The organism is Candidatus Bathyarchaeota archaeon, assembly GCA_023131225.1.
GTDB lineage: Archaea > Thermoproteota > Bathyarchaeia > Bathyarchaeales > SOJC01 > JAGLZW01.
Genome location: JAGLZW010000025.1, coordinates 1 through 57,671 on the forward strand (window position 1 = coordinate 1; position 57,671 = coordinate 57,671).

The 57,671-nt window shown below is 40.9% G+C and carries 60 protein-coding genes, 1 tRNA gene and 1 pseudogene (1 of these 62 running past the window's edge); 34 read left to right on the top strand and 28 right to left on the bottom strand.

Annotation, left to right across the window (positions count from 1 at the left end; genetic code table 11):
* On the bottom strand, window positions 1-186 hold a 186-nt coding region (locus KAU88_06370), incomplete at its 3' end, for a DEAD/DEAH box helicase (GenBank protein ID MCK4478134.1).
* A 282-nt stretch (window positions 187-468) separates the two neighbouring features.
* Here KAU88_06370 and KAU88_06375 point away from each other — a divergent pair.
* Window positions 469-1,143 (top strand): MFS transporter, encoded by a 675-nt coding sequence (locus tag KAU88_06375; protein MCK4478135.1) that lies wholly within the window; start codon window positions 469-471, stop codon window positions 1,141-1,143.
* Between the two features lie 357 nt (window positions 1,144-1,500).
* On the opposite strand, the gene KAU88_06380 is transcribed toward KAU88_06375, so the two are convergent.
* Together KAU88_06380 and KAU88_06385 are read right to left on the bottom strand one after the other, a co-directional pair.
* Window positions 1,501-2,766, bottom strand: coding sequence for a nodulation protein NfeD (locus tag KAU88_06380; protein ID MCK4478136.1), 1,266 nt, complete (start codon window positions 2,764-2,766; stop codon window positions 1,501-1,503).
* Window positions 2,767-2,855: 89 nt separating this feature from the next.
* Window positions 2,856-3,659, bottom strand: coding sequence for a slipin family protein (locus tag KAU88_06385; protein MCK4478137.1), 804 nt, complete (start codon window positions 3,657-3,659; stop codon window positions 2,856-2,858).
* Window positions 3,660-4,584: 925 nt separating this feature from the next.
* Between KAU88_06385 and KAU88_06390 the strand changes: the two genes are divergently transcribed.
* Window positions 4,585-4,767: a hypothetical protein gene (locus tag KAU88_06390; GenBank protein ID MCK4478138.1), complete on the top strand. Its 183-nt coding sequence runs from the start codon at window positions 4,585-4,587 to the stop codon at window positions 4,765-4,767.
* A gap of 696 nt (window positions 4,768-5,463) precedes the next feature.
* On the opposite strand, the gene KAU88_06395 is transcribed toward KAU88_06390, so the two are convergent.
* Window positions 5,464-6,000, bottom strand: coding sequence for a VIT1/CCC1 transporter family protein (locus tag KAU88_06395; protein ID MCK4478139.1), 537 nt, complete (start codon window positions 5,998-6,000; stop codon window positions 5,464-5,466).
* Window positions 6,001-6,206: 206 nt separating this feature from the next.
* Between KAU88_06395 and KAU88_06400 the strand changes: the two genes are divergently transcribed.
* A complete protein-coding gene (locus tag KAU88_06400) occupies window positions 6,207-6,914 on the top strand; it encodes a hypothetical protein (protein ID MCK4478140.1) in 708 nt (235 codons plus the stop codon).
* A 20-nt stretch (window positions 6,915-6,934) separates the two neighbouring features.
* On the opposite strand, the gene KAU88_06405 is transcribed toward KAU88_06400, so the two are convergent.
* The gene (locus KAU88_06405) at window positions 6,935-7,339 is read right to left on the bottom strand and encodes a hypothetical protein (GenBank protein ID MCK4478141.1); all 405 of its coding nucleotides are present in this window, start codon (window positions 7,337-7,339) and stop codon (window positions 6,935-6,937) included.
* A 407-nt stretch (window positions 7,340-7,746) separates the two neighbouring features.
* Between KAU88_06405 and KAU88_06410 the strand changes: the two genes are divergently transcribed.
* Window positions 7,747-7,962, top strand: a complete 216-nt coding sequence (locus KAU88_06410; protein MCK4478142.1) for a hypothetical protein — start codon at window positions 7,747-7,749, stop codon at window positions 7,960-7,962.
* 190 nt (window positions 7,963-8,152) lie between these two features.
* Here the strand turns inward: KAU88_06410 and KAU88_06415 are convergent, their stop codons facing one another.
* The 3 genes from KAU88_06415 to KAU88_06425 form a co-directional block, all read right to left on the bottom strand.
* Complete coding sequence (locus KAU88_06415; protein MCK4478143.1) at window positions 8,153-8,494, bottom strand: MscL family protein; 342 nt, start codon at window positions 8,492-8,494, stop codon at window positions 8,153-8,155.
* 170 nt (window positions 8,495-8,664) lie between these two features.
* Entirely contained in the window at window positions 8,665-9,240 is a 576-nt protein-coding gene (locus tag KAU88_06420; protein MCK4478144.1) for a hypothetical protein, read from the bottom strand.
* A gap of 68 nt (window positions 9,241-9,308) precedes the next feature.
* Window positions 9,309-10,004: a TIGR00266 family protein gene (locus KAU88_06425; protein ID MCK4478145.1), complete on the bottom strand. Its 696-nt coding sequence runs from the start codon at window positions 10,002-10,004 to the stop codon at window positions 9,309-9,311.
* Window positions 10,005-10,231: 227 nt separating this feature from the next.
* Here KAU88_06425 and KAU88_06430 point away from each other — a divergent pair, with 227 nt between their 5' ends.
* On the top strand, window positions 10,232-11,551 hold the full coding sequence (locus KAU88_06430) for a glutamine synthetase (protein ID MCK4478146.1): 1,320 nt from the start codon (window positions 10,232-10,234) through the stop codon (window positions 11,549-11,551).
* A 27-nt stretch (window positions 11,552-11,578) separates the two neighbouring features.
* Here KAU88_06430 and KAU88_06435 read toward each other — a convergent pair whose 3' ends face one another.
* Window positions 11,579-12,076 carry a hypothetical protein gene (locus KAU88_06435; protein MCK4478147.1) on the bottom strand — a complete coding sequence of 166 codons (498 nt, stop codon included), beginning with the start codon at window positions 12,074-12,076 and terminating at the stop codon, window positions 11,579-11,581.
* Window positions 12,077-12,300: 224 nt separating this feature from the next.
* Between KAU88_06435 and KAU88_06440 the strand changes: the two genes are divergently transcribed.
* Entirely contained in the window at window positions 12,301-12,582 is a 282-nt protein-coding gene (locus tag KAU88_06440) for a hypothetical protein (protein MCK4478148.1), read from the top strand.
* 234 nt (window positions 12,583-12,816) lie between these two features.
* On the opposite strand, the gene KAU88_06445 is transcribed toward KAU88_06440, so the two are convergent.
* The 4 genes from KAU88_06445 to KAU88_06460 all read right to left on the bottom strand — a co-directional run bounded on the left by KAU88_06445 (window position 12,817) and on the right by KAU88_06460 (window position 19,725).
* Window positions 12,817-15,945, bottom strand: a complete 3,129-nt coding sequence (locus KAU88_06445) for an N-6 DNA methylase (protein MCK4478149.1) — start codon at window positions 15,943-15,945, stop codon at window positions 12,817-12,819.
* A gap of 436 nt (window positions 15,946-16,381) precedes the next feature.
* Window positions 16,382-17,551 (bottom strand): hypothetical protein, encoded by a 1,170-nt coding sequence (locus tag KAU88_06450; GenBank protein MCK4478150.1) that lies wholly within the window; start codon window positions 17,549-17,551, stop codon window positions 16,382-16,384.
* Window positions 17,552-18,012: 461 nt separating this feature from the next.
* Window positions 18,013-18,351, bottom strand: coding sequence for a hypothetical protein (locus KAU88_06455; GenBank protein ID MCK4478151.1), 339 nt, complete (start codon window positions 18,349-18,351; stop codon window positions 18,013-18,015).
* A 102-nt stretch (window positions 18,352-18,453) separates the two neighbouring features.
* Window positions 18,454-19,725: a tyrosine-type recombinase/integrase gene (locus tag KAU88_06460; GenBank protein ID MCK4478152.1), complete on the bottom strand. Its 1,272-nt coding sequence runs from the start codon at window positions 19,723-19,725 to the stop codon at window positions 18,454-18,456.
* A gap of 230 nt (window positions 19,726-19,955) precedes the next feature.
* On the opposite strand from KAU88_06460, the gene KAU88_06465 reads away from it, so the two are divergent.
* Complete coding sequence (locus tag KAU88_06465; GenBank protein ID MCK4478153.1) at window positions 19,956-21,254, top strand: MFS transporter; 1,299 nt, start codon at window positions 19,956-19,958, stop codon at window positions 21,252-21,254.
* 203 nt (window positions 21,255-21,457) lie between these two features.
* Window positions 21,458-22,213, top strand: coding sequence for a proteasome assembly chaperone family protein (locus tag KAU88_06470; GenBank protein ID MCK4478154.1), 756 nt, complete (start codon window positions 21,458-21,460; stop codon window positions 22,211-22,213).
* Window positions 22,214-22,387: 174 nt separating this feature from the next.
* Here KAU88_06470 and KAU88_06475 read toward each other — a convergent pair whose 3' ends face one another.
* Window positions 22,388-22,639, bottom strand: coding sequence for a hypothetical protein (locus KAU88_06475; GenBank protein MCK4478155.1), 252 nt, complete (start codon window positions 22,637-22,639; stop codon window positions 22,388-22,390).
* A gap of 248 nt (window positions 22,640-22,887) precedes the next feature.
* Between KAU88_06475 and KAU88_06480 the strand changes: the two genes are divergently transcribed.
* The 3 genes from KAU88_06480 to KAU88_06490 all read left to right on the top strand — a co-directional run bounded on the left by KAU88_06480 (window position 22,888) and on the right by KAU88_06490 (window position 24,498).
* Window positions 22,888-23,205: a zinc ribbon domain-containing protein gene (locus tag KAU88_06480; protein ID MCK4478156.1), complete on the top strand. Its 318-nt coding sequence runs from the start codon at window positions 22,888-22,890 to the stop codon at window positions 23,203-23,205.
* Window positions 23,206-23,317: 112 nt separating this feature from the next.
* The gene (tsaA, locus tag KAU88_06485) at window positions 23,318-23,758 is read left to right on the top strand and encodes a tRNA (N6-threonylcarbamoyladenosine(37)-N6)-methyltransferase TrmO (GenBank protein ID MCK4478157.1); all 441 of its coding nucleotides are present in this window, start codon (window positions 23,318-23,320) and stop codon (window positions 23,756-23,758) included.
* Complete coding sequence (locus tag KAU88_06490) at window positions 23,755-24,498, top strand: MBL fold metallo-hydrolase (GenBank protein ID MCK4478158.1); 744 nt, start codon at window positions 23,755-23,757, stop codon at window positions 24,496-24,498. Before tsaA ends, KAU88_06490 begins: the two co-directional genes overlap by 4 nt.
* 80 nt (window positions 24,499-24,578) lie before the next feature.
* On the opposite strand, the gene KAU88_06495 is transcribed toward KAU88_06490, so the two are convergent.
* On the bottom strand, window positions 24,579-25,088 hold the full coding sequence (locus KAU88_06495; protein ID MCK4478159.1) for an isoprenylcysteine carboxylmethyltransferase family protein: 510 nt from the start codon (window positions 25,086-25,088) through the stop codon (window positions 24,579-24,581).
* A 234-nt stretch (window positions 25,089-25,322) separates the two neighbouring features.
* On the opposite strand from KAU88_06495, the gene KAU88_06500 reads away from it, so the two are divergent.
* Window positions 25,323-26,297: a CPBP family intramembrane metalloprotease gene (locus tag KAU88_06500; GenBank protein ID MCK4478160.1), complete on the top strand. Its 975-nt coding sequence runs from the start codon at window positions 25,323-25,325 to the stop codon at window positions 26,295-26,297.
* Between the two features lie 46 nt (window positions 26,298-26,343).
* Window positions 26,344-26,757 (top strand): hypothetical protein, encoded by a 414-nt coding sequence (locus KAU88_06505; GenBank protein ID MCK4478161.1) that lies wholly within the window; start codon window positions 26,344-26,346, stop codon window positions 26,755-26,757.
* A 237-nt stretch (window positions 26,758-26,994) separates the two neighbouring features.
* On the opposite strand, the gene KAU88_06510 is transcribed toward KAU88_06505, so the two are convergent.
* Entirely contained in the window at window positions 26,995-27,738 is a 744-nt protein-coding gene (locus tag KAU88_06510) for a radical SAM protein (GenBank protein MCK4478162.1), read from the bottom strand.
* A gap of 261 nt (window positions 27,739-27,999) precedes the next feature.
* On the opposite strand from KAU88_06510, the gene KAU88_06515 reads away from it, so the two are divergent.
* On the top strand, window positions 28,000-30,201 hold the full coding sequence (locus tag KAU88_06515; protein ID MCK4478163.1) for an aryl-sulfate sulfotransferase: 2,202 nt from the start codon (window positions 28,000-28,002) through the stop codon (window positions 30,199-30,201).
* 34 nt (window positions 30,202-30,235) lie between these two features.
* Here KAU88_06515 and KAU88_06520 read toward each other — a convergent pair whose 3' ends face one another.
* The gene (locus KAU88_06520; GenBank protein ID MCK4478164.1) at window positions 30,236-32,056 is read right to left on the bottom strand and encodes a hypothetical protein; all 1,821 of its coding nucleotides are present in this window, start codon (window positions 32,054-32,056) and stop codon (window positions 30,236-30,238) included.
* Between the two features lie 520 nt (window positions 32,057-32,576).
* Between KAU88_06520 and KAU88_06525 the strand changes: the two genes are divergently transcribed.
* Window positions 32,577-33,083, top strand: a complete 507-nt coding sequence (locus KAU88_06525) for an Lrp/AsnC family transcriptional regulator (GenBank protein ID MCK4478165.1) — start codon at window positions 32,577-32,579, stop codon at window positions 33,081-33,083.
* Between the two features lie 87 nt (window positions 33,084-33,170).
* Here KAU88_06525 and KAU88_06530 read toward each other — a convergent pair whose 3' ends face one another.
* Complete coding sequence (locus KAU88_06530; GenBank protein ID MCK4478166.1) at window positions 33,171-33,701, bottom strand: flavodoxin family protein; 531 nt, start codon at window positions 33,699-33,701, stop codon at window positions 33,171-33,173.
* A gap of 303 nt (window positions 33,702-34,004) precedes the next feature.
* On the opposite strand from KAU88_06530, the gene KAU88_06535 reads away from it, so the two are divergent.
* Window positions 34,005-34,079: transfer RNA gene (locus tag KAU88_06535), tRNA-Pro, on the top strand.
* 170 nt (window positions 34,080-34,249) lie between these two features.
* Here KAU88_06535 and KAU88_06540 read toward each other — a convergent pair.
* Window positions 34,250-34,534 carry a hypothetical protein gene (locus KAU88_06540; protein ID MCK4478167.1) on the bottom strand — a complete coding sequence of 95 codons (285 nt, stop codon included), beginning with the start codon at window positions 34,532-34,534 and terminating at the stop codon, window positions 34,250-34,252.
* Between the two features lie 231 nt (window positions 34,535-34,765).
* Here KAU88_06540 and KAU88_06545 point away from each other — a divergent pair, with 231 nt between their 5' ends.
* The gene (locus KAU88_06545; GenBank protein MCK4478168.1) at window positions 34,766-35,008 is read left to right on the top strand and encodes a hypothetical protein; all 243 of its coding nucleotides are present in this window, start codon (window positions 34,766-34,768) and stop codon (window positions 35,006-35,008) included.
* Between the two features lie 59 nt (window positions 35,009-35,067).
* On the opposite strand, the gene mntR is transcribed toward KAU88_06545, so the two are convergent.
* The 6 genes and pseudogenes from mntR to KAU88_06575 form a co-directional block, all read right to left on the bottom strand.
* Complete coding sequence (gene mntR / locus KAU88_06550) at window positions 35,068-35,547, bottom strand: transcriptional regulator MntR (protein MCK4478169.1); 480 nt, start codon at window positions 35,545-35,547, stop codon at window positions 35,068-35,070.
* The gene (locus KAU88_06555) at window positions 35,534-35,818 is read right to left on the bottom strand and encodes a hypothetical protein (protein MCK4478170.1); all 285 of its coding nucleotides are present in this window, start codon (window positions 35,816-35,818) and stop codon (window positions 35,534-35,536) included. The genes mntR and KAU88_06555 overlap by 14 nt, the downstream gene beginning before the upstream one ends.
* A gap of 3 nt (window positions 35,819-35,821) precedes the next feature.
* Window positions 35,822-36,313, bottom strand: a complete 492-nt coding sequence (locus tag KAU88_06560; GenBank protein ID MCK4478171.1) for a hypothetical protein — start codon at window positions 36,311-36,313, stop codon at window positions 35,822-35,824.
* A gap of 9 nt (window positions 36,314-36,322) precedes the next feature.
* A pseudogene (gene feoB, locus KAU88_06565) lies at window positions 36,323-38,316 on the bottom strand (ferrous iron transport protein B).
* Window positions 38,317-38,321: 5 nt separating this feature from the next.
* On the bottom strand, window positions 38,322-38,564 hold the full coding sequence (locus tag KAU88_06570; protein ID MCK4478172.1) for a ferrous iron transport protein A: 243 nt from the start codon (window positions 38,562-38,564) through the stop codon (window positions 38,322-38,324).
* Window positions 38,561-38,812: a ferrous iron transport protein A gene (locus KAU88_06575; GenBank protein ID MCK4478173.1), complete on the bottom strand. Its 252-nt coding sequence runs from the start codon at window positions 38,810-38,812 to the stop codon at window positions 38,561-38,563. The genes KAU88_06570 and KAU88_06575 overlap by 4 nt, the downstream gene beginning before the upstream one ends.
* A gap of 200 nt (window positions 38,813-39,012) precedes the next feature.
* Here KAU88_06575 and feoB (KAU88_06580) point away from each other — a divergent pair, with 200 nt between their 5' ends.
* Window positions 39,013-41,124, top strand: a complete 2,112-nt coding sequence (gene feoB / locus KAU88_06580) for a ferrous iron transport protein B (protein ID MCK4478174.1) — start codon at window positions 39,013-39,015, stop codon at window positions 41,122-41,124.
* Window positions 41,125-41,209: 85 nt separating this feature from the next.
* Window positions 41,210-42,406: an ArgE/DapE family deacylase gene (locus tag KAU88_06585; protein MCK4478175.1), complete on the top strand. Its 1,197-nt coding sequence runs from the start codon at window positions 41,210-41,212 to the stop codon at window positions 42,404-42,406.
* A gap of 116 nt (window positions 42,407-42,522) precedes the next feature.
* Here the strand turns inward: KAU88_06585 and KAU88_06590 are convergent, their stop codons facing one another.
* The gene (locus KAU88_06590) at window positions 42,523-42,780 is read right to left on the bottom strand and encodes a type II toxin-antitoxin system CcdA family antitoxin (GenBank protein MCK4478176.1); all 258 of its coding nucleotides are present in this window, start codon (window positions 42,778-42,780) and stop codon (window positions 42,523-42,525) included.
* A 336-nt stretch (window positions 42,781-43,116) separates the two neighbouring features.
* Between KAU88_06590 and KAU88_06595 the strand changes: the two genes are divergently transcribed.
* The 8 genes from KAU88_06595 (at window position 43,117) to KAU88_06630 (ending at window position 49,816) form a co-directional block, all read left to right on the top strand.
* Window positions 43,117-43,779, top strand: coding sequence for a hypothetical protein (locus KAU88_06595; GenBank protein ID MCK4478177.1), 663 nt, complete (start codon window positions 43,117-43,119; stop codon window positions 43,777-43,779).
* Window positions 43,780-43,795: 16 nt separating this feature from the next.
* Window positions 43,796-44,662: a methyltransferase domain-containing protein gene (locus KAU88_06600; protein ID MCK4478178.1), complete on the top strand. Its 867-nt coding sequence runs from the start codon at window positions 43,796-43,798 to the stop codon at window positions 44,660-44,662.
* A 24-nt stretch (window positions 44,663-44,686) separates the two neighbouring features.
* Complete coding sequence (locus KAU88_06605) at window positions 44,687-45,127, top strand: hypothetical protein (protein MCK4478179.1); 441 nt, start codon at window positions 44,687-44,689, stop codon at window positions 45,125-45,127.
* Window positions 45,128-45,227: 100 nt separating this feature from the next.
* On the top strand, window positions 45,228-45,506 hold the full coding sequence (locus KAU88_06610; protein ID MCK4478180.1) for a hypothetical protein: 279 nt from the start codon (window positions 45,228-45,230) through the stop codon (window positions 45,504-45,506).
* 167 nt (window positions 45,507-45,673) lie between these two features.
* Window positions 45,674-46,387 carry a hypothetical protein gene (locus tag KAU88_06615; protein ID MCK4478181.1) on the top strand — a complete coding sequence of 238 codons (714 nt, stop codon included), beginning with the start codon at window positions 45,674-45,676 and terminating at the stop codon, window positions 46,385-46,387.
* Between the two features lie 308 nt (window positions 46,388-46,695).
* A complete protein-coding gene (locus KAU88_06620; GenBank protein MCK4478182.1) occupies window positions 46,696-47,340 on the top strand; it encodes a hypothetical protein in 645 nt (214 codons plus the stop codon).
* Window positions 47,341-47,668: 328 nt separating this feature from the next.
* Window positions 47,669-48,880: a zinc finger-like domain-containing protein gene (locus tag KAU88_06625; GenBank protein ID MCK4478183.1), complete on the top strand. Its 1,212-nt coding sequence runs from the start codon at window positions 47,669-47,671 to the stop codon at window positions 48,878-48,880.
* 171 nt (window positions 48,881-49,051) lie between these two features.
* Window positions 49,052-49,816 (top strand): hypothetical protein, encoded by a 765-nt coding sequence (locus KAU88_06630; GenBank protein ID MCK4478184.1) that lies wholly within the window; start codon window positions 49,052-49,054, stop codon window positions 49,814-49,816.
* 611 nt (window positions 49,817-50,427) lie between these two features.
* On the opposite strand, the gene KAU88_06635 is transcribed toward KAU88_06630, so the two are convergent.
* Entirely contained in the window at window positions 50,428-51,135 is a 708-nt protein-coding gene (locus KAU88_06635) for a winged helix-turn-helix transcriptional regulator (protein MCK4478185.1), read from the bottom strand.
* Window positions 51,136-51,256: 121 nt separating this feature from the next.
* Here KAU88_06635 and KAU88_06640 point away from each other — a divergent pair, with 121 nt between their 5' ends.
* From KAU88_06640 to KAU88_06660, 5 genes are all read left to right on the top strand, one after another.
* Window positions 51,257-51,559 carry a hypothetical protein gene (locus KAU88_06640; protein ID MCK4478186.1) on the top strand — a complete coding sequence of 101 codons (303 nt, stop codon included), beginning with the start codon at window positions 51,257-51,259 and terminating at the stop codon, window positions 51,557-51,559.
* Window positions 51,560-51,574: 15 nt separating this feature from the next.
* Entirely contained in the window at window positions 51,575-52,852 is a 1,278-nt protein-coding gene (locus tag KAU88_06645) for a hypothetical protein (protein MCK4478187.1), read from the top strand.
* A 107-nt stretch (window positions 52,853-52,959) separates the two neighbouring features.
* Window positions 52,960-53,133, top strand: coding sequence for a hypothetical protein (locus KAU88_06650; GenBank protein MCK4478188.1), 174 nt, complete (start codon window positions 52,960-52,962; stop codon window positions 53,131-53,133).
* 322 nt (window positions 53,134-53,455) lie between these two features.
* A complete protein-coding gene (locus KAU88_06655; GenBank protein ID MCK4478189.1) occupies window positions 53,456-54,319 on the top strand; it encodes an N-glycosylase/DNA lyase in 864 nt (287 codons plus the stop codon).
* A complete protein-coding gene (locus tag KAU88_06660) occupies window positions 54,316-54,765 on the top strand; it encodes a hypothetical protein (protein MCK4478190.1) in 450 nt (149 codons plus the stop codon). The genes KAU88_06655 and KAU88_06660 overlap by 4 nt, the downstream gene beginning before the upstream one ends.
* A 38-nt stretch (window positions 54,766-54,803) precedes the next feature.
* Here KAU88_06660 and KAU88_06665 read toward each other — a convergent pair whose 3' ends face one another.
* Window positions 54,804-55,961 (bottom strand): hypothetical protein, encoded by a 1,158-nt coding sequence (locus KAU88_06665; protein MCK4478191.1) that lies wholly within the window; start codon window positions 55,959-55,961, stop codon window positions 54,804-54,806.
* Between the two features lie 116 nt (window positions 55,962-56,077).
* Here KAU88_06665 and KAU88_06670 point away from each other — a divergent pair, with 116 nt between their 5' ends.
* Together KAU88_06670 and KAU88_06675 are read left to right on the top strand one after the other, a co-directional pair.
* Window positions 56,078-56,488, top strand: coding sequence for a hypothetical protein (locus tag KAU88_06670; GenBank protein ID MCK4478192.1), 411 nt, complete (start codon window positions 56,078-56,080; stop codon window positions 56,486-56,488).
* A protein-coding gene (locus KAU88_06675; protein ID MCK4478193.1) for a hypothetical protein crosses the window boundary here: on the top strand, window positions 56,485-57,671 show its 5' portion. The gene runs 196 nt beyond the window's last position; only the first 1,187 of its 1,383 coding nucleotides appear in the window; the start codon lies at window positions 56,485-56,487; the stop codon falls past the right edge of the window. The genes KAU88_06670 and KAU88_06675 overlap by 4 nt, the downstream gene beginning before the upstream one ends.

Here is a 57,671-nt window from a genome sequence, read left to right on the forward strand (position 1 = left end):
CATTGGAATTCCAAAAGCAGCAGTCTTGCCCGTTCCGGTCTGAGCCTGCCCAATGACATCTTTGCCTTTTAACAACGGGATTATCGCTTGGGCCTGAATCGGAAAAAGATTATCGAATTCAAGCTCTTCAATCCCCTTCATCACTTCTGAACTCAACGGTAAATCCTTAAAGTATTCCACTTGCATACGTTTCGTTATTCCTATCACAGATATTTTTCATGAGTCTTAAAAGCTTTCAAAAGCTTCTTAAATTAAGCATGAGTTAATGTGACAACTCCATTAAACCCCATCACTCTATAAAAGAGTTTGCCAAGGCCGCGGGAATTCCCGCGTATACATTGAGACATTTTAGGTCATGGACTTGTGGCGCCGCCGGTAGCATGCACGTGCATTTCTCTTTTCGAAGAGTCGAAGAGTTGAGCGAGTACTTTAGGTCATGATTATCTTAGGGCGATCTAAAGAGACTTCATGAACTGGATACTCACATCTTCATGCATGCTGTTTTTTCTTCGAGAAACCCTTGAGCAGCCTCAAAAGATCAGGCTTGGAGAGATGCTTGGAGCTTCCAAGAACTCTTTAGGCGCAATAGTAGAAGCTTGGAGAGAAATGCCAAAGACCCTTAAGTTCGTAACAGTGGCGTTTCTGGTGAGCGCTTTTGAAGAACCTATGTTTCGAATGTTCACAGCCCTCTACGTATTTGACGTAATTGGAGTAGGTGAGATGCAATGGGGCATCGTAAACACTGCTTCAATTGCAGCAACACTCGTTCTAGGTTTCCCTCTCGGCAAAGTTGTTGACAAGATTGGACGGAAGAAATCCATACTCCTCGCCTACACTCTCTTCATCCCATCAACCATACTCTTCATATCTGTAAGGAATTTCCCTCTGCTACTCACTGTAAATCTACTGTTCGCCATGGGAGGATGCTTAATAATGCCAGCTTACAACGCGTTGCTAGCCGACCTGATTCCTAAAGAGAAGAGAGGCAGAATTATGGGAACAATCGTAACCTTGAACATCCTGGCAACAGTTCCCGCATCGGCTCTAGGCGGGATCCTCTACGGCGTAGCCCCCCACATATCCCTTCATCTTAGCCATGATCCTAGGGGCTACTGTAAGCCTGCTAATACTATTCACAGTTAAGGAGCCCAAGACGAAGGAAGAGTAAATATCGCAGCGCAGGAAGTAACTCCCGTGACTCTTGGAACTTTCACAGAGTAATTGCTCTCTCAACATGGATCTGCGATGCTTCGAAACTGATGGGCGGGAGGGATTTGAACCCTCTCCACAGTGGAGACATCCCCGCAAACTCCCCTTTTTTATGCGGCGTCCATTTAGTTTTTTGGCTTTTTCTGATGCTTTATAACTCAACAAGTAGATGGCTATTGATATTGTGAACGTGCCAAATATGAAGCCTTACACGCCAGAGGATGAACAGCTGTTATACATACTGCTCGTAGGGAAGAAAGTAAACATGTGATATCGTGCATGTACACTAAACTATCTTTGAGATGGTTTACTTTTCTCAGGCTCACCGGCTATAACCTCCTCTTCTATGAGCTCAACAATGAGCGTTGGCCCCTCCTTTGCCAAAATTTTTACCCTACGATTAGGCTTTATGATCGTGTCTGAACGTGCCCTCCAATACTCACCACGAAACCGAATAAACCCCACTTTCTCCGGGCCAATCTCATCTAACGTTCGACCAATTCCACCAATAAGTTCAAGCACAGTAAGCCGCTTTTTCTTCGCCTTAACTATCTTATAAAGAACCAACGCTGAGAAACCTGTCAAAATTCCTACAAAAGCTATCACCACAACCATGAAAAACTGGTACCATTCTGGAGAAATCAGCCATCGTGTAGGATCAAATCGAAGCAAAAGCAACGTTCCTACGGATAAACAAAATATTCCAGCTGGACCAAAAAACTGGAGTCCTAGTTCTCTCATCTCCACGAATACTAAAACTCCGCCCAAAGTAATGAGTACAATAGGTAAGAGATCAACATAGAACCCCAGCCCAATTAAACCCAAGATTAAAAGGACGCCTCCTATGATTTCTCCTTCATATCCAGCGGTGAAGAAGCCAAAAATGACGCCGTAAACCCCAAGAGTGAACAAGAGATACGCGATCATAGGGTCTGAGATGACACGTAAAACCCGCACATATATGCTTGCCCCCAAATAGTGTATCGCCACATTTTTTGTTTGAATCGTCAATTGCCCTTTTTCCGCCACTTCCACGTCAATTCCGTCAACAACATCTAACAGTTCTTCTAGTGTAGTCGCCACTTTTTCTATGACTCCATAGTTTTTCGCATCCTCTGCCCCTATGTTAAGGTTCTCCGTCACGAACTTGGCAACAATCGTTTCATTTCTACCGTGCATTTTTGCTCTTTGCACAATGAACTCCGTTAGCGAATTGATTAACTTTGGATCCTGTATCAACTCTCCAGTTGGGTATGCCCGTGGAGCACAAGATCCTAGAATAGAGAACGGTGCCATTGCCACTACGTGTGATGAAAGGACGATAAAAGTGCCTGCAGACCATGCCGTTGCTCCTTTCGGATGTACAAACGAAATCACGGGGATAGATGACCGTTCAATAAGGTCTATAATATTAAATGTTGCATCTAGCGAGCCTCCATGAGTGTTTAAAAGAAGCACCACGGCCTTAGCATTGATTTTGTAGGCTTCATCCAGCCCCTCCTTAATAAGTTCTGAAGCACCAAAGTTGATCACTCCATCTAATTCTATAACGATCACCGAATCACTGCTGGATCCAAAAGAAGTACAAACACCCAGCCATACAGAAAAAAAGAGGATTATAACAAGTACGCGCGCGACACGTAGGCTCATTTCTTCTTAACCTGTTCCCCTTTTCCCGCGGTTGCGCGGGCTATGGCAACGATGTTCCCAAGTTCGCGCAAGTCAGTGGTCGAAGTAACCACTACCAGATTCTTTTCTCGTGCAATGTCTGTCAGTGTTTGGAGCTCTCGCAACTTTAATGTGATCGGGCTTTTGCTGTAGACTTCTGCGGCAAGCGCCATCTTCTCCGCTGCGATATATTCTCCCTCAGCCACGATGATCCTAGCTCTCTTCTCTCTCTCAGCCTCTGCTTGCTTTGCAATTGCCCTCTGCATTTCCGCCGGAAGTAGGACATCGCTGATGGCTACCGCGCTCACTTTTATACCCCACGGGTCGGTAGTCTCATCTATTTCCTCCTGAATCTGCTTTGTGAACTCTGTCGTTTTTATCAACAGGTCATCAAGCTCCGCGTGACCTAAGACATCCCGTAACACGGTCTTTGCTAACGTTTGAGTGGCATGAACGTAATTCTCTACCTCGCAGATCGCCTTTATGGGATCGATCACTCGATAATACACAAACGAGTCTACATCGCACCGTATGTTATCCTTCGTAATTATTTTTATCATGCGTGCATCGTATGTTATGGTTCTTAAATCCACTACGCGTGTTTTGTCGATTCCTGGTATAATGAAAATCAATCCTGGACCCTTGGCACCGACGAGTCGACCTAAGCGGAAAATAACTGCTCTCTCATATTCTCTCACGATTCTAATCGAAGACGTCAGGATGGATAGGACAATTATCACGAGAACAAACAAGGCAAGGATTTCATATATCAAAGGAATCACTGAAAAACCATTGAAAGATGCCCATTAATAAATGTATATCTCAAGTCCCCCTTCTCCTCCTCAGCACACCCTCCAAAGGAGCCCGTTATATGTACGCACATGTAACCAAAGTGGTTTGCAGAAGAAAAACAATAGGAAGCCAAGAAAATAGTACTAAAGCACAAGAAACCATACAAAATCTTGAAACAGAACTTATGTTGTGAGTGGAGAACAATATATGAGTATGATACTCAGATCTCTAATTCTAGCAACGTTTCTCCTTTTTGGGATACGTCCTAAATGGAGCTCGCGGCTCTAGGCTTGACCATTCTGTTGAATCATCTAATTTTGAAACTGAACGTAATAGTTCAAATGTTATCCAGCGGGAAGCCTTTGGATAAGGGATATATTCCCAAAGGCCGAGGGACCTTGTAAGCCCAGAATGAACTCCACCAAATCTGTGATGCGTTCATCACTGCGATTTGCCAGCAAAGGTCAAGAGTAGGCCATTCATATCCTCTGGACTTGCCTTATCAACTGCCTTGCCATTACGATGCTCTTGCAGAGTACTGTTCAAAACTAACCGCACACTTTGTACACCGCTCCTTGATCAACCATCTCGCTTCAAGAATTTCTTGAATCCTTCTCCATCCATGATTCTCACATCTTTCCGCAATCCCATAATGAGAGTCAGACTATCTTCTAATTCAATTTTTATGATCTATGAAAAAGCCTCTTGTATAACTCTTAGTTTTTTGGATTTGCCTAGATTTTCGGTATTTCATAATCAGTAAGAAACTTGAGCCAGGCTCTTGCCGTTAGTGTGTCTCCAAACAAAGTTTAATAGCTATAGTGGTTATTAAAAAGGAGAAAAGTATATGCCACGAATAGGTGTGATTGGTGTTTTCAAGACAATCATCAAATGTTTAGGGAGGATGTGCTGACGATGGAGATTAAAATTGGAGATAAGATGAAGATTCCAGCGGATGAGAAGTTTCATCCAGAGAGGGGGCACTTCGGCAAATGTGTGTGGATAAGTGAGGATGGAAAAACTGCAGCGCTAATGTGTGAAAGGAGCCACGAAGGCAAAAAAACTGCTTTCATGGTGAAAGTCAATTCTGAGAAATGAGCTTCTGAAAAGCTCGCGAGCCTTCAATCATCTATAGACGTTGCAAATTGCACCCCGCCCATTCGCTTTATTCTCGTACGTACAATTTCATAAAGATCTCCCACAATATGTGCTTCAATTATCACTACTAATGCCTGCATGCTAAATCGTACGCACCATACAACATGAGTGGTTCTTTTACATATTTGATCTTGCGTAGCGTCCGCAACACTTCTACCTCCCTTCTTGGCTCCGCAAACCTTGAGACAAACAGACCGCTTCTATTGAGAACATCAAAGTAATTTGTCAGTGTTCTGTGAAAGCTGATTGTTCTAAATAGCGTCTAAAGTCTTTCCTAATTCCATCGGATCGGATACTCAGTTTCCTTAAAATATGTATCTGTTGCATCTGCTCTCTCCTATTGACTATTTTTTTTAAAATAGGGATGAGGAATCGAAAACACAAATCGACCAGCAGACCTTAAAACCCTAGATGCTTCTGATACTGCCTTTCCGTAGTTTTTAATATCTCAAAGAGGAAGTAGTGGAGGGACTTTTTAGTTAAGAGGGGTAATGGAGATTGAAGAGAAAAGACATGATGAAGTCATGATGATGCTTCGTACGATCCAGTTTTAACAGATGACAGCAGCTTGGAATTATTGAGCAGATAGAAAAATTAGGACTGCTGGAATAAGGAAATATTGTTCTAACATTGTTTTTAGATTAATAGTTGGATGCAGTCTGCTATGAAATGAGCGATTATGGCTCCTAATATGGCGAGTAGAGCATATTTTAGTCCTTCTTTGTAGGGCTTTTCATGGCTTATTTTGCCTACGTAGCTTCCTAGAATGAATGCCATTATGGTTCCGATTACGAATGTAAGTATTGTAGCTTGGTTTATGGGAAGAACTATGAATGGGGATAATAGAATTAGCACAGCGGCGATTGTTGATGTGAATGCAAAGAGGGTGTTTGCGAGGATCTCCTTCTTGGAATGTATTCTTGTTGTTGCTCCGAGGTCTGTCGTTTCGTGGATTTGCAATGCTCTTTCCGCTGATTGAGACATGAAGAACCCGATGGAATTTCCAAATGCGTTGGCAAAGCCACCGATTATTCCAGTAATTATCACAAACCGAGTGGAGGCAGTAACCTCAACAACCCCTATTATCAGACCTAAACACATAATCAAACCATCAGCAAGCCCAAAGGCGATTCCTTCTAAACGATAGCTTTCCTTTGATGGTTCTTCAGTCATCTTGCAGCCCCTTGTTCTAAAAGCTAGCCAGATGACCACGATTTATACATTGTGTTGACAAAGAGGCCAATCGGACCACGAATAAGCCGTCACGTAGTTAAATTCTTGGAGAGACATGCGATACGCGGACCTGTCCGCTTGGCTACTCTAGTGCTTGGTGGAACATTTTAAAGTCAGATATTCGAAATTGTCTTGTGGTGTAAGAATTGGTCCTGCCCGCTAAAATCTTCGAGATAAAAGAAGAAGCTAACCCCGAACTAATAGTTGGAAAGCTCAAGGATTTCCGAGAAGAGGAACTTTACGAAACAGAGAAGGGCGAAACCGTAAACCTAGTAACAGAAATTCTAGACTTGAAACTAGAAGAGGGCACGGTCTCAGGTGTTTTCAGCAAAGATTTCGTGCAAAGACGTTTCTACAAACGGAAGTTGATCGAGACCCCCATCACGGAAGAGTCCTCTTTTTGGATTAAATCATTCAATGGAAGAGTTTTCATCATCGTATCAGCGCCTTCTGTGGCCCGCGGAGTGAAAAAACTATTAACAAACTACGTTGCGAACAAGCTTAGCAAAGTCCTTTTTATCACGCCGCATGCGATTGTCGAGGCAAAAATTTCCCACGCAACTCTGAAGAAGCTTCACGAATCAAACCCACAGGCGACAAGGCTCATATGGTTTGACCAGGTTGACATACCTGGCGTAGAAAAACTTTGTCTGGCAGGATCGGGGCTCACTGATACAAAGCTATATCGTGATTATCTTGAACATGGAAAAATCTGGTATGTCGTCTTTGAAGTCCATAAGCGCGGGATTACAGTCGGGATGACGAGGAATAGTGTAGTGACACTCTTCAGCAAAAGCACTCCTGAAGAATTCGTAGAATACATCCTAGAAGACATTCTAATGCTCATTGAGTAATAGAATAGGTACACATGGCATTATTCTTCAATCATTCTTGGGTGAACCGAATGACGACAATGGGGACACGTCACTTGACCTCTGGGGTAACCTGCCCGCCACTTCTTTTTACAAAAAGGACATTGCAACTTCATCGTCTTGCCAGGAAGAAAGAATTTTTGTCGACTGAAAATAAGCACCGCGATCCCTAAAATCAACGTTGCCACTGCCAAAATTACGAAGTATGCTAGTTTGAATTCGATACTATGAGTCAGAATGAGTTGTTCTTCCCAGAGAAAAGCCCAAAAGGCTGACATGGGATCTGCGTCAGAAAACAGTTTCGGCCATGCTTTCCACGCCACAACAATAAGTGTAGTAAGCCCAATGAAACAAAGCGTTGCACCAAGTACATAGCCCAGCTTATGCCGTCGAACTGTCATCTTCAACTTTGCAAACTCCAAATTTAGGTTGTCTCACAAAAAAGAGTTCTAATTAACTTCTTAAAGTTGTTATGAATCTAAACATCAGGTTACGTTTACGCTTGTGTGCGAGTAGTTATCTAAAGAGAAACCTTTCAAACAACTTCTAGATGTTCTCTTAACGAATTTGAGTGTCACATGCACCTGCGTGTTGAAAACGCAAGTTAACTCTCAAGCTCAAGAAAGCTTCAGATATGGTGTTAACACGCGTTAGAGATGTAATAGGTAGCGTATACTCTGAAAACTCGGCTGAAGATTTTCTAAAGATGTTGGAACCTGCTAAATGACTAGAGTGAAAGTCTGAAGCTTGGAAAAGGTTTATATGAGAATTCAACAGATTCAGCTTTCCATTAGTTGTATAAGGAGAAAGTTGAATGGGAAGATTGCTAAAAAACAAAACGTTGAACTATTGGGTTTGTGGCATAATTTTCAGTATAATCTTCGCAATAATCGGCGCCATAACCAATTTCGCAATGGATACAGCAGAATTTATCGTAGGAGCTGTTCTTGCATTTATTCTCTACATAATTATCATGCCATATATTACTGGGCGTCTGGTGGATTTCGTCTCGGATAGGTGGATGGATTAGCCACGTTAGAAAACGTGCGTGCACAAAGAGAGAAATGAAAATCAACGTACATTGAGAGTAAAGAAAACGCTTTGAGGCTGAGCGTAAAGTTCTTTCTTTTTTCTTGAAGCCTCTAATTAAGGTCTTCTTACAATTATCCTTTAGTTTTTCCCTAAACCTGTTTTGACAAAAAAAGAGTTGGGAGGTTGCGCTATTCGATGCCCCACCGTTTGGTGGCCTTTACTATGATGAAGATTACGAAGGCTACGATGATGAAGGTTATCAGCGCTGCCAAGAATTCTCCTACGACGAAAAGCTGGCCAACATAGTTTGGGTCTATTGGGGTCCCCTGGCTATCCAATTCTGTCGATGGAACTGGTATTTTGAATGTGGCCAAATTTCCAAGGCCGGGTACAGCGAGGCCTATTACGGGCATTACTAAGCCTGTTACAAGTGCTTGGACAAGGGCACCGAGATAAACACCCATGATAAAGGCGACAGCAAGGCCCATGACTTTGTACTTTGAAAGGAAGTCCCTGAATTCATTCCGCATGCCTTCCTTTGGTGGCGGGGGTGGCGCCGGCGTCAACAATTCACGAATCTTTGTAAGCTCCTCCAACATTTTATCTTCTTTCGTCAACCTTTTCCCTCAGTGCTCCCTCATATTCAATTGCTTTTATAAATTGCCCAATTTCAAACATGCCCCGCGCGCATGCCAGCTCGCTAAATGAGTAACAAAGCCTTTGTTTTCTTTCTTTTCCGTTTCTTTTTTGTGGCTTTTTTCTTTTCTACACGTTTCTTGGCTGGTTTTCTTTTCTTTTTTGCCTGTTTGCTTACGCTTGTGGGTGCAGGGATTTTTTGTTTGCCCAAGACGGTTCTGAAGGCTCCATGTTTAGGACATTTGAAAAGCCCTATGTGAAGTTGAACTCTTTCACCTTTTCGGTTTGGGCGTCCCGCCATCTTCCAAGTCTTTCTCGGCTTGGCTATTTCCATTCCACACTTGGGGCATTTAGCCACCCAGCCTTTTCCAGCTATAAAATACATTCGTCCCCTAACGATTTTCATATTAGTCTTTCTTTTCTCCACCAAACGATAAAGGAGGGCAGTAAAATCTGCTATGGCGAAGGTTGACATTTTACTGATTTCAGGGGTACTGAATTCCGTGTGATAGCGTATTCCCTCCATTATTTCTTGGGACGTGAAGGCTCGATCTTTTCGTTGTTCCAAAAAAGAAAGTATTTCCTCTTCTACTTTGCTGTGGAGTTTTCCATTTTCAAACTTTTTCTTATTTATGGGCATAAGGCTCCTCCTTTTAGGTTTTGACGTCTCAAATCTTGTTTTGCATAAACGCGCGTGTGAATATCCCTCTATCTTGATCTTGCTTTAACTCTTGGCTCAAGCATTGTCCAAAGCCATTCTACAAATTCTCTCAAGTTCTTGGTTTGAATATATACGTCGCCTGGACCCCTAATTTCAGTGACTAATCCTTCACCGCCCAGCAAAGTTTCTTTTAATCCTCCGAATTTCTTAACTTTATAGTTGCAAGTATCCCTGAAGGCAACGAGGTGGAAGTTATCAACAATCAAGGTTTGATCCGGCTTCAGTGTATGTTTGTCTATGGCACCGAAAGTGTTTATGAAAAGTGTTCCGTCACCTGTAACTTTTACCATGAATAGTCCTTGTCCGAAGAGCCCTTTTGTGAAGCCTTGCCATTGAACGTCTAAATCTACGTTTTGGGTAGAAGCGATGTAGGCGGCTTTTTGAATTATGTAGCCTTGGTTTGGTTTAACTTCTAAAGTTTCGATGTCGCCCACTGGAGCTGAAACAAAGGCCACTTCCCCCTCATTTTGTTCTGCTCTGTAATCATTTACCCAGAAGGACTGACGTCCAAACAATTTCAAGCCGATGCTTCCTAGAAGGCTTTTCTCACGCTTTCTAGTGTGAACATCAATGTTTGGGTCCATATAGGTCATTGCTCCAGACTCCGCGGTTATAGTTTCGCTGGGCTTCAACTTGACGACAAGCATTGAATACGAAGGCTTATACTTAATTTCATATTCCACTTCTATTCCCACTCCAAATGTTTGTAAGTGAACTTGTTAATAAAATTGCGCGCTCACAAATCTGAACCGCGCTTTCCAACAGCTCTACAGCCAAGCAGCTAGGACCATCAGCGCATGACAGCGCAGAGATATTCTACAACGTTTTGTAGATAAGTTTTAAATTCACCGCAATGAAATCAAATTTGACTCCTGCTTAATGCAGCATAATAGAAATGTTGTGTGACGTTATGGAAAAGGAAAAGATATTACAAACGATAGAACGTGACAAAATAGACTTTATAGATTTGATGTTTTGTGACCTCTATGGTAATTTAAAGAGCGCCACGATTTCGCCCAGGGAGTTAGAGGATTGCCTTGACCATGGAAAATGGTTTGACGGCTCTTCTGTAGAAGGATTTACTAGAATACACGAAAGCGACATGCTATTGGTTCCAGACATATCCACGTACCTTCGTCTTCCTTGGCTGCGTGATGACAGAAACGTGGCAAGGATAATCTGCGACGTTCATGAACCAAGCAAAAACCCATTTGAAGGCGATCCTCGATATATCCTGAAACGAGTTCTGGAAAAGACCAAAAGCAAGGGGCACTCCTACTACGTGGGTCCAGAAATCGAGTTTTTCCTATTTAGATCCAAAGAAAACGCAACTTATCACGATACAGCTGGATATTTTGACTTCTCGCCCCAAGACTTTGCAACTAGTATACGAGCGTTAATGGTTACCACCTTGGAGAAATTAGGCGTAAAAGTTGAAATGTCGCACCATGAATGCGCTCCAAGCCAACATGAAATAGATATACAATACTCTGAAGCCTTGAAGACTGCTGATAACGTGATGATTCTTAAACAAGCCATTAAGACTGTTGCGAGCGACAAAGGTTTACATGCGACTTTCATGCCGAAACCTATCTACGGTGTCAACGGAAGCGGAATGCACACACATCAATCAATCTTCAGCAAAGACGGCCAAAACCTCTTTCATGACAAAGAAGACAAGTACAGTCTATCTTCTCTCGCTTATTACTTCATGGGAGGCCAACTTGAATACATGCGAGAAATCGCAGCCATCTTATGTCCCACGGTAAACAGTTACAAACGGCTTGTACGAGGGTACGAAGCACCCGTTTACATTTGCTGGGGGCAGAGAAATCGCTCAGCGTTGATTAGAGTTCCTAGATTCAGTGCGGGAAGAGAAAAGTCAACGAGGCTTGAACTAAGATGCCCCGACCCAAGCTGCAACCCCTACTTGGCCTTCGCTGTCATGCTAGCTGCTGGTCTCAAAGGCATCGAAGAAAAGATTGAACCACCATCTGCCGTAGAAGAGGACGTATACGGCTTTGACGATCAAAGACTTGCAAAGTTTTACATCAAAACTCTGCCGGCAAATCTCCGCGAAGCTATTGAAGAGCTTGAAAGAAGCAAATTGGCGGAAGAAACATTAGGTGAACACGCGTTCAAAAAATACATTGAGGTCAAGTTAACAGAATGGAATGAATTCCAGAGAAGCGTCACAGACTGGGAGTTTGACAGGTATCGAAACTTGTAAACTAGGCGTGCTTCTCTAACGTTAATTCTATGTCGCCAGACCTTGCTTTGCTATTTTATACGTTTTCGTTACATCTTCAATTTCACCGTTTTCAAAAGCGTACACTTCTTTCAAGTTCTTCTTCCAGTTTCGTTCATACATCTCAGGATCATCTATCCTCTTTTCCGAAGGGTCAACGTGAACCCACTTGCCCTGCTTTTCGTCCCAAACCTCTGTCCACGCGTGATCTGACATGTCAAGGATTAACCTCGCACGGTAACCGTTCGCAAGGCAGATAGCTGTGAACAAGACACTGAATTCTCTGCATTTGCCCTGACCGTACTCAATTATTTCAAAAGGATCGCTATGGCGCACAATGTCGCCCTTGTTGAATTCTACTCTGTCATGAACCCATTTGATCAGTTCGGGCAAAGCCTGCCTTTTCTTAAAGAATTTTTCAAGCCGGCTCAGTAAAGAGGGGTCTGTGAGTCTTTCGCTGATTCTCCGGTACATTTTTATGGCTTCCGGATTCGGCGATGAATTCATGGCATTTTTCTTCCGGTTTCAGATACTTATGGGCGAGGTTCAACGATATGTTTCTTAGGAGGCTTCGAAAATGTCTTATGAAAGAGAAATAAATACTTCAAGTCAGTGTCGTGCGTGCGCGTGCACAAGCTAGTTTCATTGCTGAAAACGTGAATTTCAAATATTTACTTGTGTTTCTTAAGAGATTTATCCGCCGCAATATATCCTTAAAGAGAGACGGTGCTATGACTCGTTCAAAGCTGGAAAGGTATCTTAGCATTCTTGAAGTTTTGGTTTCTCGACCCTTGGAACTTGAGATAATTCTTTATCAGGTCGACGAAGAGTGGGGTATTCTGAAGGAGTATTTGGACTTTCTGATTCTGCATGGACTTGTTGAGAAACTCCCCTTAGACAAGAAAAGAGTCGTTTACACAGTCACTGAGAAAGGACTCGCATTACTGAGAACGCTACAAGGACAGGAATATCTTGACGAACACCAGAACTTATTGCTAGTATACGAAGAATAAGCGCGCGCATAGTATTATTCGAGTATCTGTAGTATAGTCAGGTTAGAATAGCCTATAATGGAGATATCTCCCGAAGACCAAACTATTAGTTGGATTTCGTGAATTCTTGATATACAGAAAGTGATAATCAGAGGGTATTTATAAATATTGTGTTGGCGGGTTCTGTCAAGTCTTCGTCAGATTAGGATACTTGTAAACTTTCGTCTGATAGTAACATTTTGGAATTTAGTGAACTTATATCGTTGTCTGCGAAGAAAACTTTTCTCGCTTTGAAAGTGGATATTTATCGATAAGTTCGTCTATTTCTTTCATTATCTCAATCGTTCTAGAAATGGCAACGATAATTTTTTGATACAATTCAATTTCGTCATACGTCAATTCGAATTTTCGTCTATCTTTTAGCCATTTATAGCAGACTTGGTAACCTCCAACTTGAAAGTTCCATATCTCTCTCTCAACTTTGCCAAAGTATTGATCCTTATTTATGTAGACTCTCTCGTTTTCTTCCTCATATCTCGGATACTTTCCTTGTACTCTATTTGTTCCACTTCTCGGAAAGGATGTAATAAATTGAGACAAAACTGGTGATTTCAACAGATGAAGAGACACTAGCTCTTCACCCATCTGAACTAAAGAATGGAATAAAGTTAAGTCTTCAGTTATCTGGATTCGAGGATATTCTATCTTAAGAAACTCTGAATATCGTTGTCTATATGTTGGGCAATGCAAGAGTGCGTAAATGTAGTAGAGTAAATCTTTGACACCAATTGTAGTTGAAAGATTCCCCTTATCTTTATCTACAAATTTTAGTCTAAGCCTTGTCTCAACATCTTTGATAAAATCTCGGTTAATGTTAGGTTTTTTAGAAGAATAATCATTAGAATAGATATAGAGTGGGAAAAGATAGGTACTTCCAGCTCCAGTAGTCTTATTTCCTGCACTACATTGATCTGCAATACTGTCTGAACAAAAGACGTAAGAAAATTCAAAGGTTGGGGAATGAGGACGGTGTGTTAAGAACGCTAGATTTGATCTGAGCATATGCCTTTGAATTTGAAAAACAGGTCTCTCTAGAATATGCTTTGAGTAAAATATATGTCTATAGTCGAAGGGACGGTATAAACAAAGTCTAAAATCGTCTTCCCAATTAACGTCTTCTTGTAGGTCTCTTTTCGCCTCTGAAACATTCCAACTTGAGGTATCGTGTAGAGAGTATTTCTGGATAACCTCTTTAGCCTTTTCCTCATCATTCTTAAAACATTTGATGCGCTCTCTTAATCGTGTTAGATCACGATCTATGACAAAACTATCTCTAGCTGTTACAAACCCTACATTACTCTCTGGGAATATCTCGGGGATAGACCAACCTCTCTCATATTCTTTCTTGAGTGCAAAATCCTTTGGAACGAAGAAATAGTATGGTGATTGAGGTTCTATTATTTCCCAATCATTGTTTTTCAAAATCGTATAGACATCATTATTTTCCAAGAAACTATACTTAGAGTTTTGTGAACCCCAGACATCTTTATAGCTTATTGTCTTCTTCTTGATTCTTGGATTTTTGATAAAAATACTGATTGCAACGCCTTGACGAATATCGAATACATTTTCGTCTAATCCCCCATCAGGGGTTGTCTCTTTCTTTAATGCATTACCATGAAGGTTCAAAATAAAGATCGAATCAAAAGTGTTCATAAGAGATTGACGCATCCCCCTGAATGTAGGATTATCTAAGTATCCATGATTTGTAATAAAAGCCAAAATGCCCTCCCTAGTTTGTTCAATACGCCATTGACCAAAGCGGATAAATTTTACATAATCATCTTGTATCCAGAGCTTTTTTTCCTTGAGAGGCTTGCCATCTACCTCACGATAATCACTAATTAGATTCAGTATCCAATTGCCTCGATTTGCAGAAATCTTGGAATATGGGGGATTACCAAGAACTACCATAATCGGTTTCTCTTTCTTTATTTGAGCAGCAATATTTGCCTCCTCACTTATCCAACCAGCAAACAGTTTTTCAGTTTTCTTCACACCTTCTTCTAGACTATTCGTTAGATAAATCCCTAATCTTTCATCACCAGAAAAACTATAACCTAAATCTTGAAGTTGTAAGCTCAATTTAAGATGTGCAATAGAGTAAGGAGTCATCAACAGTTCAAAACCAAATATTCGAGATAGAAGCTTTTCAGTTACATAAGCATTCCAAAGTCCTTGTTGTTCAGAGAAATAGGTGTAGATGGTATCTATGACTTTGAATAAGAAGGTTCCAGTTCCACATGCTGGGTCTAAGACTAGAGTTTCCGAATCTGCGAGACCCCTTGATTTGTTAAAGCTCTTCAGAAGTATCTTGTCAATCGATGATGTGATGAATGAAACAACGGATAGTGGTGTATAAAATACACCTCTCTTAACTTTTGTCTCAGGGTTATAGACTGAAAGGTAAGTTTCATAGAAGTTGACGATAGGGTCTTCCTTTCCTTTCTGTTTCGCCATCTCATTAAGAATAGCATTAATGTCTGTTTTCGCAAGTAATTTAGTGGCTTCATCTACAATCCATGCGATACGCTCATCCAACTCGTAACCCGCAATTTCAATAAACAATTTTCTTAGAAATGGATTTGTCTTTGGAAAGCTAGATAGTGCTTTTTCCCTCGAAAAATCAGGTTCATCAGGTAGATTGCATCTACTCGAAAATAGTCCATATGGGATAGTTTGAGCATACATATCAGCAAATTGTTCAAGGGTGAGATCAGGGATTAGAATTTCTTTCAGACTTTCGAATTGAGAATGAAGGTTTCCTATATTCTCTTCTTTTTCAAATGTCTTGATTATGAGAACTTTGAGAAGACGTGAGAGTGAAGCCATTCTCTCAGCTAGTTCATATGAATTTTTGATTGTTGGAATGTCTATGCTATAATAACTATTCAACAAATCATGAAATTTTTCAAATTCGTTCTTGTTGATTATTAAATTATCTTCTTGATCTAGAGAAGCAATTTTAACGATTGGTTCTCTTAACTGACCATTTACATACCATCTGAACTCAAGATAATCCGTTAAAATAAGATTGGGTAAGGACAAATATCTTTTGATTTGCTCACTTTTTTCAACTTGAATCAAGGAAGTACATATATCTTTTGTTTCAATGTAACCAAGAGGTACATTACCCTTAAGCAAAATATAATCTGGCGAACCACACTCAATTCTCTTTGGTTCATTTATTACATTAACATCCGAATAGATAGATTCCAAAAATTTCTTTAGTGCAAATCTATGGGTGTGTTCTGTATAATTGCCAAAAGCCAAATTCTTTTCTAGTTCCTTGAGGTAGACTTTTAAACTAGCTTGGAAACTCATTTATTTTCATAAATTGTTTACGCTTTCCTACAATAAAGGATTTCTTATCTAAGGTAGCTTGTTTTATGAGTGAGAGTTCCGAAGAGTTTTACCAGCATTTTGGATTAGAGTTTTCCATTTGTTCTTTCCTTCAATGGTTATTCCACATGCTTCAGCAGGAGTCTTACCATCTAACCCCTCATGTTCTCATATGTAGTTATGGTAGATTTGGTAACCTTTCAATATTGGAGTGTCCTTTTTCTTTAACCCTCGCATAACTTTCTCTCTATCTCTGATTTCTCCGTTTAGTCTTTCTATTTTGTTGTTGTTCATATCACCCTTAATTTTGATGTGTCTAATGTGCCGTGTTCTTGGGTTGCGGAGTGTCCAAAACTCGATTCCAAATCATACCTTATACCCGAAATATGCTTCGAGAAGTTGTGAATAGTCATTTCAACTATCCTGAATATATTATCCTATCCACAATTTCGTCAAGTGAATCACCCATTTTCTTCTTCTTATTCTTCGGTGAGACATTACGAAGACCTTGTGCATCAATCAAATTCAATATCCTTATAATAATCTCGTTGAGATACCGACGTGCGTCTATAGTCATGAAAAAGTCATATTTGGATCGTCCGCCATGGGCAATACTTGACCTCTTTCGATACAGCTTCTCTAAACTTTCTGATAGATCTAGTCTATCCTTCAAATCATTACCCAATAAGATTGCTCCTTTCTCAGAAAACTTGTGAGTAAGATCCGTCTTACTACTAATGATTAATCGTTCAATGGCGGCTACATAAAAGAAGAGTCTTTGATGGTCTGGAGAATGATTATCGCCTATTCTTTGGAAATGAAGAGCATCTTTAATGCGTTCTTCCAACTCTGAGGAAGGTTTAACGCACACATTATTCAGTCTATCAATTAGTTTCTGTTTACGGGAATAGTATGGGTATCTGTTAAATTCCACAGTAGTTGCAAGAAAGGGTTTGTTTTCGTTAGTATTCATTCCAATCGCGTGTTGAGGCAAATGAATTCTAGCTGTAGGCGTTGCTATTCTGAGTATGTCAAGAGACTCTTCTGAAAATTCAAACGCATTCTCAAACCTTATAGAGTAACTAATAGCAGATGTGGTTATCTTTAACCAATACCCAATATGCGGATCCTGTGGAATAACTATTTTTTTAACTATTTCTCTTAATATCCGTTCTTTTTCTGGTTTCTCATTTACAATTTTACCTTTAGCTAGGGATTTAGCAAAAACTTTTACTAGTTGAGGCATTGACTTAAAAGTTAAAAGTACTCCATAGCCTAGTCGATAATTATTAGGGAACTTTTCTAATTCTGACAATTGAAAATAGAAGTTCGTTTTCTTCACGCTGAAAAAATTCTCGACTGATTTATTGAACTCGTCGCGGTTTAATGATGAGAGTTTCTCTTTGAACATTTGTTGCAGTAGAAAATATCGCAGATGAGTAGGATCAATTGTATGATCTAATTTATGATGGATAACTCTCGCTTCCAGTTTTAATGTTTCATCCTCATACCGTCTATTATCATTCTTGAACTCGAAGAGTCTAAGACATTCACTCTTTAACAAATCGATTCTGCTAGCTTCATTCATAATCTTTACCAATTCAATTTAAACAATATGCACGATATAAAAGACTTATCAGAGACTTGAACATACGCAAAGCAGAGGGTTAAGAAAGAGCCATTTTTCATAGGTCTATTCCCATATAGATCCCCTTACCCCTTTCCCATTTCTGTTTTGACGTTAATTTTCATTAAATACCCGTATTATACAATGGGAACCTAAAAGGGAAAGGGAAAATGGGAAAACGCTTAGATTGCTGGATATAAATACTCCTAATCTGAGGTTCTTAACGAATTTAAAGTCTTGCAGATCAATTCCCAACTTTTCTGACAACAAATTTCCCTTCAAAATTGAGTTTCCCTCTGGAAATTGTGGGAAACCCCCAAAATGGGAACTGGAAAAATCGGGACTCTTATGCGCATGCATGCTTGGAAAAGCGCACACTTCTGAAATAATGGAAAGCTATCAAATTGAAATGCGCGCAGAAATTAGCCTCTTGTGGCTTCCAATAGCTTCTGTAATACAAACTTATCATATTCTTCATCAATTCTTCTCTTGAATTGTTCAATTTCTTTCTTTAATTTCCGCTTTTCGTAAAAGTAGTTATGTCTCTCCAAGCCTTTTTTGGTCATTTTGTATTCATATGCTCTCCCCAACTTTTTCCCTTCAACAAGCCCTCCTCTTCTCAGCCTTAATAACCTAACACCAAGAGTTTTAGGTTTCACGCCCCATAATGCTGGGTTTTCAAGAAGCGCCTTTACTGTCACATATTCTGTTATCGCACCTCGAGTTATCAATGCGCTCAATAGTTCCTCTTTCGTTATCATAATTTCCCAGTTCCCACAAGTCTACATCTAGCCGTAGAATAAATAAAACTTTTTTTGGGAAATGGGAAAACTAAGGATAGAAAAGTCGGTGGTGGAATTATGCTAATCTGTTTCTTTGTTTTCTGTTTGTGTTTGTTTTATCTCTTCTGCGACTTTTTGTCCCAGTTTTCTCATCTGTTTTTTTATTAAAGGCTGAATTATTTTTGACAGATTGGACACTCTTGTTCTTTCTTTTTCCAATTCCATTTCCAGTTCTTTTATGCCTTGTTGATATACCTGTTTAAGTTTTTCAATTACCTTCATTGTCTCATGATCTATTTTTCGCATTTCTGTTATCTGTTCTTCAAGATCTTGATTTTTTTCGGTTATGGTTTCAGCGGTTGTCTTGTAAGCGTTGACGTCTTCTTGTAGTTTTGTTACTGCATTTCTTAACTCCTCAATGACCTCATGGGTTTTGGGTTGCACTGTGTGCTTTATCGTTAAGAATTTCTTTAGTTGGATGAATTTTTCTCCTAGTCGCATAGTTGTTAAGTATGTGTCATCGCTTTTCGGTATGGCTTTTCCGCACAGTTTTTTGCCTGCTGTTAATCCGATTCCAGAATCTATTGCAGTGCTCATAAACATTTTTCGGAAGCAATGAAACGTTAAGCTTTTCCCATTCAATTTAATCTGAGCTTTGTCAACGAGTTTTTTGAGCAATCGGTTAAGCCATTCGTCACTAATGTGCCTTTTACCGTTGGAAGGAAACAAGTAAAGGTTATCTTTCTTCAACGTGGGTAAATATAGCCCTAGAAGTTCAATTGTTTCGTTACTCAAAAAACCATGAGCCACAACCTCTTCTTTCCCAGTCATGACATCAAACATTATTGGCGATTCTTGATCTAAAGGAGGCAATTCTTCTTTCTTGACCTTAATGAAGTCTGAAATTCGGAGTCCCAAGTCCGTTGCCATGCTTAGGATTACTCTTTCTCTGAGGTCTGCAACCTCAAACATTTTACGGACATGTTCTATACGCAACGGGAAACTTCTACTTGTCTTAACGGTCTTGCTGACTTTACTTCCCGCTCTGATTCTGATAGGCATTTGGTAAAATCTAGAAAGCTGTCTAATTCCCAATGTCAAATTTCGCGCAGTATTAGTCTTATATCCCTGCTCCAAAAGGTAACTGTGAAACTTTTCAATTTCCTTTTCAAATCTTGCCGCTCTGTTACGATATTCAATTAGATCTTCTCCCTGTCTTTGTGTCAAATCGTCTTTTCTCATTTCAAGAACTTCTCTAGGAGATTTGCAAAACCATTCGCAAAACTTTTGAATTCCAATCCTGTAGCTCTTCCTTGTATTGGGGTTTGCAACAGAATCCAAATATTCTTTCACACTCAACTCCATTCAACCATACTTCCTTGTTGGCTAGTCATATATCAAGCTTACGATTTTGCCAACTCTAAGTATGGTCTTCTCCCGCAACCCCCTCATTTTTCCTTTAACCATCCAAAACATCTATGTATGTTGGTAAAATCCTGCCATGCATGGGTGTGCGCGCATACGCAGACCTTATATCTATCGCGTCTTTCTCTATCGGAACTAAGCTCTTAGGATATATGCTGATGAGATTCACCGAAAATCTCAAGGAACAGTTCCCGTTCATCAAGGGAAATTATTTAATACTCATAATAAGCTGGATTCTAATGGATTTTGCAGGCGAACTGCCGGGAACTTACTATCCGGATTATGTGATCCAACTTGGCGGAAGTGCCACAATTATAGGATTGATCTCTCTTGTTTCGATGTTGTGTCTAGCTTCTGTTCAACTCCCCGGAGGCTATTTGGCTGACAAGTATGGTAGGCGTTGGTTAGTCTCAACAATGACATTTGGGGTAGCTTTTTCGTACATTTTCTACGCAGTAGCACCAACTTGGCACTTCATTTTGATTGGAGCCGCAATACAAAACCTTTGTCTGATTTATCAACCAGCACTGATGGCGACGATGGCAGATTCCTTGCCGCCAGAAAAGCGAGGAATGGGATTCTCTATTCTAAATCTTATAATGAGTGTTGCAACGACTCCGGCTCCGTTAGTGGCTCTCTTCTTGATATCAACCTACGGCTCAGAGACTGGCATGCGAATAGCGTACACCATTGTCACGATATTCTTTATTGTTGCAGCGATTGTGCGGCTAAAATTAACTGAGAGCATGAAAGAAACTGAAAAGGCCACTCTAAATGACGTACTACACTCCTATCCGGAATCTCTAAGACAAGGATTAAGCGTTTGGAAAACAGTGCCACGTTCGACATTGTTCTTGTTCTTCTCCACCATTATCATGCGTGCAGCATTTGCAATGGTGATGGGGCTCTTCTTGGTCTACGGGTTCTATGTTCTTCAAATAGGGGGAGCCCCGCAACCACAGATTTTTACACTTGCGATGGATCCCGCTCTCCAAAACGCGCGCGTTCTCTGGGGTTATGTTATGATCGCTGTATTTCTAGCGATGATAGTTATGTCGTTACCTGTAGGAAAGCTGCTCGATAAGGCTGGCAGAAAAATCCCGTTAATAATATCCGGTCTCCTGATGATCCCCTCCATTTTGCTTTTCATTTATGGAAATTACATCACCCTCTTCATAGCAATGCCCCTTCTCGGACTCGCCCAACTTCTAGGTTTCTCAGCTTACCAAAGCTTGTTTGCAGATCTTGTCCCCCAAGCACAGAGAGGAAAAGTCACAGGTTCAATGCACTTCTTCACCTACATATTCATGGCTTTTGGAGGACTTGCTGGCGGGCTCTTGTACGACAATGTATCCCCGCAAATCCCCTTTCTAATCATGCTCATTCTAATCATCCTGTCAATTCTCATAACGATCTTTCGCATTAAAGAACCCCAACCTGAAGAAAGAGAAGCCTAGTATTACGCGCGCATACGCGCTACTCGGACAAAGACGACTCTAACCCTTTTTTGCAACTATACAAAAATTTCTACATGATGTTTCTTCATGCAATTGCAAAAAACCACTTTGCGCATATACACATCGTTGAAGCCTAAAAGAATAGATATATAGAGTCCCACTGAAGAGTTTATACGCAATTTAACATACTTGAGGAAAAAGAATTGGCAAGTAAAAACGAAATCCCTGAAGTCAAGATCGTTGAAACTGAAAAAATCAAATTGAAAAACCCTCTTGTCATTCTAGGGTTCGCCGGAGTCGGATTAGTAGGAGGAATAGCAGTTGCCCACATCATCGAACAGCTAGAGATGAGGGAAATCGCCCACTTACGATCCAGATACATTCCGCCAGCAGTGGTCTTCATGAAAGGTAAACTAAGACACCCCTTCAGAATACACTCCAACAAAACAGGCAAACTCTGCACAGTCATTTCCGAAATCCCACTTCGCTCAGACGGAGCCTACCCAATATCCTCCACGCTTTTAGAATGGATAGAGGCAAAAGGAGCAAAAGAACTTATAGTCTTAGAAGGATTCAGCGTTAACCATTTCCCAAAAGAGCGAAAGGTATTCTGCGCCGCAGAACCCGAAACAATTAAGAAATATCAAGAAAAAGGCGTAAGAATGATAACTGCAGGAATCGTTCAAGGAATTGCCGGCAGCATCCTAGACGAATGCCTATCCAGAAAAATCTCTGGAACCGCCCTTCTGACCCCAGCAGTCTCGTTTATCCCCGACCCCGAGGGCGCAGCAGCACTAATAAACACCTTAAATCGAATCTATAACTTGAAAGTTGACATTAAGGAGCTTCTAAACAAAGCAGAAGAAATCAAACAGAGATTACAGGATCTTGCCGAACGCCATCGAAAAATGAGAGACGCAGAAGAAAAAAGCGGAGTGCCCGAAAGAGTATACATCTAAAATCGCCACGCGCGCCAGCATTCCACCAAGACATTACTATGATTAAGAATTAATAGAATCTTGCCAAACGACAACACACCCACAAGTCGCAATCACGCTAAGTTTGTACTTTCAATGGCAGATAAGGAACGCCACATGCGCTACGGATGGTTCAGATATTTTTCACAATCTGAATTAAGCTCGCCTAAGTCGCAAAAAAGTTGAGAATGCATACAGAAGCTTATGAAACCACGCATGATTTCTGAGATATTGCGTCATTTGGTTGAAGGCTTTTGACTTATTGCCTTTGAATTGGTTTTCTGCATGGCTGTCGAGTTGGTTTGGAACTGGACTTTTGTTTGAGATTCCTGCTTCTGATTTTTTCCAGATGTTTGGTCGTGTTTTTTCAGAGTTTTCTAGTTTTTGGGGTTTGATAGCTTTTTCCATTGTTTAACCATCATTTCAGAAATGCGCGCATTTAAATTTGGTAGGATATCATCATTCCAGAATGGAGCTATAATCTTACCGAAAAAGGGAACTGTAACGTTCAGTGTTCTGCTAGTATAGTCCGGTTAGAACATTCACACATGGAGATATCTCCCGAATTCCCGCAACTTCCTCCATTTTTTCTCAAATGCGTGTGCACCCTAAGCTTTAAGAACAAACTAGATGATGAAGAGTTGGAGTGAATAAACTTGGTCTACTGCTCTAAATGTGGGTTCAAGAACGAGGACGACGCCGAAGTATGCAGTAAATGTGGAGCGTCTCTTCAGATATCTCGCATCGAAAAAAGACGAAGTCGAAGGGAAAAGCGAGTAGAAGATGAATGCTTTGGCTTGCCACATGGCGGTACAATCGTAGGTCTGCTCATTGGTATTATAATAATACTCTGGGGGCTTACAACACTACCTGGACTACTGCCTGCAGATTTTGAGTTTTGGCCATGGATAATAATCGTCTTTGGTGCATTGATTGTCGCTGGGGCTTTATACGGCTTTACCCACAGACAGTAACCTATTCCTCTTTTTCTGCGATCACGCTAACGTGGCGCGCGCGGCGTTTATTAAGTAACAAGGCTAAATCAGCTTGTCTGCACTAGAGTTGGTTTAAAGAGTGGTTAGCAAAATGAAAAATGAGAATGTGAAAGCAACACTGCGTTTTATTGGAGTTGTGAAGAAAGTTGAAGAGGATGAAGCGAAAATACTTTTGTTCCCCCGATTCTGCTCGGGGCTTAAGGGTGTAGAAGCCTTCTCTCACTTAATTGTCCTATACTGGGCTCACCTACGTGACAGCAATAAGGAAAGGAATACCTTGTTAGTTTTTCCGAGAAGACACGCAGTAAACGTGGAAACTGGCGTTTTTGCTTGTCGAAGTCCTTCCCGGCCAAACCCTATAAGCTTATGCGTAGTCGAACTAGTGAAAGTTGAAGAATGCACCTTAACAGTGAAAGATCTTGATGCCTACGAAGGGACACCAATAATTGACGTTAAACCATACATGCCAAGGGCTGATTCCATCCCTAATGCAAGGGTTCCAGAGTGGACATCACGTGGTCCTCCAACATGAAAGAAGCCAATTCTATTAGAGTGGTAACAGTTGTCGACAATAATGTCTGGAAAGAAGGGTTGACCTCCAGCTGGGGGATATCTTTCCTTGTTGAAGTCCTTTACGACGACGGAAAACAAAACGTATTAATGGATACAAGCGGGTCATATCAAACATTCTTCGATAACGCGTCGAAGCTCAGCATAGACCTTTCCACAGCTCAGGGGATATTTATCTCTCATTGGCATGGAGATCACTGCGGAAGCCTAAGCCACATCCTACCTCTGCTGAGGCGCCCAATTCCAGTTTTTGTTCCTTCTGAGCATTCTTGGTTGAAGAAAATCGTGAATGCTGGTGGAAGGCCAACTGTCTGCTCTAAGCCTACTGAATTTCTGGAAGTTTTTATGTCAACAGGTAGTTTTGGCTTTTGGTTGAAAGAGCACTCCTTAATCATGAAACTAAAAGATGAAGGATTAGTGGTTTTAACTGGATGTGCCCATCCTGGAATCACAAGAATCGTCGGTCGCGCAATCGAGATTGCCAATGCTTCAAAGGTCTACGCAGTTATTGGCGGTTTTCATATATCAAGCCGAAGAGAAGGTGAAAGGATTGGCGGTTTCTTGCGCAGATTAGACGCTAAAGTTATTTCCCCCTGTCATTGCACTAGTACAGATGCCAAGCAAGCCATTGCCTCAGTGGTTGGAGACGCTTATGTCGAAAACGGTTCTGGTAGGATCATTGATTTGTGCGTGGCGAAATGATATGAAAGAATTAGTTTCATTGCGTGATTATTAGTCTGCGCATGCAAATGTTTGAGATTCCGTGAACGCCGAGTGGCGTCCTATTTCTTTGGAGAGGTTATGCGTGGAAACCATTTAGGCACTTTTCGCTGGTAGTTTCGATAGGTGTCTCCGAACATCCGTATGAGGTCATTTTCTTCATAGGTTGCCATTCTATCATACAAGAAGAAAACTATGATCCACAGCCCTAAGGATATGATGGAAAGAGTGGATAGAAAGAATCCTAAGTATGTCAACAAAGTGCCAAGGTACATTGGATGCCGAACTCTTGCATAAACACCTGTGTCCAAAACTTTAGGTGGATCGCGTATCTGGCCGAAAAGCGATTCGTGCGATAGCCACATCAACAATAATCCTGAACCAATAGAAATAGCCGCAAAAATCAATTGTATAACAAGAGGGATTGAGTCCGCGAGAATTGTTGAGAAATGCAAAGCAAACGAGTCAAATCCCCAAACCGCAAAGAACAGAACTAACAGCAATACTTGTATCTGATCTCCACGTGGAAGCTCTGCACCTAGATCTTCTCGTCTTCTTGGGATTCTATTCACGACCTAAGCAAAGAGAGGCTTTGACTGAAATTAAAATTTTTCGCATCTCTGGGGGGACGTCCTTAGTAGAATTTACTAAAATATCCTAAAAAACTGCGCCCGCATAGATTCTTACGGTTTCGCCTTCTTGACGATTGAATGGTTAATGGATGCCGTAATCATTAAGAATGGTAAGGTGTTAGTTGAGGTGGAATTCAAATGAGGTTTTATGTGGACTGGTGGTAAAGGCGTCTTATGGACATCAAGAGAGGCTTAATTGTTGTTTCAGTTTATCTTGGCATTTCAGTTTTGATTTTTGCCAGCGACTTTATACCGCTAGGAATGGTTGAAGATATCAGTGTTTCACCTGCAATTTTCTCTCTTATCTTGCTTGCCCCGCTTTTCTTGTGGTACGTGCGTGTGCGTAGAAAGTTTTCTTCTAAGGACGAAACGGAGAAAAGCGTTGTCTGGGTTGAGGTTTTCGCCTTATTTCTATTATCAATGGCTGTTCGTATCCCTTTTGTGCTGATTATGGGGATGGCCTTCGAGAAGACTGCAGTTATTTACCTTATTGTCTTGACCGTTGCTTTGGTTAAGAGAAACAATTTAGGTGTTCTTGGTTTCAGAACCGAACATTTCACCCGTTCGCTCTTGATAGGTTTAGTTTATTATTTAGTGTTTGGAATCGCTTTGTTCGCAACGTTCTTCGGCTTAATCTACGCGTTTACTGGACATCTGGTTGTTACGGGTTACGATCTGTTTCCATCTCTCTTCGTTTTTCCCTTCATGACCTTCTGCGTAGGCATCAGCGAGGAAAGCTTGTTCCGAGGCTTCATACAAACACGCCTGGCAAAGTTCTATAGTGAAAGGAAGGCTTTGCTGGTTCAAGCTTTGCTCTTCGGCGTTTGGCACTTCATCTGGCACGTTTCCCCGTTCGACTCAATCGGAATGCTACTACATGTTTCCAGCGCCTTCGTTTTCGGCTTAGTTTTCGGACAGTTTTACAGAAAGTCGAGAAACCTTATTCCACTTATACTCGCACATGGCCTTGTAGACACAATCGGATACGGAGCCACTTTCAATCCGGCGCTAGAAATGACTGACCCCCTCGTTCAAGGGATTCAAGCACTTTCTTTCATCACGGGCATAATCATTCTCGCCTTATGCACAAAGTTTCTAGCAGGAAAGGCACAAGTTGACGCCAAAACACATGTGCATCCGCAGCTTTAAGAGAAGCAAAATATTTCTTAGTGGTAATGGAAAATGGTAATGTTGGATGGTAACAGAATTGAAAACGCAAATCGGTGTTTGGATTGATTCGGCAACTTGGAACGCATATAAGATGTTGTGCAGTAGAGAGAAGCTGCGACCTGCAGAGGGTCTTGAAGAGTTCTTGAAGGTTGTTAACTGCGAAGGTTCTGTGGCAGCGGCTCTTCAACTGTTGCGAAGTACCGCTGATGACGAAGGCGTTAAGGCTCAAGTGGAGGTGTTGATGAAGTGGAGCCGCCAAGGCAAATACTGGTTTTATGACAATAGGGGAAAACAAGTTAATATCAAAGGAGTGCTTCTCGAAAAACTGGGGAAAATCCGAGATCCACGTCTCCGGGCAGAAGTTGAAGCCCTATTGAAAGAGAAAAAAGAAGAACCTGAACACGTGACTCCGTCTTCCTTCAAAAATCTGTTGGGCTAGATAGCCAGTAGAGCAGCTGAAACGCACAAATACAATTTCCAAGTTAACATAAACCGTCAAAAAATAGCAGTCCAGATACCAGAACTTTTAGACTACCCCTCCCCCCTCCCATACCTCTACTATGACTACTGGCAACCACCTCACCAGTCATATGTTAATGATGGCTTGGTAGGATTAACGCGAGCAGTAATGGAATAGAAGGTTGATAAATTCTAGCTGCATTCTCAAGGACAGTCGCTAATATAAGAATTGATAAGGTATATTCTCTTGGCTAAATGCTTGAGCAAGTTCTTTTTTCTTCTGGATGAAGAAACTTGGCGACTTTGCATGTTCAAGCCTATGCTTTCTGTATACCCAATCCGCGTGATGATAGTTCATTTTGTCAACCAGTACATAGTCCACAATTTCGTGTAAATGCTCCGCCAAATCTTCAGCTTTTAGGAGTATTGGTGCTATCATTACGAATGTTCTAAAGCCCGAGGAATGCAGTTCCTCTACCGTTTCAAGTCTTTCCTTTATCGGTGGAGAATTCGGTTCAAATATTTTCCGTATATTTTCATCGGCAGTTGTGATTGTGAGTCCAACCTCAATATCGTCAAATCTTTTCAGCAGTTCCAAATCCCGCGTAATGAGGGAAGACTTTGTTTGAATTGTAACAGGCCAACTGTGTTTTGACAAAATTTCAAGGCACCTCTTTGTAAGTTCGTATCTCTTCTCAAGGCGTTGGTATGGATCACACGTTCCACTTATCCAAACCCTGCCGACTTTCTTCTTCTTAATCTCGCCTTGTAGCAGTCGCGGTGCGTTAATTTTCACGTCAACGAATGTGCCCCACTCTTCCTTGTGACCAGTGAATCTTTTCATATATCGCGCATAGCAATAAGTGCAGCCATGTTCGCAGCCAATGTAAGGGTTGACCGTGTAGTCGAGGACTTTTGACTTGGACAATATGGTCTTTGCGTAGACTTCTTTGACGATCATAGACCTTCAACCGTACACCTACATCTTGTTGGGAGTTTTCCACATCTAAAGGAAAGATAGCGCTTCAGTTAAGTTTTTTATTGTGTCAATGTTCGTCGGAGCCGTTCCCTCTCGGTAAATTATCAACGGTTTTTAGTCCAGTCGCCTTGACTACGTAATGTGTGAGATGCACGAAACTTTTATGAGACGGGGTTACGACGGTATTATTGTATACGTATACGTGAAGGCCAATTCTCAAACCATATACCCTTGGGAACTGAAATGAGAAAGGAGTTATCACTAACTTTCGTGTTGCTTGTTATTGAAATCGCTTTCTTAACATGCGCTTCGATTACTAGTGTTGGGCTTGGCTTGGCTCCATCGGCGTCCAACATGTCCGGTGAGTCTTTGACGGCGACGTACGTACACCCCTTCGATGGATATACTTTGTTTGCTCCCATGCGCTCAACGATAACCTACTTAATTGACAATAGTGGACAAGTCATTCACACGTGGGAAAGCGATTACAGACCCGCGCTTTCTGTGTATCTGCTTGAAAACGGAAGCATTCTTCGCACCGCCTTTCCAGGTCTTCCGAGTAATTCTACTTTTACAGCTGGAGGTGGTACTGGGGGACTTGTTCAGAAGATCGACTGGAATGGGACAGTCGTCTGGGAATTCAAATATTCAAACAATCAACACCTTCTGCATCATGATATAGAAGCATTACCAAATGGTAACGTGCTTATGATCGCCTGGGAACATAAAACGGGTGAAGAGGCGATCGCGGCAGGCCGTGATCCTAGCTTGCTGACTGATGGCGAGCTTTGGCCCGATCATATCATTGAAGTCGAACCCACAGGTGCAACAGGGGGCGACATCGTCTGGGAATGGCATGCCTGGGATCATCTAATTCAGGACTACAATTCAACTGCAGAAAACTATGGCGTCGTAGCAGCCCATCCGGAGCTGATAGACATCAATGTATATGGGCGACCTGGCGCCGACTGGAATCACATCAACTCTATTGACTACAACGAAGAGTTTGATCAGATTTTACTCAGTGTTAATGCATTTAGAGAAATCTGGGTGATTGATCACAGTACCACGACCGAGGAAGCTGCTAACCATACTGGGGGAAACAGTGGAAAAGGCGGTGCCATTCTTTACCGGTGGGGTAATCCTCAAACTTACCGAGCTGGAGATGCAGACGATCAGAAGTTTTTTCATCAACATGATGCTCAATGGGTTGAATCAGGTTTCTCAGGGGCGGGAAACATTCTGGTTTTCAACAATGGTCAGAACCGCCTCGATGGATCATACTCTTCTGTGGATGAGATTGTGCCACCTGTAGATAGCAACGGTAGCTATTCCATTACTTACGGTTCTGCCTATGGCCCTGAAGAACAGACATGGATATACACAGCTGAGCCTCCGACCAGTTTATATTCCAGTGGCATTTCAGGTGCCCAGCGACTTCCTAATGGAAATACACTTGTTTGTGATGGACAAGGGGGACGCTTCTTCGAAGTTACCACTGAAAAGGAAGTCGTCTGGGAGTATGTCAACGTTTTTCCCAACGGGGGGATGAACAATGTGTTCAAAGTATGTCGCTATGGACGGGATTTTTCAGGGTTGTTGGACCTGATACGTCCTAATGACGTAGCTATTACCAACGTAGATGTTGACAAGACTACAGTGTTGCAAGGACAGGAAGTGATAATAGAGGCAACAGTCGAGAATCAGGGTGTTTTCACTGAAACGTTTAATGTGACAGCCTACGCCAATGCTACTGAGATTGGTAGGGAGCTTGTCAACGATTTGGAACAAGGTGCAAGTCAAGTTCTAAGTTTTGCGTGGGATACTGGCAGCTTCACTGGAGGCAATTACACTATAAACGTCGCAGCGGATGTCGTAGCCAACGAAACTGATACTTTAGACAACACATTCACATATGGTGTTAACATAAGAGTATTATCTCATGATGTTGCGGTTGTAAATGTTACACTCTTCAAAACTATAATTGGGCAGGGATACTCAACATTTGCAAACGTGACTGTTAGAAATCAAGGTGATTATACTGAAACATTCGATGTGACATTAAATGTCACTACAATGATCATTGACACATTTACAAACATAACCTTGGCGAGTCGAAACTCTATGTCTGTCAATTTTGTGTGGAATGCTACTGGTTACGAAAAAGGCAACTACACACTCTACGCTTATGCCTCTCTAGTCGATGGAGAGATCGATTTGGAGGACAATATGTTTACTGTGTGGGTGCTAGTAACTATTCCAGGTGACATTAATGGAGATTCAGAAGTAAACATTTTTGATATTGTCACAATAGCTGGCGCCTATAACGCAGAACAAGGAGAGCCCCACTACATTGCTAACTGTGACATCGATGGCGACGGAGACATAGACATATTTGACATAGTAGCTGCGGCTGGAAACTACGGAGAAAGCTGGGAACCATAGAATTTCTTAGAGACGCAGAGTGAATTCAAGGAGACTACTCTTTCGCAGATTTGCGCTTGAAACATATGCTCAAGGTGATTACCATAGATACCATTATCAGAATTGAGACGCTCCAAGCACGTGAGTGCCAATATCCAGACTCTGTGGCAACTGAGACACCTCCCACTGGTATGCCATAAACTGCCGTGTACGTTGTCGATCCAGATAGGGTTATTATTTTAATCCTGTTGGTATCGCCGTCTTCAAGCCAGTGAGACCAGACATATCCATCATATGTTTGAGGCATTTCAACCGTGTAAGAACCTTTAAGTAGCCAATCCATATATGGCGTCGATCTCGGAATTCCGTTAATAGTGAAGTCTATTCCGGTTACATGCGAAGATTCTATGGTTAACTGATAGTAAGGCCCTTTATAAATCGCGTTCACGGTGGTGTTTCCGCTCATGATTATTGTTCTTAAGCGGCTTGTATTTCCGTCACTCCATTGGTCCCAGTAATATCTAGAATCTCCGACGGTATATACTTCAGGCATCTCCAAGCTAACTGTTGTGCCTTGTTCGTAGATTCCAAGCCAAGGTGTTGCATGGGATGCGCTGTCAACTGTAAACGTCACTCCAACAGGTGAGCTGTTAATTGCTAGGATATATTGGGGAGGTCCTGCAACTTTAACCAACCAGAAATCTTGACCACCAGCCCCGAAAGACTGCGTGAAACCAGCTAACACGTACCCTTTGTCAGCAGTTCTTGCAATAGAATTTAGAACATCATTATTGGGTCCACCAAATGTTTTGTTCCACTCCATGTTTCCACTAGCATTAGTCTTGACTAGCCAACCTTCTTTGCCACCAGCCCCGAAAGACTGCGTGAAACCAACCAACACGTACCCTCCATCATCAGTCTCTAGAACATTTGCTTCCACCATAGAGTGGGAAGGATCATTTCCACTTCCACCGTAGGTTTTGTTCCACTCGTGATTCCCAGAAGAATCAACCTTAACCAACCAGAAATCTAAGCGGCCCTCTCCTAGAGATCTTGTGCGACCAGCTAACGCATATCCCCCATCAGGCGTCTCTATGGCAGAGAAAGCGTTTTCTGCAAGGGTTCCACCGTAGGTTTTGTTCCACTCGTGATTCCCAGAAGAATCAACTTTAACCAACCAAAAATCAGTGTCTCCAGCTCCGAAAGAGTTTGTTTCGCCGGCCAATATGTATCCTCCGTCACTTGTCTCAACCACTGCCCGTGCAGCGTCGTTATTAGGTCCACCGTACGTTTTGTTCCACTCGTGATTCCCAGAAGAATCAACTTTAACCAACCAGAAATCTTGGCCACCGGCCCCAAAAGACTGCGTGAAACCAACCAACACGTACCCTCCATCGCCAGTCTTCGCAATGCATCGTGCGGCTTCAAGACCAGCTCCACCGTATGTTTTGTTCCACTCGTGATTCCCCGCAGAATCAACCTTAACTAACCAGAAATCAGCAGTTCCTGCCCCGAAGGAGTTCGTGCGACCAGCCAATGCATATGATCCATCGCTATCTACAACAGAAAAAGCAAGGTCGTTGCCAGTTCCTCCATAGGTCTTGTTCCATTCCATGTTTCCATCTGCATCAGTCTTTACCAACCAGAAATCTCTGCCGCCTGCCCCAAAAGACTCTGTCTGTCCAGCTAGTATGTATCCCCCATCACTTGCCTGAATGACGGAACGCGCAACCTCCCACGCAGTTCCCCCATAGGTTCTAGTCCATTCAGTTTCCGGAGGCTCAACACCTTCTGCCCATCTAATGCAGAACCCGGATGCAAAAATAGCGATTAACATCAATGCCAAAATTAATCCTAAAAATCGTTTAAGCTTCACGCTGGTCTCCCCTTTCTCAGATAAAAAAAGGTCAAGACATCGTTATAAGGATTTATGGAACTAGCTTCTATAGTAGCTGCACTACTACGCGCGCGTCTCAATTAAATCTGCAGAAGTGGTGAAATGAAAATCAGAGGTCCAATATGTAGTATTGAAGGGTATTTGCAGAAAGAGGAAACTCATGTAGAATACAACATTACAAAGGGTATATCAATGGAAATGCAGATCGAATTGACAAGAATTCAGCAGACTTAATCTTAGATTCAAGAGATGATATGTAAAAATGGATGGATAATTTGATGAGTAAATCCAAGACGAATGTTGTGGTCAAACCTTTAACACAAAAGAAGAATTGGAAGCACACAATGAGAAGCATCACAAGAAATCTTGTTGCAAGTAGCCAAACAACATCAACCCAAATGACAAACCACCCATATTTTTTAAATTTGTTCTCACAAGCTAAACTGGATTTTCCACAAGCCATAAAAACTGAAGGAAGCAAATTGTATGTTGATATAACTTGAAGAAACTAAAAGATATTGATTATCGAATTCTCTCTGAATTGCTAAAGAACTCTAAGATGAGTGATAGGAAACTGGCTAAGAAAATTGGAGTTTCTCAACCAACCGTCACAAGAAGGAGAGCAAGGCTAGAAAAGGATGTAATAGACGGTTATACTCTTGTCCCAAAATGGGAGAAACTGGGATATGAGATTCTTGCATTCACGTTTGTCAAAACGAAACAGACCCTTGGATTAAAAGAAAAATATAAAGCTGCCCACGAGAGAGGAACAAAATGGCTGATGAACCAAGCCAACGTCATTATGAGTGGTGGATGCAGAGGAATGGGTGTGAATGGCTTTATGATATCGGTTCACAAGAGCTACTCAGACTTTGACAGCTTCATGGCTAAACATAAACGAGAATTGGGGGATACGTTTACTGATGTTCAAACGGTTCTTGTGAACCTTGGTGGAAATCAAATACTCAAGCCTCTTCATTTGAAATACTTGGCAGAAGCAAAATAGTCTTTCCACTATTCATGTCAGCAACACTGCTAACAGCCATAATGCACAGAAGAAAAAGAGCAAATCCCACAAGAATTTCGGCAAGGTCTACTCCTGAACTTGTGATAGAACCTTTCTTGCGAATTCTCTAGCTTTCTGTAGGTCTTCAGGTGTTGGATGATTCATGACTTCTTTGATATATTTTTCCCACTCATCAGGGGATGTGATTACCTCTCTCTTTATGAATTCTTGTATTGGAGGAGATGGTACACCTTGGCAATTGTAACAACCCTCGAAGTCAATTTTCTTTTCTTTGCTTGTTTTTTGAAAAGATGATGTGCATTTAGATGCCCATCTGTTGAACCCTTCTGAGGAGGTTGCATGAGTAAAGAATCCTGCAAGCTTAAACTTAGGTGGATGTGGAATAGCATCCAAGATTCTTTTTATTGGAGCCGCTAGGTCTGTTGAGTGACAAGCTGAACCTAGAAAAACAACATCATAATCATTCAAAATGTCCACTGCAACCTCATCAACTCTCTTCAAATTTGCCTCATGCTTCTTTGAAGCCTCTTCATAAATGGCTCTAGCAACCTTCTCAGTGTTACCAGTTTCGCTATAATAAGCAATCAACACTCTCATCTAAACAACTCCTGACTCTAACCTTCAAAGGATTCCAATAGCCAATACTTTGACAAGCAAACTTATTTTAAGATTTCCTGAAAAGTTTCTTTGCACAAGTCATAAAACAAGAATATAATGAATATGACAAGCGTTTAAACCGATTTCAGCATGCATGCTTTATCATCATGGTTGCTGTAGAGCTAGATTTTATATGGTTGGCTCTATACCAATTAGAATAAGACTCCCAATCTATGTTAGAATCTTTGGGAATCAAATTGGGAATAAATAAGCTCTTAGAAGGCTTAGATTCCTGAATTGCAAGGGGCTGTCGGCTAGCTTGGTCGAGGCTATGAGACTTGGGCTCTCGTGACCCCGGTTCAAATCCGGGCAGCCCCATCATCGAGCGGCTTCCCTCTGATGCTCTTATTTTAACCTTTTTATGTAGACGTTCAAAAACTGGTTGATCAATATTTTCAGATGGTTATCACACGTTTTAGGAAATTAAGATCTAATCTGCCAAATTTCGAGTCTAGAACGCAAGTGTTTCTCTTTGGGTCATTCTGAGTTTACTGCTTTTTTTTGGATCTCTGGGTTTTCTGCAATTCAACATATTCTTCTACTGCCTTTTTAACATCCCAAGTTTTCCGTTCAGCCATTAGTAGTTTCAAGTAGTTTTTCGCTCTTTTCTGCATTACATAATACCACAAAGCAGTAGGAGGGGTCAGAAACAAGGCGTAGATAAGCCATCCAAAGATTCCCACCCTTAAGGATAATACAAAAAACAGCGGGACGAATGGATAGAAGAAAACAAAAAGCAATTCAGCATAGAGCTCCAAGATATACCTATCCATCTCGCGTTCCTCTAATCGACAGAATCCATCCGAATTATTTAAGACTTAGCACAAACGGCGTTTAAAAGAAATCGTAGAAATCGTGTGTTGGCTCAAGGCGTGATGCTAGATAGAATGCTTGCGATTCTTTCTTTAGAACTCAAAACTAAAATATGATTGTGCAATTTGAAAATCTAGACAAGAGTCTTTATTCAACTACAAATTGTATGTTAGTTTAAGGGATGTGACTGATTGACTGCGTTACTATGTAAATTGGGGTTCCACAGGTGGAGGGATTATGGAGAACGTGTGCTTCTTATTTGGAAAGAACCAGGATTGCTTCCAGGAACTAAGCAAGGAAGGCGAAAACATGTGTTCTCTGAAAGGGGATGCTTGCGGTGTGGAATTAAAGAAAAGAGGAAATTTTCCGAAAACGTTGATGGAACCCTAGCAGCAGCAGGATGGGAAATAGTAGAAGAAAGCAAGGCAGCATAAAGAAATACGTATACAGGCGTTTGCGCGCGCAACGTATGATGATTATCCAATGTAGTAATTCATTCTACCTTCTTCAGCTTGCAGTGTCTCGGACGCTTCCCGGTTTTTTCAAATTCTTTAAAATGCTTAAGGAAAAGGGGTGTTTCCGGTGCTGACTGCACAAATTCTACGAACCTTGTGAGCTTTCCTATGGTTTCACGGTTTATTTTATGTTCTATCTCGCAAGCATCCTTCTCAGCAGTCTCTTTACTAACCCCTATCATAATCAAAAACTTCTTTAATGCTTGATGCCGTTGTTCTAGAATTTCTGCAAGCAACTTCCCTTTAGACGTTAGTACAACCCCTCTATACCGCGTATAGGTAACAAACTTCTGTGCATCCAGTTTCTGTAGCATGTTTGTTACGCTTGGAGGCTTCACATCTAATGCATAAGCTATGTCGGTAACTCTGGCGTAGCCATGTTCTCTGATTAGACCGTGGATTGTTTCAACATAACCTTCCTCAGTTTCACTCAACCTATTTACTTCAACCATTCCCAACGTTGCCTGCCCCTAAGAAGTTCTTACCCTTCTCAGTTATAACATATACGTTGCTAGCTCCTTCTGTGGAAATGCAGCTTTTTGACATTAAGCAGTTAAGACAGGCTGGGGGAGGACTTTGCGAACTCGCTGGTAAAATTAGATATCCTTTTGAAACAAGTAAAGACAGAACTGCCTCTAGTGTTACTTCTTGGATATTGACTTTGTTAGCGATTTCTTTCTTATTTAGAACACCTAGATCTTGAACGAGTTGCAGAACTTCTTTTATCACAATTTATCCTTTCCTCTTCCATGTCTGCAGTGTCATGTATAATCCTGGAAGGACTAAGGTAAATAGCCAGATGGCTGGTCTTATGTCGTCTAGCCAAATCCATTCCGCCCAGTCTCCTAAAGGATCTGCGTGGGGTTCAGGGGTTACTTGATAAATACCATATCCAAGGGCATGTGAAGCCATTATTGTAGCATATACTGCGAAGAACACCATAGCTAGTATTGTCCCAACCACCAGAAAGGAGATTCCTTCTCGATTGCCTTTCCACTGTGAATCAATGCCGAAGAGGAAGATGATGCCTATTATGATAAGCATGCATCCACCGAACAAGTCTGGACAAATTAGAGCCGTGCTTATGTCCAATTGAAACCAGCCAAGACCCAAAGATTGGTCGAGGCCCAAAACTAGTTCAAACAAGCCGAAGAGGGAATAAATTAATCCCAGACTTAGCGAGTAGGTAGCCATACCTTTTCCAACTCTTACTTCTGAACCCATTTAAATCACCTATCCGAAACCCAGTAACCCTCCAATTCCAACAATAACCAAGGCTACAACATAAGCCAAAACGATTTCATAAACAACAGCGAAAATCGTCCATTTCCACGAGCCTGTCTCACTCTTTATCACGCCTACAGTAGCAAGACAAGGGACATATAGTAGAGTAAAAGCCATCAAAGCATAAGCACTCGCTGGACTAATCGAAGCAAGAAGCGCAGTCTGTATATCTGCCTCACCTCCAACCCCATAAATTACACCTAAAGACTCCACAAATATCTCCTTCGCCAAAAAAGCAAATATGAGAGATGTAGCGATTTGCCAGCTAAAGCCTAATGGTGCAAAAATCGGTTGAATCACACGGCCGATCATTCCTGCAACTGAATCTCCACTACCAGGTTCCACACCCCAAGGCAACACAGAAAGCAACCAAAGAATGACCGCTCCCAAGAGAAGATAAGTGCCTGCCTTTTTGAGAAAGACAACACCTCTTTCCCACATGTGAATTATGGAACCGTGGAAAGTAGGCATCTTATACGTAGGCAATTCCATGATGAACGGCGATGGTTCACCCTTCAAAATCGTTTTCCTAAATAGCAACGCCAACAATATTGCCATTACAATGCCGAGAATGTACATCGACCATACTGCTGTGGCTGCATTGGCAGCAAAGAAAGCTCCTGCAATCAAGATGTAAACAGGTAAACGTGCTGCACAGGACATGCATGGATTGACCAGTATAGTTATCAATCTGTCCTTTTCTCCTTCAATGCTTCGCGTAGCCATTATCGCAGGTATGTTACATCCGAAACCTAGTAACATAGGAATGAAAGATCTGCCGTGCAGCCCAAGCTTATACATTATCCTGTCAAAGACGAAGGCTGCCCGTGTCAAGTAGCCACTGTCTTCAAGTATTGATAGTACCAGAAACAGAAAGAATATTGGTGCTATGAATACCATTATGAATCCTAGTCCGCCGAAGATTCCGTCAGCTAGAAGAGAGGCGATTACTTCGTTTGGAATTTGTGCAGCCAAACTAGATAACAACGCGAAGAACATTTCAATGAGCCCCATGAAGGGAGCAGAAGCTTCAAAAGTGAACTGAAAAACTGCCCACAATAATGCAAGAAAAGCTGGAATTCCTACATATTTGTTGAGGAAAACCTTGTCTAGCATGTCAGAGAAAGTCCATTTATGTTCTCCCCTTTTCATAGAAACTTCTAAAACCCTACCAATAAGCTCGTATCTTTTATCTGCCAAAACAATTTCGGGGTCGTCTCCAAGAACTTGCTTTGCTTTCATGCGATGACTTCCATAATTTCGTGTCTTTGCTTACTGCCTTTAATCTTGGTCAAAACATCCTCATCATTTTCGAGAAGCTTGATAGCCAGCCATCTTAACGGATATTTTCCGGCTAGGTTTTCATCTTTTTCGAGAATCTTCACAACGTAATCGACAAGCTCTTCGATTTTCTTTCCATATGTTATTTTAGGCTTCGTTGAAGCCTTTCCTTTTGTAGCCTCGCGTATTGCGTCCTTAAGCTCCTTCATGCCCTTCTTCTTGGTTGCGACGGTTGGAATTACGGGCACGCCTAGTTGCTCTGAAAGTTTCTCCACATTGATTTTGTAGCCTTTGTCTTCGGCGATGTCGAACATGTTCAACGCTACGACTACGTTAGTTTCTAATTCCAATAATAGAAATGTGAGATAGAGATTTCTTTCGATGTTTGAAGCGTCAACTATGTCAACTACGACGTGGGGTTTTTCTTCTACAATGTAGTTTCTGGCTATTAGTTCATCTACTGCACGAGCTGTAAGGCTGTAGGTTCCAGGTAGATCAACTATCTTTAACTTAGTTCCTTTATAGATACACCAACCATCTTTCTTTTCAACTGTTTTTCCAGGCCAGTTTCCTACATGTTGCCTAGCGCCAGGCACCAAGTTGTTGAATATAACGCTCTTACCAACGTTTGGATTACCTATTAGCGCAACGGTATAGGACATTTGAATCACATTACCTCCTCTACCATGATTTTCATGGAAACACCTCTTCCCAAAGCTATCCTAGAGTCTTTAACCTCTACGAGCACAGGACCTGCGTAGGGATTGTGATTATGTACAATCTTGACTTGCGTTCCAGGAGTGAAGCCCATTTCACTCAATCTTCTGACGAGACATCTTCCTCCGTAGATCTTTGTAATTTTAGCTTCAGTTCCAATGGCAAGTGTGCCGAGAGGTATTTCCATCATCATTCTTCCTCCACATCGACATAGATTTTCTCCGCCTCTCTTCTTCTCAGACTCAAGTTGTAATCTTTTAGTTCGAACTCTATCGGATCGCCAAGGGGTGCTTTTCGGACGACTTTAATTTTGGTCCCTCTTACAATACCCATAGCTATTATTCTACGTCTTGCTGCGATGTCTCCCGCTATTCTGATGACTATTCCTCTTCGACCTGTTTCGAGGCTGCTTAATTGTAACTCCAAAGTTAGCCATCTCAAACAAATTTAGTTAAATCTAAATTTGTTATATAAATTTAAACGCTTATTTATAAGCGTTTCCATATACACGTGGAATCTTCCAAAAAAACGAGATGAGAAAAACTGGAACTACCACTAACTCACCTTAGAAATGGCGAAAGCGGAGTCATAATCTCCATCAACGCATCAGCAAGTCATCATCATCGTCGTCGCCGGCGCAAATGGGGTTTTCAAAAAAGACTAGAAGACATGGGTCTCACCCCAGGAACCAAAGTAACAGTAGTCAGATCAGCCCCTTTCCATGGCCCCATAGAAGTCCACGTAAGAGGCTCCAGATTAGCAATCGGAAGAGGAATGGCAGAGAGAATTCTAGTGAGCGTAGAAAGGTGACCAAAAAGCGAATCATCATCGCCCTAGCTGGCAACGCAAACGTTGGAAAATCAGTAATATTTAACCATCTAACAGGAATGCACCAACACATCGGGAACTGGCCTGGAAAAACAGTTGAAAAAGCAGAAGGGACACTTCACTTCAGGGGCTACACCATAGACATCATTGATCTGCCTGGAATCTATTCCCTATCCACTTTTTCCATAGAAGAACTTATCTCGAGGGAATACATCGCAATCGAGAGCCCTGACCTCGTGATCAATGTTGTTGATGCCTCGGTTCTAGAAAGGAACCTGTTCTTCACGCTTCAGTTAGCGGAACTTGAGACACCGATGATAGTAGCCTTGAATCAGATGGACATGGCAGAAAAGAAGGGTATAAAAATTGACCACAAGAAACTGGAAGAAATCCTAGGCGTACCAGTAATTCCAACTGTGGCACCAAGCCGAGTCGGCATCTACGAACTGCTGCAAGCATCCGTCGCCACCATTGAAAAAGGAGAGGTTGCCCCTTCAAAAATTAGATATGGAGAGGAAATTGAGGAGAAAATTCAAGAACTCAGTAAATCCGTCAAGAGGTTGCAGCTTCCATACCCTGCTAGATGGGTCGCGATAAAACTTTTGGAAGGAGACGAGCAAATAGAGAACAAAATTCGCCAGATGGCCCCTAACATCTTGTCGACTGCAAGAAAGCTCGCAGAGGAAATCGAGAATATTCATGGACATTCCTGTACAACTGTTATAACATCTGAGCGATACGAGATCGCAGGATGCATTGCCCGAGAAGTACAGGAAATAGTGACACCGGCAAAACCTCCGATGCGGGAAAGATTACACGCCTTAACAACTCACATCGTCCTCGGATACCCGATAATGGCTGCAGTGATACTCGCTATCTTTTTCGGCATTTTCTCCTTTGGGGACTACACATCTGGTTTGTTGAGTGATCTTTTTTATGGACTAGAGCCTATTTTTAAAAGTGTTTTAGGAACTGGTATTTTAGGAGAACTAGTTTGGGGTGGCATTTTAGAAGGGCTGATTGCAGGGGTTACAATTGTGTTGCCTTACATTCTTCCATTTTATTTGATGTTGTACTTTCTTGAGGACTCAGGCTACCTTAGTAGAATTGCGTTTTTGATGGACAATTTGATGCACAAGATAGGTTTGCACGGAAAGGCGTTTATCCCGATGATGCTGGGTTTCGGCTGTAATGTTCCTGCCTGTCTGGGATGCAGAATAATGGAGACTGACAGGGAGCGGCTTATCGCGATTTTTGTTGTCACGTTGGTGCCTTGCGCCGCGACAACAGTGATAATTCTCGGTCTTGTCGGCGCCTTTGTAGGCTTTCAGTGGGCATTATTGTTGTACGCTGTTAACCTGTTCATCATTTTTATTCTCGGAAGAATAGCGTTCAAGGCTTTGCCGGGTGAACCAACTGGATTGATAATGGAGATGCATGACTACAAAGTACCACATGCAAAGACCATAGCAAAGCAAACTTGGTTTAGGCTAGAGGAATTTGTCAAGATGGCATTTCCACTCATAATACTAGGCAGTTTCATAATCAAACTCGTGGAGATTCTCAACCTATTAGAGCCAATAGCGTACGTCCTCAGCCCCATAACTGTTCTTTGGTTGGGGTTGCCTGCAATCACTGGAATAACCTTGATTTTTGGGATACTAAGGAAAGAACTGACCTTGATAATGCTAGCAACTCTTCTAGGGACCTCAAATTTCGCTGGAGTTCCAGGTTTTGGACCGGTACAGATGATGGTGTTCACCTTAGTGGCGATGCTCTATATCCCTTGTATTTCAACCATCGGAGCACTGGTTAAAGAGTTGGGTTGGAGAAAAGCACTGTTCATATCAGTTTTTGAGGTAGTTTTTGCGATTTTTGTTGGTGGAATAGCATTTAGACTACTATTATTAGCAAACATTTGGTGAGTGGAAAACACTCGCAAAGCTGCTTTCCATCAAAAAAGATAAGTCTTAGTATGAAATACTGAAGGTATACAAGAGGGAAAGATGCTTGAGTTCGCTAGAATATGAAATCGGTTTTCTCTCAAAAATGATTGAAATTGACACCGAATCAGTCTCAAAAAAAGGATACGACAAATGCGCATCCATAATCGTAAAAGAGGCAGAAGGAAACTCCTTGGACGTAGAGATAATTGACGGCGAAAAAGGAGCAAAAGACGGGCTTTCACGACCAAATGTTATAGTGACGCTTGACGTAGGTTCAGACGTAACATTGCTTCTTGAATCACACTTCGACATTGTCCCACCTGGACCCAACTGGACATACCCTCCATTCAAGCTAACAGTTGAAAATGGAAAAGCCTACGGAAGAGGCACTGCAGACAACAAATCAGGCATTGCAGCCGCAATGGGAGCATTACGACAACTAAGGAAGGAAAAGTTGGACATAAACCTCAAACTCATCGCTGGAGTGGACGAAGAAATTGGCGGGCGATACGGCGTCGACTATGTGCTAAGCGACTGCGGAGTAAAAGGCGATGCAGCATTAGTTGTTGACGCAGGTCTAGAAAGACTTTACCTAGGAGCAAGTGGCATCCTCTGGGGAAAAATAACAGTCGAAGGAAAACAAGGACACGCAGGCTATCCTTTCAAAGCCAAAAACGCCATAGACGAAGCTGTGAAACTGCTCGCCGCCCTAGAACCCTACAAGAACGAAGTGGAGAAAAAAGAATCAACTCTACATGCGCCGCCTGAAGCTCCAAGACAATTCGTTTGGGGAAGATACACAGTAACAATGATCCGAGGAGGAGAAAAAGAAAACGTAATACCCGGCACTTGCGAATTCCGCTTTGATCGGAGACTTCTCCCAGAAGAGCCTGTAGGACAGGCTGAAAAAGAATTTAGAGACTTCTTGCAAGAAGCGATTGAAAAAACCGGCTGCAAAGCGTCACTTGAAATTACTAGCAAGCTTCCAGGCTACCACACTTCAAAGGATGTCGTCTTTGTACAAACAGTCTCAGAAGGCATCAAGAAAACAATAGGACACAGTTTGCCCTTCGCTGCTGAGCTTGGAGGAAACGATGGAAGCTTTTTCGCCAAAAACGGGATTCCAGTCGTATGCTACGGAACCATTAGAGCTGACACACACTATCATGGTTTGGATGAATTTGTGCATCTCGAAGACATAAAGAACGTTCGAAACTTGATAATCAATCTAGGAAGAGTAGCAAGAGAGAAAATAGCATAAGATCCAATACGAATTCGTCTTCCAGATGTTACACCAAGTTCTTGTTGACCTTTCTCAAATAAGAGCCCCTATCTTGGCGTATGGTGGGTCGAACCGGACTAATACCAAAAACGGGATCAAGTCCAATGCTTTTGACCTAACCAAATTTGCGGTTGAGCATGGCAGGCTCTGGACCCGCTGACGAGAGTTCGAATCCCTCCCGAGCTACCAACCACACACTTCTCACACATATTTGAAGAGTAGATGCTCTGAAAACTGTTAATCAGCTGTTTCAAGTGGTTTTCACACGTCTTAGAAAGATTAAAGCCCAACTCACGCGTTTTCTTGACTATTTCAGCATCAAGATAAAGCACAACATTTCTCTTGTGCGGCATTTTGTATTCGCATTCCTTTGCGTGCGGAGGGGGTGGCAGGTGGAATGTTATAAGTTTGGTGCTTCAGTCAAATCATATTTTAAAAGTAAGTTGAGAGAGCATGGAGTTGACAGGAAAGTGAATGTTCAGAAGATTTGTAGGGTTTGCAGAGACAAGAAGCAAGTTAGGGAATTACTTTATAATATATGGGGTAAACCAGACAAAGCAAGTGATTTTTTGCTAGAAACACTAACTAGGAATGATGTTATCTTCACGTTTGAGCGGAAGCTAGAATGTAGGGGAGAAGAAACTAAATATCCGAAAACCTATAAACGTCTGTAAACAGGTGGGATTTCTGTGATAAATAAGACAAAAAGGGCGATTATATATGCAGTAGTAGAAGTTGCTCTTGGCGTGATGGGATTTGCGGTCAGCTTGTTGCCAGGTGGGTATGCTTTAAGTGCAACCTTCATAGTTCTAGGACTTATCTTTTCAGTAATGTTGGAAGTCCTAATAGAAATAACGACTAAAGAAGCATTGCCAGTAGATATAATTTCTGGTGAAAGAGAACTGAAGAAAACATATGAGAAATTGCGCAAGAACGCGTGTTTGATGCAAGCAGTTTGGTGCAGTAGATATGCAGAGGTATCAAAGTATTTTAACAAAGAGATGAAAGAGTTCAGGGATAACAAAAAACTTACTATTGAACGCTTAATAAATCCGAAAATTATCCCTAGTCCAGACTACAAAGCGCATTTAAATAGTACTGAACGCTTGCGTAAGCTAGGTAGATACAAAATTAAGGCCACTGACCTTACAGAACTTGAATGTGTAGTATGCGAGTATGAATCCAAAGATGAAAAAAGTTGGAAAGCATTATTCGTTTTTAATGACCTAGACACCCATACCCCGGCACTTGGCATATTGCTTGATCCGTCGAAAAAAGAGAAGGCCAAATCATCTCTTGCTGCCGTCAAAGGATGGTTTAAGGATGAATGGAACAGAGGAATCCCTTTGTAGAATGAGGCGATAATGTTTGGCAGAACTCCAGTGGCGAAAACGTAGCGGAACAAGAAATATATGGGAACAAAAGGCATCTATCTACGATAGATATGTCACTAGGACAAGGAACAAATTACTGAGATTCTACCTTACAAAGGAACAGAATTTTCTTGATGACTATCTTAGAAGAGTTATCACTCAAAAAGCAAAAAGAAAGATTTCAATTGTTGAAATTGGTAGTGGCACTGGACGAACGCTTCTTTACTATGCTAAGAAACCGAATATTATTAACAATGTAGAATATATGATTGGAATCGATAATGCACTAGCAATGCACAATATATCAAAGTTTAAACTCACCGAAATGGCAGGTTCTTTTAATAACAGCGACTTGCTCCAAAAATACGTTTTTCTTAATTTAAATGCTGAGGAGCTTTCAAAGTACTTCGATAATGGCCGCATTCTTTTAGGAAAACTGATTGATGACAATATCGATGACTGTATCGCAAAAATAGATGAGAGAAAGTTTAATGACTCTGTCAAGGTTGTTATTAATCTTCTTAACACATTAGGAGTAATCAAGAATACCAAGCCGTTAGTACTTCACAATATGGTTAAAATTGCAGGAACTGATGGTCGAGTTGTAGTATCAGTTTTTGATGGCGCCAAATTCGAGGAACATGCTCAGGATATTTATAAGTCTATAAGAAATATTGTTGGCAAGTTCGATCTGGATGACTTTGATTTTGACAAGACTGAATTTGCTTCAGCCTCTTATTACAGTAAATGGTTCACCTTTCAAGAAGCCAAAAATTTTATGGAGAAAGCAGGTTGTACAAAAATCCGTTTGAGGAACATTCAAGACATTGCTCTTTTTGTCACCAGTGAAATTAAGAAATAGTTCAAAAAGCCGCAGGTATGTAGGTTGAAGATGATCTTGTGGCATTTGGATTTCCTTCGATATAAAGACGAGAGAGTTTCGACTAGACCATTTGGAATCCGTGAAGTGCTAAGTAAAAAGAACAAAGGAAGTTTTGAAAATGCACTCATGGTACTTACTTGTGTGGAAAGAGACGATGATTCGAAGGAAATAAAGGAAGCTGTAGAAGAAATACGCAAAACAATTCAGACAATAAAAAGCACAAGAAAAATAGTAATCGTTCCATTTGTTCACCTTAGTGAATCAATTGCGGATCCCAAGAAAGCTATCATGGTCTTACAGATAGTACGCTCAGAGCTCATATCTTTCAATCTGGATGTAGATACGATTTCCTTTGGCTATCATAAAGGTTTTGAATTACATTTTCGTGGTTATGGACACCCTTTGGCTGTAGCTTTTCGAAGTTTCCCAAGAAAAAGAACATGACATATACGTTTTGTCCTTTTCTTTCGATTTTTTTCTTTATTAGAAAAATATAAGCTTAGAAAGTTTCCTTAATATGATCATAGTTCTAGGATGGAAATTCATGGCTGAGAAGAAAAAGAAATACGTCATCAATGTTGATTTCCATACAACTTCAAGAGTTCATCTGAATCCCCTTTACTTCGATGATATGTGGTGTAGGCTTAACGAGGAGAAGATGCGTAAAGATGGAGGTAAGGTTTACGTTACAGCGGAAGAAGCACTGAAATATTTGAGCGGAGAAAAAGCACTTGTCTTTGATGGGAAACCAGTTACGAATTTAGAAAAATGTCTAAACTGTTCAGAGCGTGGAAGACAAAGCGTTCATTGGGATATATTATAAGATTATCAGTATTGAAGCGATGTGCCAGTCACTGCAAGTGAAACCTATGTAATAGAGAGATTGAAGGGAACAGAGAGGCTAAAGAGAGACTAAGCATAACCGTGTTCTATTGTAATTTCGAGTTAAAACCATAAATATTATCTTCTTTGGGTTTGAAGTTATTTTGGGTGATTGGAATCTTATTTCAAAATGAGAAAGCGCTTAGAGAATATGTCTGCAAGAAACTTGTAGAAGGCAATTATGAGATCATAGGGACTGAAGCGACAGTTTATGGAGGCAAAAGAATAGATGTAATGGCGAGAAACGTAGAGAATAAAACTGTTGCCATTGAAGTCAAACGTTTTAATCGCATAGGAATTGCAGATGATATAAGGAAACTTGAGCGTTTAGGATTTTTACCTGAAATTGACTTATTTTATGTAGCTGTACCTAAAATGAATTTGCAAGGAGACATGCTGGGCTTTGCAAAGAAACTTGGAGTTGGAGTTATCGGAATTACAGAAGAAGGACTAGAATGGTTAGTTGATTCTGACGAAAAATCGCCTGTTGCACTATACAAATCTACTGACTTACCAAACATCGTGATCCCTGGAAGAGAATTTCAATTTCAAATATTTGTCAAAAATAATGGAGGAAAAATGGCTCGGAATATTGAAATAATGTATATGCCAGCTTGGCCATTCCGTGTACCGAAGGGTGAAAAGAATCACAAATTTATCAAAGAACTCATGCCTGGAAAGCAGAAACAGATTTCTTTTAAAATTAAGGTAAAGAATGACGCCGAAGAGGGAAGGCACCCTCTTTTTAGCAGGATGACTCTGCCTGGAACGCAAGCTGTTGATTCGCTGTATCATTTAGAAGTCAGAAAAGAAGTCAAATGAAACTGTCTCATGCATGCATAAAGAAATTATAGAGAACTGAGAGGTTGAGGAGAGGCTGAGGAGACAGAAGGGAGACTTTATTGTTGTCTTTTTCAGCTGCCTCCAATCGTTTATGCATGTAATTCATTCTTCGGTGGTGGTGGGGGCGGGGAGGGCGGGGTACTGTCTTGTCTATTGACATTTTGTAGCACAGTTGCGTTCAAGATACACTTTCAACAGCTGCATGCATGCGATCAGAATGCACATACTCAGCGTTGAAATGCTTAAAATGTGAGGACAGACAGTATTGGTTGTGGAGAGGACCAAACTTGGTAACGACTGAAGAACAACTAGACAAGATAACTCAAGAATTCATCGAGTCAGTTCGCACTCTTTTCAAGAAAGGAATACTCACGAAAGAAATGCTTCAAGACTATAGGGAAGCAAAAGCAGCACTTCATGGTCTTTTGGAATCAGCCTTTATCAGTGCTGGTTGGCGCATAGGTTTTTATCCAATTGTCGAGCCAAGAGTCCCTTTAGATTCTCCACTTGTCCCTGGAGACTACTCCCCTCAACTCAAGGGAAAGCGAAGACGAAACCAGTTCAGACCTGACATTGGTTATTATCGAGCAGAAAAACTTGATATTTTCATTGAATGCTGCACAACTGATGAAGCGAAGGAATTTGAACCTTCCAAATTGCATGCACACATCACAAAAAGAGATGCATTTTTGCATTTTGTGAAGCATGCTAAAGTTTCAGCGTTCATAATGTGTGTTGTGCTTCCCAGCGATATGGTTCGAAGACCACCATGGAAATGGGCTAAAGAATCTAGCAATGATTTTTTCACAGAATTTAAGCTTGGATGGAGTCAATTGGCAAACAATCTGCATCAACACATTCCGACTCGACTAATTATCTTGAATGAGAACGGAGTCTATTCCAGCAAAACGTGGCACGCCTATCTGGAATGAGTGTTAGAGTTTTTTGGAAGCCGATGAGATTTTTGGACACTTTCTTGTTTTAACAAGTTTCAGGGAACGTTTAGGATTTCTAATTTCTAAATTCTAACCCGTATATTATTTAGAATTTCTAATTATTTTATTCATTTAGAAAATAGAAATTAGAAAATCAAAATTTTGTAAATACGCGTTTTGAACAGTCCTGTAGTGTACGTACACTGTGGAAATGAAGAAAATGAGCGAAGAGCTTGACACAGTAAACTGCTCTTATAAAAAGCCAGCAACACTTATTCTACAATAGTGGAATAAAGTAAAACGAACTAGATTCTTGGTGATCAGAATGGGAAAAAAATTAGTCTTTAAGGAATGCAAAGTATGCAATGGCATTGGCATATTATCATCATCCGGCAGGCCATGTTCAGCCTGTGGCGGAAGGGGTTTTCTTATTCTGGAAGAATCAAATGCTGAAGAAAGTAGAGTGGAAATCTTTGCAAAAACTCTTCTAAGGAGAATAAGAGATTTTGTCGATTCGGAGAAAATGAATATAGAAAGACTGCCAAAATGGATTAAGTCTGCGAAAGTGAAGATAGCGCATCTAAACAATAGTAACATCATTTTATACGAAGCCGCTTACTCGAATAAAGATGAATATGTTCATTATGGAGAGGTAAAAACAGACCTTCAATTCTTTCTTGGGCTTCCTGAATATACTCCAATCGGGGCGAGTTTTAAAGCTCCACGAACAGAAAACAAGGCCTTGATCATACTCCATGGTGAATATGCTGAAGGCAAACAGGTTATTTTTGATATCACAACTCCGAATTCAGCACTTTTCAATGTCGGATACCTCGCTTACCACTCACCAATTGCCATTCTTAATATATTTATGCAACTCAGCTTGTCTGGCAATGTCTTAGCAATACGTTTTGTGCCTTTTGCAGTATACATTCATGACAATGATATTACGCATTTTCCTGAAATTTGGGATAAGAGTGCTTCTTATATCAAAAGCTCACTCCTGTCAATTCATGAGTCTGAGGGAGATTATTACGAATCAGTTAGAATTGAGAAAAACGCTTTCCTAATTAGGAAGGAAAAATCCGTTATTGTGTTTGGAAAAGACAGTGTTCCTGATACGCTTGCTGAGCTTGAACAAGTTCGAGACTACCTGAAAGGAAAGGGATATGACGCATATTTACTGAGAGAATTACCAGAACATCCCGCAATGTCCATTGAGCAGAAGGTAAAGTTGTGGTCATTGGCCTCTAGATTTTGTGTAATGATTGATCGACAACCTTCTGGGCACCTTGTTGAATATCCTTATCTAGAAAGTGTAGGAGCCATATTAGCTCTATTGAGACCTAAGAAAGGTGGATCAACATATATGATTGGAGATTCGCGTGTCAAAGGTATTCGTCATATCGAAACGTTTCATTTCGATGAAACACCATTTGAGGTTATGGAAAAAGTCATTGATTGGGCAGAATCACTGGTGCAGGAACAGATTAAAGGATATGAAAAAGTTTATCCTTGGAGAAAAGAAAAACGTTGATTATAATGTCACCTTTAGTACTACTCACTCATTCCCAGTAGTTTGCTTTGATAATCTTTTCATTGAGTCTTAACATAAGACCCCAAGCTTTCAATATCTGAAACCCCAAAATCTCTTTAACCAAAGTTGAATAATTTAGAACAAGACACAAAGTAACGTGGGGAAAATGCAGTGAATAGTAGCAAAAAAGAGAATCTCAGGGATTTCATCAAAAAAGAGATCAAGAAGAGCGGATTCCCTCTAGAAGTTCTTTCATCTATGATTCTCGATAAGAATGGTTGGGATGTGACTCCTCATCTGCTCTTCTACAATGAATTGGAGGAATGTTATAATGAAATAGATATATATGCCTCCAAGCAGAGCACACGAACTGAGTTCAACGACGCGATGGAGACTTTGATTATCGAATGCAAAAAGCAAGAGAAAAAGCCTTGGGTATTCTTCAGACAGAACCAACCAAATACTGATTTTGCCACTCTTAACGTAACGCCAGAAAGTGCAAAAGAATCTTTTGGCAAAGGTTTCTCACATCATTATTACTTCAGAAGGAAGCCTTGTGGCTATCATTTTCCTACTTTTGTTGCGAGAGGAAAGCCTGATGTTATACTAGACACGGTTAATCATCTTCTTGACTCACTGAATTTCGCCCAAAATGCGACGACCCGTCTTAATGAAAAGTTCGGGGTTCAACTCCTGGAAGTCTTTTATCCGGTGATAATATTTGATGGAAAACTGTTTTCGGCTAGAATAAAACCTAATGGCGACATTAGTATCACAAAATCAAAGCATCTTCAATTGAAAGTCTGCAGAGCAATAAAAGAACCTAAGCTGATAGAACTGAGTCGAATCGGGATGCGGTGGGAAATTAAAAAAGAATATGTGGTAGATATCGTTACAAAGGATTCGCTTGATGACTTTTTGAAATATTTTCCTTGAACAACTGTAACGTCCAAGCAGTCTTTCTTGATAGTCTCACCATTGTGCCTTCACATAAGGTCCTAGGCTTTCAATGTCAGAAACGCCAACAAAATCTCTCAGTGCAAAAGGTTGTTGAAGATACATTAAATCTTATTTATCACAAAAACTTCTCCCTCAACCTCCACAAACTTACCACACACCTCATATTGACCAATTTCCTCACAATTCAAGAACTTCTCACAATTTAGACAAACTTCAATTCGCTCTCTCTTCAATTTTTTCTCTAACTCTTCTTTCTTCATATTCATCGATTATCAAATGAAATGCTTGGATTACACTAAAATCCTTGATAACGCTCCCATCGAACTATCAACTTGCTGCACGTTTCTGGAAGTCAACGTTCTGAAGAACTTGTGGTCAGTGGAAGCTGGGCAGCTTGGATTGAGCGTAGAATTTCTAAATTTATAATTTCTAATTTGAGCGAGATTTTAGAAATTCTAAATTTTCCTTCTGATTAGAAATTTAGAAAATTATAAAAATGGCGAGTCTTGAAGCAGTCTCCCCAAAGTCTCCCTGTTAGCTTCTGTGGTTTCACTTGTACCCGCGCATTTTAAAGATTCCATGGGATCTTACGATAGCAATCTTTCAACCGCTTCTCTTAGGTCTGAATCTGTCTCCTGTTCCTTTTTCTGCTTATCGATGCTCGCTTCAACATCTTTCATCATATCGATTATTTCAAGTAAAGTGGGTTTGCGAATTCTCCAAGCAATCCCATTGGAAGTGATGACATCTTTTGTCTCAATCTTTCTTGGGTGAGTAAGCGTTTGTCTAACTTCTCTCATCTTGCTTGAAGGAACAGAAACAGATGGCGGTAATCCTGACCTTTTCATCGATTTTTTAGTTTCTCTCCAACTCTTTGCGTGAGGGAGAATTTCAGCATAGGGTTTTTCTCCTGAGGCAGCTAATTCAACAATCTCACTTTCGTAGGTTTCTGCTTGCTTCGCCAGTTTACTGAACTGTTGATAATGTCTTTTCATCAATCTGAGTTGCTTCGCTGCCTTCTTTTGGAGTTGGTTTAATCCACCTTCATAAAGGATAGTGATAATATGTTCAAGAGTATTTTTATTCACACTTGGCTTATAGAATACCTTACGACCTTTTTTCTCTTTTTCGATTATGTCTTTTCGAACGAGAACCTTAAGATTTCTCCACACTTCTTCTCTCTTAAGACCAGTTTTGTCAACTATTTCTTGCCCATAGAGTTCTCCATATTCCCTCAGAACAAGAAGAATGTACAATTGGTTCTTGTGCCCTGATTCTTTTGGTCTTCCCCTCATTGCAATCCGTGCGGGTTAATTCACAATTGTCCTTTAAGCCTTTCTATTGAGGATGAAAATACATGTACACACATGGGAATCCACTTCAAGCATGCATGCAAGCCAATTGGAGGTTCTCTTGGTGAAAGACGACGACAAGAAAGCTGACGTGACGATTAGACGGCTGATGCGTTCTTCATTTATCAAAAGGTTAAGCCGTCGTTATCCAATTGACATATTCTCCGATAGAAATAATATCGTAATTCGCATTGAACTGAGAGGCAAACGTAAAGAACTGATTGATGTTTTCGACATTGAGGTCAGCGAAGAAGGCACCTTAGATGTTGAACAAGCGTTGCATTACGTTATAATGAGTTGGGAGTTGGGATTAGGCAACGCTGAATGGGAAGCTGGAATGAAAAATATCCGACAAAGCGAGTTTTAAGAGAGACATGCTGCGATGGGAATCATTGAAACAGATAATCCGTTAATCTATGCGAGACGACTCGGCAAAAGCGTTTTTGGCGCGATTGGAGCAGCAGTCACCGAGACTTTAGAGATATGCTACTGCTCTAGACTCTTGCCGGATTTCTTGGATAATCCCTACTTCCGACCAAATCAGAATGCTCTACTACTGTGGGCACCTTCGTTCTACAAAAGTACTCTTCTCTTAGCTTTCTCGAAAACAATTCCTGCAAACCTAGGAATAACTGATATCAGTTCGCAGACGCTTGAAACGCTCTATGGTAGTTTAGATAAAGAGGGAAATTTCATTGAGCCAGCTCTCGTTGGAAAATCTTTTGTTATCGTTACTGAGTTGAGTGCCTTTCTTGGTTCAGGTCTAATTATGCGAAACATGGTTAACTTGCTTAATGTAGCACTTGAAGGTCAGCCAATAACACGTAGATTACTAAAACTTGTTCAGCCTTATAAAGCGAATATTGTTTCTGAGTTAAGTAAAAAGGGCATATTGTGGAATCCAAAGGAGGGCACGATTTCATATATTCCGAGAGCAAGTTTCATAGTTGGCACCCGACCTTTGCCAAACAAAATTTTCACATATCTTAAATCGTCGGGTTTTTTTAGTCGCTTTTTGATTGAGCAGTACGAATTTACTGACGAAGAATTAATTGAAGACTTCTATGTGATTAGGAGAATCGATAAAGAAGCAATTGAAAAACTGAAAGAAATCAATCTTCGTCTAAGTCAAGTTTCTGTCAGCAAGCTGGTGACTCCTTCAGCAACGATGTTAGATGATGCCTTTTCCAACTTAGAGCAGTTAGCTAGAAACGCAATGATTGATAACCGATATCTTCGGTTAAGCGATGTTCTTAATCCAAGAATAAAGGACAACGTTATTCGACACTTTGTCAGTTATGCCTTTTTACGTTCCGCAGTCAACAGTGGGTTTAGACATTTGGACGAAATCCAGTATAGCCAAGAAGATTTCAACTATATAATCAAAAAGCTGCCAAAATTCTTAGAGTCGACTATTAATCCACTTTTTGTTGAAGATCTTTCTCCTCGATTGGCAAAAGCTCGACCTAAGAAACGTGCAAAGGAAATTATGCTTACATTCCTGCATGATGGGAGAGAAAGAAGTAGAAAGGAGATTTTAGCTCATGTTTTGTCAAAAATGAGAATTTCCACCGCAACCATCGACAATAGTCTCAAAGAATTGACTCATGACGGATTGCTAGAGCAAGTTAGGCATGGATTCTACAGAATTGCATCATAAGAGACATAACTACAGCAGGAGGTGGAAACATATTCACGCTTGATTTGAAGAAAAACAAGAAGATAGCTCAAAAATTACGTGCATGCAAACGAAAAGCTAGGGAATTGTTGCTTGATGGGCCTATAAAGACCAACATATTATGGCACAGACTTCACCAGTTTAGCGATGTTCGACAACGAGTCTTAGAGAATCTGCTTAATGAAGAGGTAATTAAGGTTGAATGGCGTTTAGATTCTTGGAGACCCATATCATACTACAGACTCAAAGAAAAGACAAACTAAACTGAGTAACCCGTTAGGCGCTCAGATAACAACTTCAAAAGCGCAATACAACTGCCAATATACGTGATTGGAATAGATCTTTAGGTTTCCACTTTCCGTGCGTGCCAAAACTTAACCTATATATCAACTAGACAGGCAACAGTATCGAAGAATCGCTACAAACATTCTGGGGACTTCATGGAAGGATTTCGGTTTTGTTCGATTCTCAGACAAGATTGAAATGTTGCTGTCATGCAATTTCTATTTTGGGTGATTGTGACGTCTGAAGAAGAGGATGAGTGGTTTTTCTGGTTTGAAGAGGAGACAGATGAGGAGGATGAAGATGAAGAAGACGGTTGAGACCGATTTTGCCATTGATGATTTGAAAGCCATAAAGATCGCTGGCAAGTTGCTTGACCTTTTCTACAACCGCAAAGGCTTTTTTGAAGGCTATTCTATGCCTGAGTACATCTTACCTCGCAATCTAGAGGAAGGAAGTAGGGAGCACGCTCTCTTCCTGACTTACGTTATTTCTATTGACTACATGACTGACGCAGTGATGCTGTGGAAGAGGTCGAGAGGTACTTACGAGCTTTATCCAGAAAGGTTTACTCCCAAAGAGATTTTGAAAGTTAGCCCAAGAACTGTTGAGATCCTCGTTAAGAACTTGGGAGCCAGATTTTATTCAAACGCTGCGAGAACATGGATCAAGATATCTAGGCTGCTTGTTGACAAATACGGTGGCGATCCAAGAAACATAACTAGAGAACCCTTGACGATCATGGAAATTAAAAAGCGTCTTCAAGACTTTCCCTATCTTAGAGGTAACAAGTTGTCAAACTTCTACATTAGAGCGATGGGTGAAACAGGAGTCTTCAAAGTTGAGAACCTTAATGAGCTTGATATTCCAGTTGACAAGCAGGTAGCTAGATTCACAATGTACACTGGGGTTCTCAGACTTCTGAGCGAGCAGTTTACAGGATGTGTACATGAACCTCCATTAAGAGGTCTCATAGAAGAGGCTTGGAGAAATGCTGCCAGGAAATTGGGCACTCCTCCTTGGAAACTTGACGAGCCTATCTGGACAATAGGATCGAAGCTGTGCAGTGGAAGAAAATGTGTAAAATGTCCTGTCGAAGATTTGTGTGTGAAAACTAAAGGAATAACGTTCAAAGAAAACACCGTCATATGGAGACGAGCTAGTTGAAGACTCTAGGTTTGATTTCGTGCACTAAGTCAAAACAGAGTTATCTTTGTAAAGCTTCTGAGATGTATTCAGCTTCAGATTTGTTTAGGAAAGCGTACTCCTACGCCACTAAGAATTATGATTTTGTCGCCATCCTAAGTGCAAAGTATGGCTTACTATTTCCAGATGATAAAACAGAGCCATACGACCTGACGTTAAATGTTATGAATTCTAATGAGAGGAAAGAATGGGCTGAAAGAGTCTCCAACCAGATGAAAAGTAGGCTAAGGCTACTGGATTTTGACAAAGTCTTCTTTCATGCTGGCAGGAAATATAGAGAACACCTTATTCTAAAATTGAGGGATATGGGTATCCTTTGTGAAGTTCCGTTGGAGCATCTTGGGATTGGCGAGCAGAAAGCTTGGTATAAAAAACATGACACGAATACATTTGACCAAGTACTTTGAGCTTGTATCTTGTAAAGAGCTCTCATAAAATCGGTGTGCTAACTATTTCCTGAAGCAAGAGCTTTTTCTTCATCCATGATTTGGAATTGGATTTCACAAAACGCCTCACAGATTTCAGGGACTAGATTTTGCATTGCTCTAATCGTAATTAGTCCCATCATTGTCGGTTTTGTTGATAGAAGGCAAGTTGTAATCTGGCATAAAGAAATAGCTGCACTTTGACCTGGGTCAGCTAACCCAAAATTGCTTGGTCCAGCCAGAAGCAATTCCCTTTTGGATCTGTCCTGAATTAATCCAAGCTTGAACAATATTCCTTTTGGTCCAGAATGGATATTGTAACAAGCCATATTGTAATATGGTCGAAGCTTATCAAGCTTAACATGTTTCTCGATTTCCGTAAAACTCCTCTTCTTCAGAATTTTCTTTGATATCCATCCATAAGGATATTCTTGTCTGAAATCTTTTCCATAGATTTTGCAGATGCTCGCGCGAGCCTTTTTGATTTCTGCCAATTCTTTCTCACTTAATGGCTCATACCCCAGTTCACGACAGTGTTTTTGATATGCAAGAGCTTGTCGATAGCTCACGATGATCTCATATTGGAGAAAACGTTTCGCGGCATCTTGTCCGTGCTCCCAAATAAAGAAGGAGACACATGCGATTTCATGGAGCGTTCTCCATCGAGCATAGGCGCCATCAGCAAAACCGTGTTTTAGTAGAGAAAGTATTTCAGATCCGATCTGGCAACCTCGTGCGTGTAGTCTTGTTAATACATCAAACTTGTAGTTGTTGGTTTTGGATGCTTCATCTCTATACTCTTTGTTGAATTCTGCTCCTGCTTCTAAGGCAATAACCAAGAATGTTTCTAACAAGTCAATGGGCTTTTTCCATCTTTGGAAGAGACGCTTTTCGAATCCTTGCCCGTATCTTCTTCTTTCCTTAAGCATCTGGGAGCTTTTTGATTTCAGTTCCTTCAATAGAACATCTGCAGATTCAGGTATAGTTTTGGAAATGACTTCTTGTACTACTTCAGGTATTTTGTTAGCAGGTATTTTTTTGCCAGAATCCTTCAGCGCTTGTAGAACCAAATGCCAAAACCAGTCGTCTTGATACATGTCAACAACTTGGGCGAAACATCTTTTAAAGCGTGCTGTATAAGCGCAGAAGAGCGAAACGCGTATACCCTTATTCGGCAAGATTTATGCTGGTGTTCTCCGCCATGCGCGCGCGCTTGGAGTAAGACTTTAATGGTCAATAATTGTATCGATTATTTTAGAAGAATCGAATAACTGAAATATATGGGCCGTCCAAAATGATCAGAAACTATGAATCGTTGGTTAATAAGCTTGCAAATATCAAATCTTATGTTGAGTTCCATCCATGTATGCTGCCAAAGGGGGTTTCCAGATATGAATTGATAAATTTTTTTGAATTTTTGTCTCCGATAATGTTAATACTACATGGTTCCACTATTTCGAGTGCGAAGTTTTCGATGAAAAAAAGCAGCGATTTGGATATAGTATGCGTATCTTCAAAAGCAGCTTTCTGGCCTTTGGAGCAATTGTATAAAAGAGTGAAAGAAAATCTTGAGAATGAAGACATCAAAATTGACGTATCAATCATAACTTATAATGAATTAATATCAATAATAGAGGGCGAGTCTTCTTTGAGCACTTCATTCAGGCATGGCTTTTCATTATTGTATCAGAAGGGAAGAGGATGAACTATTCAGATCTAACTAATTATTGGATAACAAAACATAACGAAAATTACTACAAGTATATGAAAAGCATCAAAGAGCCAAGATATGGCGTGAAGACTTTCTTTTTGAATTCTTATTATCTCTTTAGAACTCTGGGGAAAGAATGGGAAAATTATCTAGAAAGATATCCGAATCTTTTCAAAAGAGATCCAGCAAATGATTACTATAAGTATCGTGATCCTACCGAAAGAGGCAATGAAAGACAAAATTCATTAGAGTGGACAACAGCGTTCGAAATAGTTGCAGAGTTTGGTTTTCCTCATAATGAATCCGCGAAAGAAGATTTTCTAATGTATTCTACAAGTTTCTTGGGAAAGGCTATGAGATCACCAAATGCACGGTGGGTAGATTTTATGTTAGCCTCCGCTGTTGCACATTTACCTAACCAATATGTTGATGTTAAAGAGTGGTTTCCTTCTCAATTGGAAAAATATGTTCAAAATGGAGATTTAAGTCCTCATCAATTAATGATATATCTCAAGGCGTTAAGGCAATATGAAGGGCATGGCGAATTACGTGCCAGAATTGTCTCAAAATTGCTGAATTGGATCCGAAATCCAGTTGAAAACTACGCGCGCAGACAGATTCTTATTTGGGCTCGGCTGATTACAAGAATGCAATGGTTGGAAGATCTCGCAGAATCAGAAATCAAAGAAATGATAGCAAATCACTTCATTCTTGCCCTCAATAGTGTAAACTACATCGATTGGTTATACTCTCCTATGATCCTTGAGGCCTGTTTCATATGTGCGGACGGAACAAAAAAGGACAATATCCAGAGTGTATTGGGAAGGAATTTGACACCTTCCGCCTTTTTCAAATTTCAGGAATTGTTTCCGTTTTTGAATCCAAAGGATAACGCTCTTGAGGTTCAGAGTTATGTGACCAAAATAAAAGAAAAATGCAAACCAAGTGTGTCTGAAGAGGAGTGTAGAGATTGTATGAAAAATAAGCAAGGAGATTGTTGGATTAGAATTCTTGCGAAACTAACAAATACTGAACCAAAACTGCATTCTGGATATGAGATAGCAGATAAAGTAATCTATTCGCTGCAACAGGGCGTATATATCGTTATAAAGTCAGATCCTATTTCAAGGCAAAGGGGTGAAGGAGATGTACTATACCGCCAGTGCGGGTCACTATT

What these genes read in the sequence shown, in the direction of transcription:
- KAU88_06445 (MCK4478149.1), bottom strand. Translation starts at nt 15,945, where the DNA reads ATGAGTTTCCAAGCTAGTTTAAAAGTCTACCTCAAGGAACTAGAAAAG.
- KAU88_06390 (MCK4478138.1), top strand. Translation starts at nt 4,585, where the DNA reads ATGGAGATTAAAATTGGAGATAAGATGAAGATTCCAGCGGATGAGAAG.
- KAU88_06530 (MCK4478166.1), bottom strand. Translation starts at nt 33,701, where the DNA reads ATGAGAGTGTTGATTGCTTATTATAGCGAAACTGGTAACACTGAGAAG.
- KAU88_06610 (MCK4478180.1), top strand. Translation starts at nt 45,228, where the DNA reads ATGGCTGAGAAGAAAAAGAAATACGTCATCAATGTTGATTTCCATACA.
- feoB (MCK4478174.1), top strand. Translation starts at nt 39,013, where the DNA reads ATGGGGTTTTCAAAAAAGACTAGAAGACATGGGTCTCACCCCAGGAAC.
- KAU88_06645 (MCK4478187.1), top strand. Translation starts at nt 51,575, where the DNA reads ATGGGAATCATTGAAACAGATAATCCGTTAATCTATGCGAGACGACTC.
- KAU88_06540 (MCK4478167.1), bottom strand. Translation starts at nt 34,534, where the DNA reads ATGGATAGGTATATCTTGGAGCTCTATGCTGAATTGCTTTTTGTTTTC.
- KAU88_06450 (MCK4478150.1), bottom strand. Translation starts at nt 17,551, where the DNA reads ATGAATGAAGCTAGCAGAATCGATTTGTTAAAGAGTGAATGTCTTAGA.
- KAU88_06560 (MCK4478171.1), bottom strand. Translation starts at nt 36,313, where the DNA reads ATGGGTTCAGAAGTAAGAGTTGGAAAAGGTATGGCTACCTACTCGCTA.
- KAU88_06440 (MCK4478148.1), top strand. Translation starts at nt 12,301, where the DNA reads ATGACTCGTTCAAAGCTGGAAAGGTATCTTAGCATTCTTGAAGTTTTG.
- KAU88_06670 (MCK4478192.1), top strand. Translation starts at nt 56,078, where the DNA reads ATGATCAGAAACTATGAATCGTTGGTTAATAAGCTTGCAAATATCAAA.
- KAU88_06515 (MCK4478163.1), top strand. Translation starts at nt 28,000, where the DNA reads ATGAGAAAGGAGTTATCACTAACTTTCGTGTTGCTTGTTATTGAAATC.
- KAU88_06475 (MCK4478155.1), bottom strand. Translation starts at nt 22,639, where the DNA reads ATGGAAAAAGCTATCAAACCCCAAAAACTAGAAAACTCTGAAAAAACA.
- KAU88_06570 (MCK4478172.1), bottom strand. Translation starts at nt 38,564, where the DNA reads ATGATGATGGAAATACCTCTCGGCACACTTGCCATTGGAACTGAAGCT.
- KAU88_06635 (MCK4478185.1), bottom strand. Translation starts at nt 51,135, where the DNA reads ATGAGGGGAAGACCAAAAGAATCAGGGCACAAGAACCAATTGTACATT.
- KAU88_06430 (MCK4478146.1), top strand. Translation starts at nt 10,232, where the DNA reads ATGGAAAAGGAAAAGATATTACAAACGATAGAACGTGACAAAATAGAC.
- KAU88_06465 (MCK4478153.1), top strand. Translation starts at nt 19,956, where the DNA reads ATGAGATTCACCGAAAATCTCAAGGAACAGTTCCCGTTCATCAAGGGA.
- KAU88_06590 (MCK4478176.1), bottom strand. Translation starts at nt 42,780, where the DNA reads ATGCCGCACAAGAGAAATGTTGTGCTTTATCTTGATGCTGAAATAGTC.
- KAU88_06490 (MCK4478158.1), top strand. Translation starts at nt 23,755, where the DNA reads ATGAAAGAAGCCAATTCTATTAGAGTGGTAACAGTTGTCGACAATAAT.
- KAU88_06420 (MCK4478144.1), bottom strand. Translation starts at nt 9,240, where the DNA reads ATGCCCATAAATAAGAAAAAGTTTGAAAATGGAAAACTCCACAGCAAA.
- KAU88_06510 (MCK4478162.1), bottom strand. Translation starts at nt 27,738, where the DNA reads ATGATCGTCAAAGAAGTCTACGCAAAGACCATATTGTCCAAGTCAAAA.
- KAU88_06500 (MCK4478160.1), top strand. Translation starts at nt 25,323, where the DNA reads ATGGACATCAAGAGAGGCTTAATTGTTGTTTCAGTTTATCTTGGCATT.
- KAU88_06655 (MCK4478189.1), top strand. Translation starts at nt 53,456, where the DNA reads ATGAAGAAGACGGTTGAGACCGATTTTGCCATTGATGATTTGAAAGCC.
- KAU88_06415 (MCK4478143.1), bottom strand. Translation starts at nt 8,494, where the DNA reads ATGCGGAATGAATTCAGGGACTTCCTTTCAAAGTACAAAGTCATGGGC.
- KAU88_06410 (MCK4478142.1), top strand. Translation starts at nt 7,747, where the DNA reads ATGGGAAGATTGCTAAAAAACAAAACGTTGAACTATTGGGTTTGTGGC.
- KAU88_06625 (MCK4478183.1), top strand. Translation starts at nt 47,669, where the DNA reads ATGGGAAAAAAATTAGTCTTTAAGGAATGCAAAGTATGCAATGGCATT.
- KAU88_06455 (MCK4478151.1), bottom strand. Translation starts at nt 18,351, where the DNA reads ATGATAACGAAAGAGGAACTATTGAGCGCATTGATAACTCGAGGTGCG.
- KAU88_06505 (MCK4478161.1), top strand. Translation starts at nt 26,344, where the DNA reads ATGGTAACAGAATTGAAAACGCAAATCGGTGTTTGGATTGATTCGGCA.
- KAU88_06395 (MCK4478139.1), bottom strand. Translation starts at nt 6,000, where the DNA reads ATGACTGAAGAACCATCAAAGGAAAGCTATCGTTTAGAAGGAATCGCC.
- tsaA (MCK4478157.1), top strand. Translation starts at nt 23,318, where the DNA reads ATGAAAAATGAGAATGTGAAAGCAACACTGCGTTTTATTGGAGTTGTG.
- KAU88_06435 (MCK4478147.1), bottom strand. Translation starts at nt 12,076, where the DNA reads ATGAATTCATCGCCGAATCCGGAAGCCATAAAAATGTACCGGAGAATC.
- KAU88_06375 (MCK4478135.1), top strand. Translation starts at nt 469, where the DNA reads ATGAACTGGATACTCACATCTTCATGCATGCTGTTTTTTCTTCGAGAA.